This window comes from Streptomyces sp. NPDC086989, assembly GCF_044745505.1.
GTDB lineage: Bacteria > Actinomycetota > Actinomycetes > Streptomycetales > Streptomycetaceae > Streptomyces.
On the sequence record NZ_JBIVAL010000003.1, the window covers coordinates 112,109 to 168,287 of the forward strand.

General features: G+C 72.4%; 50 protein-coding genes and 1 tRNA gene (2 of these 51 cut by a window edge). 18 read left to right on the forward strand and 33 right to left on the reverse strand.

The features are described from left to right. The 8 genes from tmk to bldG form a co-directional block, all read right to left on the reverse strand. Positions 1 to 3,050: the 5' portion of a dTMP kinase gene (gene tmk / locus ACIPK4_RS07240; protein ID WP_402309850.1), read on the reverse strand. Its footprint begins 196 nt before the window's first position; only the first 3,050 of its 3,246 coding nucleotides appear in the window; its start codon is at positions 3,048 to 3,050; its stop codon lies off the left edge, out of view. Positions 3,051 to 3,193: 143 nt separating this feature from the next. Next, positions 3,194 to 6,028 carry a type I DNA topoisomerase gene (gene topA / locus ACIPK4_RS07245; RefSeq protein ID WP_402309852.1) on the reverse strand — a complete coding sequence of 945 codons (2,835 nt, stop codon included), beginning with the start codon at positions 6,026 to 6,028 and terminating at the stop codon, positions 3,194 to 3,196. A gap of 279 nt (positions 6,029 to 6,307) precedes the next feature. Further along, positions 6,308 to 6,505: a hypothetical protein gene (locus tag ACIPK4_RS07250; RefSeq protein WP_054226252.1), complete on the reverse strand. Its 198-nt coding sequence runs from the start codon at positions 6,503 to 6,505 to the stop codon at positions 6,308 to 6,310. A gap of 223 nt (positions 6,506 to 6,728) precedes the next feature. Continuing rightward, the gene (locus ACIPK4_RS07255) at positions 6,729 to 8,249 is read right to left on the reverse strand and encodes a class I SAM-dependent methyltransferase (RefSeq protein ID WP_054226251.1); all 1,521 of its coding nucleotides are present in this window, start codon (positions 8,247 to 8,249) and stop codon (positions 6,729 to 6,731) included. Between the two features lie 157 nt (positions 8,250 to 8,406). Beyond that, positions 8,407 to 8,970 (reverse strand): small secreted protein, encoded by a 564-nt coding sequence (locus ACIPK4_RS07260; protein ID WP_402309854.1) that lies wholly within the window; start codon positions 8,968 to 8,970, stop codon positions 8,407 to 8,409. A 173-nt stretch (positions 8,971 to 9,143) separates the two neighbouring features. Continuing rightward, positions 9,144 to 11,552: a sodium-translocating pyrophosphatase gene (locus tag ACIPK4_RS07265; protein WP_402309856.1), complete on the reverse strand. Its 2,409-nt coding sequence runs from the start codon at positions 11,550 to 11,552 to the stop codon at positions 9,144 to 9,146. A gap of 326 nt (positions 11,553 to 11,878) precedes the next feature. Further along, positions 11,879 to 12,319 (reverse strand): ATP-binding protein, encoded by a 441-nt coding sequence (locus ACIPK4_RS07270; RefSeq protein WP_402309858.1) that lies wholly within the window; start codon positions 12,317 to 12,319, stop codon positions 11,879 to 11,881. A 119-nt stretch (positions 12,320 to 12,438) separates the two neighbouring features. Next, on the reverse strand, positions 12,439 to 12,780 hold the full coding sequence (gene bldG, locus ACIPK4_RS07275; protein WP_030152678.1) for an anti-sigma factor antagonist BldG: 342 nt from the start codon (positions 12,778 to 12,780) through the stop codon (positions 12,439 to 12,441). An 81-nt stretch (positions 12,781 to 12,861) separates the two neighbouring features. Between bldG and ACIPK4_RS07280 the strand changes: the two genes are divergently transcribed. Further along, on the forward strand, positions 12,862 to 15,318 hold the full coding sequence (locus tag ACIPK4_RS07280; RefSeq protein ID WP_402309859.1) for a DEAD/DEAH box helicase: 2,457 nt from the start codon (positions 12,862 to 12,864) through the stop codon (positions 15,316 to 15,318). A gap of 264 nt (positions 15,319 to 15,582) precedes the next feature. Here ACIPK4_RS07280 and ACIPK4_RS07285 read toward each other — a convergent pair whose 3' ends face one another. The 7 genes from ACIPK4_RS07285 to ssd form a co-directional block, all read right to left on the reverse strand. After that, a complete protein-coding gene (locus ACIPK4_RS07285; protein ID WP_402309861.1) occupies positions 15,583 to 15,996 on the reverse strand; it encodes an Rv3654c family TadE-like protein in 414 nt (137 codons plus the stop codon). Next, entirely contained in the window at positions 15,993 to 16,370 is a 378-nt protein-coding gene (locus ACIPK4_RS07290) for a TadE family type IV pilus minor pilin (protein ID WP_402309862.1), read from the reverse strand. The genes ACIPK4_RS07285 and ACIPK4_RS07290 overlap by 4 nt, the downstream gene beginning before the upstream one ends. Then, positions 16,357 to 16,554, reverse strand: coding sequence for a DUF4244 domain-containing protein (locus ACIPK4_RS07295; protein WP_054226150.1), 198 nt, complete (start codon positions 16,552 to 16,554; stop codon positions 16,357 to 16,359). The genes ACIPK4_RS07290 and ACIPK4_RS07295 overlap by 14 nt, the downstream gene beginning before the upstream one ends. Before the next feature lie 129 nt (positions 16,555 to 16,683). After that, a complete protein-coding gene (locus ACIPK4_RS07300; RefSeq protein WP_402309864.1) occupies positions 16,684 to 17,460 on the reverse strand; it encodes a type II secretion system F family protein in 777 nt (258 codons plus the stop codon). After that, the gene (locus ACIPK4_RS07305) at positions 17,460 to 18,344 is read right to left on the reverse strand and encodes a type II secretion system F family protein (RefSeq protein WP_402309866.1); all 885 of its coding nucleotides are present in this window, start codon (positions 18,342 to 18,344) and stop codon (positions 17,460 to 17,462) included. Before ACIPK4_RS07305 ends, ACIPK4_RS07300 begins: the two co-directional genes overlap by 1 nt. Continuing rightward, positions 18,341 to 19,489: a TadA family conjugal transfer-associated ATPase gene (locus ACIPK4_RS07310; RefSeq protein WP_402309868.1), complete on the reverse strand. Its 1,149-nt coding sequence runs from the start codon at positions 19,487 to 19,489 to the stop codon at positions 18,341 to 18,343. Before ACIPK4_RS07310 ends, ACIPK4_RS07305 begins: the two co-directional genes overlap by 4 nt. Continuing rightward, entirely contained in the window at positions 19,486 to 20,673 is a 1,188-nt protein-coding gene (gene ssd / locus ACIPK4_RS07315) for a septum site-determining protein Ssd (RefSeq protein WP_402309869.1), read from the reverse strand. Before ssd ends, ACIPK4_RS07310 begins: the two co-directional genes overlap by 4 nt. 527 nt (positions 20,674 to 21,200) lie before the next feature. Here ssd and ACIPK4_RS07320 point away from each other — a divergent pair. After that, positions 21,201 to 22,040, forward strand: coding sequence for an HAD family hydrolase (locus tag ACIPK4_RS07320; protein ID WP_402310613.1), 840 nt, complete (start codon positions 21,201 to 21,203; stop codon positions 22,038 to 22,040). 420 nt (positions 22,041 to 22,460) lie between these two features. Here the strand turns inward: ACIPK4_RS07320 and ACIPK4_RS07325 are convergent, their stop codons facing one another. Continuing rightward, positions 22,461 to 23,282 (reverse strand): oxidoreductase, encoded by an 822-nt coding sequence (locus ACIPK4_RS07325; RefSeq protein WP_402309870.1) that lies wholly within the window; start codon positions 23,280 to 23,282, stop codon positions 22,461 to 22,463. A 109-nt stretch (positions 23,283 to 23,391) separates the two neighbouring features. On the opposite strand from ACIPK4_RS07325, the gene ACIPK4_RS07330 reads away from it, so the two are divergent. Beyond that, on the forward strand, positions 23,392 to 24,447 hold the full coding sequence (locus tag ACIPK4_RS07330; RefSeq protein ID WP_402309872.1) for an ATP-binding protein: 1,056 nt from the start codon (positions 23,392 to 23,394) through the stop codon (positions 24,445 to 24,447). On the opposite strand, the gene ACIPK4_RS07335 is transcribed toward ACIPK4_RS07330, so the two are convergent. Next, a complete protein-coding gene (locus ACIPK4_RS07335; RefSeq protein ID WP_402309874.1) occupies positions 24,401 to 25,711 on the reverse strand; it encodes a hypothetical protein in 1,311 nt (436 codons plus the stop codon). The two genes, ACIPK4_RS07330 and ACIPK4_RS07335, sit on opposite strands and share 47 nt — an antisense overlap. A gap of 233 nt (positions 25,712 to 25,944) precedes the next feature. Between ACIPK4_RS07335 and ACIPK4_RS07340 the strand changes: the two genes are divergently transcribed. From ACIPK4_RS07340 to ACIPK4_RS07360, 5 genes are all read left to right on the forward strand, one after another. Further along, positions 25,945 to 28,407, forward strand: a complete 2,463-nt coding sequence (locus ACIPK4_RS07340; protein WP_402309876.1) for a SulP family inorganic anion transporter — start codon at positions 25,945 to 25,947, stop codon at positions 28,405 to 28,407. A gap of 201 nt (positions 28,408 to 28,608) precedes the next feature. Further along, positions 28,609 to 30,606 (forward strand): acetate--CoA ligase, encoded by a 1,998-nt coding sequence (acs, locus tag ACIPK4_RS07345; RefSeq protein WP_402309878.1) that lies wholly within the window; start codon positions 28,609 to 28,611, stop codon positions 30,604 to 30,606. A 208-nt stretch (positions 30,607 to 30,814) separates the two neighbouring features. Beyond that, positions 30,815 to 32,248 carry a Na+/H+ antiporter NhaA gene (gene nhaA, locus ACIPK4_RS07350; RefSeq protein WP_402309879.1) on the forward strand — a complete coding sequence of 478 codons (1,434 nt, stop codon included), beginning with the start codon at positions 30,815 to 30,817 and terminating at the stop codon, positions 32,246 to 32,248. A 164-nt stretch (positions 32,249 to 32,412) separates the two neighbouring features. Further along, a complete protein-coding gene (locus tag ACIPK4_RS07355) occupies positions 32,413 to 32,871 on the forward strand; it encodes a phage holin family protein (RefSeq protein WP_402309881.1) in 459 nt (152 codons plus the stop codon). Next, positions 32,868 to 33,827: an alpha/beta fold hydrolase gene (locus tag ACIPK4_RS07360; protein ID WP_082410919.1), complete on the forward strand. Its 960-nt coding sequence runs from the start codon at positions 32,868 to 32,870 to the stop codon at positions 33,825 to 33,827. Before ACIPK4_RS07355 ends, ACIPK4_RS07360 begins: the two co-directional genes overlap by 4 nt. A 396-nt stretch (positions 33,828 to 34,223) precedes the next feature. Here the strand turns inward: ACIPK4_RS07360 and ACIPK4_RS07365 are convergent, their stop codons facing one another. The 3 genes from ACIPK4_RS07365 to nth form a co-directional block, all read right to left on the reverse strand. Then, positions 34,224 to 35,426: a MarP family serine protease gene (locus ACIPK4_RS07365; protein ID WP_054226184.1), complete on the reverse strand. Its 1,203-nt coding sequence runs from the start codon at positions 35,424 to 35,426 to the stop codon at positions 34,224 to 34,226. 13 nt (positions 35,427 to 35,439) lie between these two features. Continuing rightward, entirely contained in the window at positions 35,440 to 36,135 is a 696-nt protein-coding gene (locus ACIPK4_RS07370) for a CoA pyrophosphatase (protein WP_054226185.1), read from the reverse strand. 249 nt (positions 36,136 to 36,384) lie between these two features. Next, positions 36,385 to 37,263, reverse strand: coding sequence for an endonuclease III (nth, locus tag ACIPK4_RS07375; RefSeq protein WP_402309883.1), 879 nt, complete (start codon positions 37,261 to 37,263; stop codon positions 36,385 to 36,387). Positions 37,264 to 37,514: 251 nt separating this feature from the next. Here nth and ACIPK4_RS07380 point away from each other — a divergent pair, with 251 nt between their 5' ends. Further along, positions 37,515 to 38,189, forward strand: a complete 675-nt coding sequence (locus ACIPK4_RS07380; RefSeq protein WP_003981529.1) for a Crp/Fnr family transcriptional regulator — start codon at positions 37,515 to 37,517, stop codon at positions 38,187 to 38,189. Positions 38,190 to 38,276: 87 nt separating this feature from the next. Continuing rightward, positions 38,277 to 39,089, forward strand: coding sequence for a nucleotidyltransferase domain-containing protein (locus ACIPK4_RS07385; RefSeq protein WP_402309885.1), 813 nt, complete (start codon positions 38,277 to 38,279; stop codon positions 39,087 to 39,089). A 155-nt stretch (positions 39,090 to 39,244) separates the two neighbouring features. Here ACIPK4_RS07385 and ACIPK4_RS07390 read toward each other — a convergent pair whose 3' ends face one another. The 5 genes from ACIPK4_RS07390 to ACIPK4_RS07410 form a co-directional block, all read right to left on the reverse strand. After that, positions 39,245 to 39,535: a hypothetical protein gene (locus ACIPK4_RS07390; protein WP_402309887.1), complete on the reverse strand. Its 291-nt coding sequence runs from the start codon at positions 39,533 to 39,535 to the stop codon at positions 39,245 to 39,247. Beyond that, positions 39,532 to 40,377 carry an MBL fold metallo-hydrolase gene (locus tag ACIPK4_RS07395; protein ID WP_376193944.1) on the reverse strand — a complete coding sequence of 282 codons (846 nt, stop codon included), beginning with the start codon at positions 40,375 to 40,377 and terminating at the stop codon, positions 39,532 to 39,534. The genes ACIPK4_RS07390 and ACIPK4_RS07395 overlap by 4 nt, the downstream gene beginning before the upstream one ends. After that, a complete protein-coding gene (locus ACIPK4_RS07400; RefSeq protein WP_054226166.1) occupies positions 40,374 to 41,273 on the reverse strand; it encodes an NUDIX hydrolase in 900 nt (299 codons plus the stop codon). Before ACIPK4_RS07400 ends, ACIPK4_RS07395 begins: the two co-directional genes overlap by 4 nt. A gap of 89 nt (positions 41,274 to 41,362) precedes the next feature. After that, positions 41,363 to 41,833 (reverse strand): RidA family protein, encoded by a 471-nt coding sequence (locus ACIPK4_RS07405; RefSeq protein ID WP_054226167.1) that lies wholly within the window; start codon positions 41,831 to 41,833, stop codon positions 41,363 to 41,365. After that, positions 41,830 to 41,991, reverse strand: a complete 162-nt coding sequence (locus tag ACIPK4_RS07410; protein ID WP_007264966.1) for a DUF4177 domain-containing protein — start codon at positions 41,989 to 41,991, stop codon at positions 41,830 to 41,832. Before ACIPK4_RS07410 ends, ACIPK4_RS07405 begins: the two co-directional genes overlap by 4 nt. A 99-nt stretch (positions 41,992 to 42,090) precedes the next feature. Between ACIPK4_RS07410 and ACIPK4_RS07415 the strand changes: the two genes are divergently transcribed. Together ACIPK4_RS07415 and ACIPK4_RS07420 are read left to right on the forward strand one after the other, a co-directional pair. After that, a complete protein-coding gene (locus ACIPK4_RS07415; RefSeq protein ID WP_376193948.1) occupies positions 42,091 to 43,071 on the forward strand; it encodes an ArsA family ATPase in 981 nt (326 codons plus the stop codon). A gap of 101 nt (positions 43,072 to 43,172) precedes the next feature. Then, positions 43,173 to 44,402, forward strand: coding sequence for an ArsA family ATPase (locus ACIPK4_RS07420; RefSeq protein WP_402310614.1), 1,230 nt, complete (start codon positions 43,173 to 43,175; stop codon positions 44,400 to 44,402). Between the two features lie 62 nt (positions 44,403 to 44,464). Here the strand turns inward: ACIPK4_RS07420 and ACIPK4_RS07425 are convergent, their stop codons facing one another. Continuing rightward, positions 44,465 to 44,815 carry a WhiB family transcriptional regulator gene (locus ACIPK4_RS07425; protein ID WP_030299276.1) on the reverse strand — a complete coding sequence of 117 codons (351 nt, stop codon included), beginning with the start codon at positions 44,813 to 44,815 and terminating at the stop codon, positions 44,465 to 44,467. A 396-nt stretch (positions 44,816 to 45,211) separates the two neighbouring features. Between ACIPK4_RS07425 and ACIPK4_RS07430 the strand changes: the two genes are divergently transcribed. After that, on the forward strand, positions 45,212 to 47,497 hold the full coding sequence (locus ACIPK4_RS07430) for a transglycosylase domain-containing protein (protein WP_054226169.1): 2,286 nt from the start codon (positions 45,212 to 45,214) through the stop codon (positions 47,495 to 47,497). Positions 47,498 to 47,562: 65 nt separating this feature from the next. Here ACIPK4_RS07430 and ACIPK4_RS07435 read toward each other — a convergent pair whose 3' ends face one another. Next, on the reverse strand, positions 47,563 to 48,024 hold the full coding sequence (locus ACIPK4_RS07435; protein WP_054226170.1) for a GatB/YqeY domain-containing protein: 462 nt from the start codon (positions 48,022 to 48,024) through the stop codon (positions 47,563 to 47,565). 67 nt (positions 48,025 to 48,091) lie between these two features. Between ACIPK4_RS07435 and ACIPK4_RS07440 the strand changes: the two genes are divergently transcribed. After that, entirely contained in the window at positions 48,092 to 49,030 is a 939-nt protein-coding gene (locus ACIPK4_RS07440; protein WP_054226171.1) for a metallophosphoesterase, read from the forward strand. A gap of 114 nt (positions 49,031 to 49,144) precedes the next feature. Next, positions 49,145 to 49,218, forward strand: a tRNA-Pro gene (locus tag ACIPK4_RS07445). A 65-nt stretch (positions 49,219 to 49,283) separates the two neighbouring features. On the opposite strand, the gene ACIPK4_RS07450 is transcribed toward ACIPK4_RS07445, so the two are convergent. Then, positions 49,284 to 49,571 (reverse strand): hypothetical protein, encoded by a 288-nt coding sequence (locus ACIPK4_RS07450; protein WP_402309890.1) that lies wholly within the window; start codon positions 49,569 to 49,571, stop codon positions 49,284 to 49,286. A gap of 90 nt (positions 49,572 to 49,661) precedes the next feature. Here ACIPK4_RS07450 and ACIPK4_RS07455 point away from each other — a divergent pair, with 90 nt between their 5' ends. Next, positions 49,662 to 50,492, forward strand: a complete 831-nt coding sequence (locus tag ACIPK4_RS07455; RefSeq protein ID WP_402309892.1) for an alpha/beta fold hydrolase — start codon at positions 49,662 to 49,664, stop codon at positions 50,490 to 50,492. 167 nt (positions 50,493 to 50,659) lie between these two features. Here ACIPK4_RS07455 and ACIPK4_RS07460 read toward each other — a convergent pair whose 3' ends face one another. The 5 genes from ACIPK4_RS07460 to ACIPK4_RS07480 form a co-directional block, all read right to left on the reverse strand. After that, entirely contained in the window at positions 50,660 to 51,064 is a 405-nt protein-coding gene (locus ACIPK4_RS07460; protein WP_385187092.1) for a GNAT family N-acetyltransferase, read from the reverse strand. 67 nt (positions 51,065 to 51,131) lie between these two features. Beyond that, on the reverse strand, positions 51,132 to 51,647 hold the full coding sequence (locus tag ACIPK4_RS07465) for a DUF5956 family protein (RefSeq protein WP_402309894.1): 516 nt from the start codon (positions 51,645 to 51,647) through the stop codon (positions 51,132 to 51,134). Positions 51,648 to 51,679: 32 nt separating this feature from the next. Continuing rightward, the gene (gene codA / locus ACIPK4_RS07470; protein ID WP_402309895.1) at positions 51,680 to 52,984 is read right to left on the reverse strand and encodes a cytosine deaminase; all 1,305 of its coding nucleotides are present in this window, start codon (positions 52,982 to 52,984) and stop codon (positions 51,680 to 51,682) included. A 112-nt stretch (positions 52,985 to 53,096) separates the two neighbouring features. Next, the gene (locus ACIPK4_RS07475) at positions 53,097 to 53,264 is read right to left on the reverse strand and encodes a hypothetical protein (RefSeq protein WP_402309897.1); all 168 of its coding nucleotides are present in this window, start codon (positions 53,262 to 53,264) and stop codon (positions 53,097 to 53,099) included. An 81-nt stretch (positions 53,265 to 53,345) separates the two neighbouring features. After that, positions 53,346 to 53,510, reverse strand: a complete 165-nt coding sequence (locus ACIPK4_RS07480) for a hypothetical protein (RefSeq protein ID WP_159044535.1) — start codon at positions 53,508 to 53,510, stop codon at positions 53,346 to 53,348. 101 nt (positions 53,511 to 53,611) lie between these two features. Here ACIPK4_RS07480 and ACIPK4_RS07485 point away from each other — a divergent pair, with 101 nt between their 5' ends. Then, positions 53,612 to 55,405, forward strand: coding sequence for a prolyl oligopeptidase family serine peptidase (locus ACIPK4_RS07485; RefSeq protein WP_402309899.1), 1,794 nt, complete (start codon positions 53,612 to 53,614; stop codon positions 55,403 to 55,405). Positions 55,406 to 55,448: 43 nt separating this feature from the next. Continuing rightward, on the forward strand, positions 55,449 to 56,179 hold the 5' portion of the coding sequence (locus tag ACIPK4_RS07490) for an SURF1 family protein (RefSeq protein WP_402309901.1). It continues 157 nt past the right edge of the window; 731 of the gene's 888 nt are visible here — the first part of the coding sequence; its start codon is at positions 55,449 to 55,451; the stop codon falls past the right edge of the window.

A 56,179-nucleotide genomic window follows, 5' to 3' on the forward strand; every position in this document is an offset into this window, starting at 1 on the left:
ACGTCGTCGCCGGAGTCCCGGAAGATGCCCGGCGGCACCCGGTCGGCCGGGCTCTCCTCCGGGCGCCGCGCCGTGGGCCGCACGGCGGAGTGGGCCTGGCCGGAGGGGCCCTGGCCGGAGGGGCCCTGGCCTGCCGGAGGGCTCGTACGGGACGGCCGTACGGGCGGCAGGACCGCCGTCTCGTCGGTCGCACCGGCCGGCGGCACCGCCGGCAGCACCGAGGTCTCCGCCGCCGGGTCCGCCTTCGGCACCGGCACCGTCTGCGTCACGTCGTCCGGCTGGACGACCCGCTTGGTCAGCGGGGTCTCCACCGTCACGGCGTCGTCCGGCAGCGGCTCCTTGGTCATCGGCACCTTCGGCGCCGGAGCCGCCGGTTCCGGAGCGGGGGCGGGCGTCGGCGCAGGCGCGGGAGCCGCCGCAGCCTGAGCCGCAGCCTGGGCCGCCGCCGCCTGCGCGGCCGCCGCAGCCGCCGAGGCCTCCGCCAGCCGGCGCGCCTCCTCGGCCCTCAGCAGGGCCTCCTCGGCCCGCCGCTGCTTCTCCAGCCGCCGCTCCTCGGCCTCGGCACGCAGCCGGGCCTCCTCCTCCGCCTGCTTGCGCAGCCGCTCCTGCTCCGCCGCGCGGGCCTTCTCCTCCGCCTCCCGGCGCAGCCGCTCGGCCTCGGCCCGGGCGCGGGCCTCCTCCTCGGCGCGCAGCCGCTCCTCCTCCGCCCGGCGGGCGGCCTCGGCCTCGGCCTTGATCCGGGCGGCTTCGGCCTCGGCCTTCAGCCGGGCCTCCTCCTCGGCCCGCAGCCGCTCTTCCTCGGCCTTGCGCGCCGCCTCCTCCTCGGCCCTGCGCCGGGCCTCCTCCTCGGCCTTGCGCCGGGCCTCGGCCTGGGCGGCCACCTCGGCCGCCGAGAGCGGGAGCATCCGGTCCAGGCGGTGGCGCACGACGGTGGTCACGGACTGCGGGTCCTGGCCGGCGTCGACCACCAGGTAGCGCCCGGGGTCGGCCGCGGCCAGCGTCAGGAAGCCGGCCCGCACCCGCTGGTGGAACTCGGCCGGCTCGGACTCCAGCCGGTCCGGGGCCTCGGTGAACCGCTCGCGCGCCGTCTCGGGCGATACGTCGAGCAGCACGGTCAGGTTCGGGACGAGCCCGTCGGTGGCCCAGCGCGAGATCCGGGCGATCTCGGTCGGCGACAGGTCGCGGCCGGCGCCCTGGTAGGCCACCGAGGAGTCGATGTAGCGGTCGGAGATGACCACCGCGCCGCGTTCCAGGGCGGGCCGTACGACGGTGTCCACGTGCTCCGCGCGGTCGGCGGCGTACAGCAGGGCCTCGGCGCGGTTCGACAGCCCGGCCGAGGAGACGTCGAGCAGGATCGAGCGGAGCCGCTTGCCGACCGGGGTGGCCCCCGGCTCGCGGGTCACGACGACCTCGTGGCCCTTGCCCCGTATCCAGTTGGCGAGCGCCTCGACCTGGGTGGACTTGCCGGCGCCGTCGCCGCCCTCCAGGGCGATGAAGAACCCGGCGTCGGACGCGGCCTGCACCGGCTCTCCACCGCGCAGCGCCTCGCGCAGGTCACGGCGCAGCGGTACGCCGCTGCGGTCGTCGGCCTTGGCGAGGACCACGGCGGCGACGGGCAGCAGCAGGGCGCCCACCAGCATCAGGGTGAAGGCTGCGCCGCCGTGCTCGAAGACGAGGCCCCCGCCGGCCAGCCGGTGCGGGCCGATCGCCGCGGCCAGGACCGGGGCGAGGACGGCGCCGATGCCCACGGCCACCCGTACGACGGCCTGCAGGTGCTCGGTGACCCGGGCCCGGCGGAACTCCTCGGTCTCCTGGTCCAGCAGGGTGTGCCCGGTGTTGGCGGCCACGCCCGCGGCGGTGCCGGCGAGCAGCGACAGGAACAGCACGGTCGCCGTGTCGGGGACGAGCCCGGACAGCAGCAGCGTCAGCCCGGACACCGCGATCGCCAGGGCCAGCAGCCGGCGCCGGGAGAGGGCGGGCAGGACCTTGCCGGCCTGGGTGGCGCGGATGCCGACGGCGGTGCCGCCGAGCAGGGCCAGGACGAGCAGGGCGAAGGTGGCGGGGCCGCCGCCCAGGTCGAAGGCCTGGAGGACGGCCACGGCGGCGGCACTGGCCACGGCTCCGGCGACGGCTGCGCAGGCCAGGACGAGCAGCGGGACGGCCCCCGTGCGGCCCTTGTCCGGACGGTCCCCCGTCCTGGGGGCCCGCAGGCCCTCCAGCGGGGAGCGCGGGCGCGGGGTCTTCGTCGCGGGCAGCACGAGCGGGAGCAGCAGCGAGACCGACGCCGCGAACAGGCCGGAGGCCACGTACGAGCCGAGGGCGGCCTGGTTCTCGGCGAACCAGTCCACGCCGAGGCCGAGGGCCTTGCCGACCAGGGTCGCGGCGAGGAGCACGGCGGCGGCGACGGGCATGGCGGCGAAGGTGGTGCGCAGGGTCAGTCGGCGCAGTGTGTCGAGGTGGTCCGGCAGCGGCCGTACGGTCGCGCCCTCCGGCGGCGGCGAGGGCAGCAGGGCGGGAGCCGCGCTGTCCTTGGCCAGGGACCACAGCCGCTCGGCGACGCCGGAGACGAAGACGGTGGCCAGCAGCGCGGTCAGCGCGTGGTCCGGGATCCAGTCGAGCCAGAGCGGGGCGACGACGAACAGGCCGAGCCGGACCCCGTCGGCGCCGATCATCGTCCAGCGGCGGTCCAGCCTGCCGCCGGCCTCCTTCGGCGCGAGGAGCGTGGCCATCGGCCCGAGCAGCACGGCCCCGAAGAGCAGCGTGGCGAGGATCCGGACCCCGAAGACGGCGGCGACGGCGAGGGCCCAGCCCCGGTAACCGCCGCCGAAGCTCTCTTCGGAGACGGCCGTCTGGAAGGCCAGCAGCACCAGCACCAGCAGGGCGAGGGCGTCGCCGACGCCGCTCACCAGCTGGGCGCTCCACAGCCGGCGCAACCTGGGGGTGCGCAGCAGTGCGCGCACCGCACGCTCGCGGGAATCCGCAGCGAGGGCTTCGTCGTAGGTGGGGTTCGCGGGGGCGGTCACGACCGTTGGCTGCTCGGCTCGCGTCATCCGCCCAGCCTATCCGCTGCGCCTGACCGCCGCGGAGCCCTGTGGACAACGCCGGGTGTGACCCCGCCCGCACCCTGCGGCCTGCGGGAAACGGCGGAGCCCCGTGCGCGGTGCGCACGGGGCCCCGGGTGACGGGTGCCCGTCTACTCGTCCGATGCCGGGGCGGCGGCCGCCGCCTTCGTCGCCGTGGCCTTCTTGGCGACCGTCTTCTTCGCGGCCGTCGCCTTCGCGGTCGTCGTCTTCTTCGCCGCCGTCTTCTTGGCGGCCGTCGTCGCCTTCTTCGCCGGGGCCTTCTTGGCGGGCGCCTTCTTGACGGCCTTCTTCGCCGTCTTCTTGGCCGGGCCCTTCGCCCGCTTCTCCGCGAGCAGCTCGTAGCCCCGCTCCGGCGTGATCGTCTCGACGTCGTCGTCCCGCCGCAGCGTCGCGTTCGTCTCGCCGTCCGTCACGTACGGTCCGAAGCGGCCGTCCTTGACGACGACCGGCTTCTCGCTGACCGGGTCCGTGCCCAGCTCCTTCAGCGGCGGCTTGGCCGCCGCCCGGCCGCGCTGCTTCGGCTGCGCGTAGATCGCGAGGGCCTCGTCCAGCGTGATCGTGAACAGCTGGTCCTCGGTCTCCAGCGACCGCGAGTCCGTGCCCTTCTTCAGGTACGGGCCGTAGCGGCCGTTCTGGGCCGTGATCTCCACACCCTCGGCGTCCACGCCCACGACCCGGGGCAGGGACATCAGCTTGAGCGCGTCGTCCAGGGTCACGGTGTCGAGGGACATCGACTTGAACAGCGAGGCCGTCCGCGGCTTCACCGCGTTCTTGCCGGTCTTCGGCGTGCCCTCGGGCAGGATCTCCGTCACGTACGGCCCGTAGCGACCGTCCTTGGCGACGATCTCGTTCCCGCTGACCGGATCCTTGCCGAGCTCGAACTCGCCGCTCGGCTTCGCGAACAGCTCCTCCGCGTACCCGATCGTCAGCTCGTCGGGCGCCAGGTCGTCGGGCACGTCGGCGCGCTGGTGGCCCTCCGCGTCCTTCTCGCCGCGCTCGACGTACGGCCCGTAGCGGCCGACGCGCAGCACGATGCCCTCGCCGACCGGGAAGGAAGAGATCTCCCGGGCGTCGATCGCGCCGAGGTCCGTGACCAGCTCCTTCAGGCCGCCGAGGTGGTCGCCGTCGGCCGGTACGACCTCCGACGCGTCCTCCGAGCCGAAGTAGAACCGCTTCAGCCACGGCACGGACTGGGCCTCGCCGCGCGCGATGCGGTCGAGGTCGTCCTCCATCTTGGCCGTGAAGTCGTAGTCGACGAGCCGCCCGAAGTGCGTCTCCAGCAGGTTAACCACGGCGAACGACAGGAAGGACGGCACGAGCGCCGTGCCCTTCTTGAAGACGTACCCGCGGTCGAGGATCGTGCCGATGATCGACGCGTACGTCGACGGGCGGCCGATCTCCCGCTCCTCCAGCTCCTTGACCAGCGAGGCCTCGGTGTAGCGGGCCGGCGGCTTGGTCGAGTGGCCGTCCGCCGTGATCTCCTCGGCCGACAGCGCGTCGCCCTCGGCGACCTGCGGCAGCCGCTTCTCGCGGTCGTCGAGCTCGGCGTTCGGGTCGTCCGCGCCCTCGACGTACGCCTTCATGAAGCCGTGGAAGGTGATCGTCTTGCCGGAGGCGGTGAACTCGGCGTCCCGGCCGTCCGAGGCGCGGCCGCCGATCTTGACGGTGACCGAGTTTCCGGTCGCGTCCTTCATCTGGGAGGCGACGGTCCGCTTCCAGATCAGCTCGTACAGGCGGAACTGGTCGCCGGTCAGACCCGTCTCGGCCGGCGTGCGGAAACGATCACCCGAGGGGCGGATCGCCTCGTGGGCCTCCTGCGCGTTCTTGACCTTGCCGGCGTAGACGCGCGGCTTCTCCGGCAGGTAGTCGGCCCCGTAGAGCTGCGTGACCTGCGCCCGCGCCGCCGACACGGCGGTGTCGGAGAGCGTGGTGGAGTCCGTACGCATGTAGGTGATGAAGCCGTTCTCGTACAGCTTCTGCGCCACCTGCATCGTCGCCTTCGCACCGAAGCCGAGCTTGCGCGAGGCCTCCTGCTGGAGCGTCGTCGTGCGGAACGGGGCGTACGGGGAGCGGCGGTACGGCTTGGACTCGACCGAGCGGACGGCGAACGAGGTGTCCGCCAGCGCGGCGGCCAGCGCCCGGGCGTTCGCCTCGTCAAGGTGCAGCACCTCGCTCTTGAGCTGCCCGTTCGAGCCGAAGTCGCGGCCCTGCGCGACGCGCTTGCCGTCCACCGTGTTCAGGCGGGCGACCAGGGTCGAGGGGTCGGAGACGTCCCCGGTGCGACCGGTGGAGAAGGTTCCGGTCAGGTCCCAGTACTCGGCGGAACGGAAGGCGATGCGCTCGCGCTCCCGCTCGACGACGAGACGCGTGGCCACCGACTGGACGCGGCCGGCCGACAGGCGCGGCATGACCTTCTTCCACAGGACCGGCGAGACCTCGTAGCCGTAGAGGCGGTCGAGGATGCGGCGGGTCTCCTGCGCGTCGACCATGCGCTGGTTGAGCTCGCGCGGGTTGGCGACGGCGTCGCGGATCGCGTCCTTGGTGATCTCGTGGAAGACCATCCGGTGGACGGGGACCTTGGGCTTGAGGACTTCCTGCAGGTGCCACGCGATGGCTTCGCCCTCGCGGTCCTCATCGGTGGCGAGGAAGAGTTCGTCGGACTCGGCCAGCAGCTCCTTGAGCTTCCTGACCTGGGCCTTCTTGTCGGCGTTGACGACGTAGATCGGCGCGAAGTCGTGCTCGACGTCCACGCCGAGGCGGCGGACCTCGCCCGTGTACTTGTCGGGGACCTCGGCGGCGCCGTTCGGGAGGTCGCGAATGTGCCCGACGCTCGCCTCGACGACGTATCCCGGGCCGAGGTAGCCCTTGATCGTCTTCGCCTTGGCAGGGGACTCGACGATGACGAGTCGGCGGCCGCCCTTTGCGGTCTCGCTAGTCGGGGACAACTTGGCTCTTCTCTCCGGTCGGCACTCGGTCGCGGTACGGCGACGCTGCGGAGTGTGACGGTACAACCCGCCCCCGTGTCAAACGGGGGAAGCCCGCAACGGCCACTCGAACGGTAACCCGACAAGTGCCATTTCTGCCGCCCGGATACCGCGCCGGACCCGTCGCGATCACCGGGCCGGGTGGCCCGGGGGCCGTCTGGCCCCGCCCCCGCACCCCGCCTGACGTCCCGTTTCCGCAGGGCCCGCGGTGGCCGGTCGCGCCGGTGGGCGGGCCACCGATCAGAGTCGGGCGAAGCACCACACGCCGAGCGCCAGGCAGACTCCGGAGGCGGCCAGGGCGAGCGGAACGGCGACCGCGGGGCGCACACCCTCGGCCACCGGCGCGCGGCGCAGGGCGCGCGCCCCCGTCCAGCCCAGCAGAGCGGTCCCGAACAGCAGGAAAACGATCCCCGCGAAAATCCCCGGACCGCTCTCCATGCCGTTCCCCCCTTGCCCTCCGGCCGCTCCCCGGGCCTCCTACGGGTCCCCCCGGAACCCGTGGGCGGCCCCCGGCCGTCCCCCCGGACGGGAGCCTGACAGCCGGGGGGAAACGGCGAGCGAACCCCGGGTTACATCACGGATCCGGCCATGGTCCCGGCGCCGCGGACGGCTGTGCCGAAGAGGTGCCGGCAGGGTCCCGGGCGGGGCCGGCGGAGCACCCTCAGCCCTCGGCCGGCTCCAGGAACCCCTGCTCGACCAGCACCCGGATCGACTCCGGAGTCCGATCCCGCAGGACCACCGGATCCTCCTGCACCAGGTGCGCGATCGCGTCCAGGATCCGGCCCGCCGTGAGTGAGCCGTCGCACACTCCCGCGAAGCCCGCCCCGACCGTGTCGACCTTGGTCGCGCGCCGCATCCCGCGGTTCTGCCGCAGCACCACGTGCTCCGGGTCCTCCGCGCCGGGCGCGCCGACCTGCTCCTGGACGACCTCCGCCGCCAGCACGAAGCGGGCCTCCAGCAGGGCCGCGTCGTCGTGGTCCCGCAGGTAGTCCTGCCGGGCGAAGTGGGCCACGACGGCGTCGCCGAGCGGCTGCTCCACCGAGTGCGGCCACTCCTCGACCACGACGGACGGCTCCGCCGCGTCACTGCGGCGCAGCGTGATCCAGCCGAAGCCGACGGCCTTGGTCTTGCGGGCCTCGAACTCGTCCAGCCAGTCCTCGTACCGGCGGGCGTACTCGGCGGGGTCGGTCCGGTGGTCGCCCGCGTCGCGCAGCCACAGTTCCGCGTACTGCGTGACGTCCTGCACGTCACGCTGCACGATCCACGCGTCGCAGCCGCGCGGCACCCAGGCGCGGACCCGGTCGCGCCAGTCCTCGCCCTCCACGTGCTGCCAGTTGCCGAGGAACTGCGCGTACCCGCCCGGGTTGAGGTGCGCGCCGGCCTCCTGGACGAGGGTGCGGCACAGGTCGTCGCCGCCCATCCCGCCGTCGCGGTACGTCAGCCGGGCGCCGGGAGAGATCACGAACGGCGGATTCGACACGATCAGGTCGTACGTGGCCGCGCCCACCGGCTCGAACAGCGACCCGAGGAGCAGCTCGGCCTCCTGGGCGCCGGACAGCGCGAGCGTCAGCCGGGTGAACTCCAGGGCCCGGGGGTTGACGTCGGTGGCGGTGACGCGGGTGGCGTGCTGCGCGGCGTGCAGGGCCTGGATGCCGGATCCGGTGCCGAGGTCGAGGGCGCTGGCGACCGGGATGCGGACGGTGATCCCGGCCAGCGTCGTGGAGGCCCCGCCGACGCCGAGGACCACGCCCTCCTCGCGGCTGCCGATCCCGCCGGCCCCGCCGACGGCGCAGCCGAGGTCGGAGACGATGAACCAGTCCTCGCCGTCGGGGCCGCCGTAGGGGCGCACGTCGACGGTGGCGTACACCGAGTCCTCACCGTCGGCGCCCTCCTCCCGCCGCAGCCAGCCGTCGGCCAGCGCCGCCTCGACGGGCAGTGCACGGGCGGCGTGCGCGTACGGCTCCGGCTGCTGGAGCAGGAACAGCCGGACCAGGCTCGCGAGCGGGCCGTCGCCACCGCCGCGCGTGGCGCGCAGGGCGGGGACCGTCTCGCTGCGGGCCAGTGCGGCGTAGGCGGGGGCGCCGAGCAGGTCGAGCAGGCCGTCGGCGGTGAAACCGGCGGCGAGCAGGGCCGTGCGGAGCTCGGCGGCGCGGTCGGGCGTGGGAAGGCTGGTGGTACTCACCGGTCCATTGTGTCGGCTGGCGCCGCCGAAAGCGTGCCCCGCGCGGCCGACGGCCCCACACGCACCGGGGCGGGCCGGGTTCCCCGAACCCCGGCCGCCCCGTTCCGCGTACCGCCCCGGCCGCTCCGGACTCCGGCGGCCACAGCGGTGCGCCGCCTCACTTCGTCGGCGAAGGCGCCGTGACCTGGCAGCCCTTCTGACCGTTCATCGCCTTGTCCAGGCCGCCCGTCTTGAGCGTGTTGAGCGCATCCTTGCCACCCTGGGTGGCCGCTTCGAGTCCGCCGGCCACGTCCTTGAGGCCCTCGGCGAACTTCGTCTGGTCGTTCGGGTCCAGGCCTTCCATCTTCGTCTTCAGGTCGGCGTAGCCCTTGGACGTCGCCGCGAAGCCCTTGACCGCGGCCTCCTGGGTCGTCTGGCCGTCCTTGACCGGCGGAACTCCCGCCCCCTGCAGGGCGGCCCCCATCGCCTGGTACGCGCCGGACATGCTCCCGAACGCCGCCGAGTCGGTCGTCTGCACCTCTTGGGGCTTGCTGCTCTCGGTCGCCACCCGCTTGATGTCCGCGTTCGCGGTCTCAATCTTCTTCAGCTCGGGCTGCCACTTGTCGCAGACCTTCTTGGCCCAGGCGTTGGCCTTCTCGTCCCCGTCGTCACCGCCGCAGCCGGACAGCACGAGCATCAGTACCGCACCGCCGGACACCGCGGCCGCAAACTTCTTGTTCACCGGATTGGTCCCTTCGAAGGCTCTCGGCCCGGAAGATACACGTCCGCCATCCGGGGACGCACAAAGGCGGACAGACGGCGCGTCAGTCCGCGCCGCCTGTCCGCCGTTCAGTCGCACCCCCCAGTCCGCGGACCGGGTGGGCCCGCAGGCCCCTTCCGGGGTCGCCCCTGAGGTCAGGAGACCGCCGCGGGGTCGGGCTGCTGGGTGACCCGCTCGGCGGTCGCCTCGTCGCCCTCGGCCTCGTCCCCGACCGCGATGCCGCGGCGCTTGGACAGGTACACCGCGCCGATGATGACGGCGATGGCGAGGACCGCGACGATCGCGCGGACGGTCGCGCTCGTGTCCGCGCCGTAGCTGAACTGCACGACCGCGGGGGCGATCAGCAGTGCGACCAGGTTCATGACCTTGAGCAGCGGGTTGATGGCGGGACCCGCCGTGTCCTTGAACGGGTCGCCGACCGTGTCGCCGATGACGGTCGCGGCGTGGGCCTCGCTGCCCTTGCCGCCGTGGTGGCCGTCCTCGACGAGCTTCTTCGCGTTGTCCCACGCGCCACCGGAGTTGGCGAGGAAGACCGCCATCAGGGTGCCGGTGCCGATGGCTCCCGCGAGGAACGAGCCGAGGGCGCCGACGCCGAGCGAGAACCCGACCGCGATCGGCGTCAGGACGGCGAGCAGGCCGGGCGTGGCGAGCTCGCGCAGCGCGTCCTTGGTGCAGATGTCCACGACGCGGCCGTACTCGGGCTTCTCGGAGTAGTCCATGATCCCGGGGTGCTCGCGGAACTGGCGGCGCACCTCGTAGACGACGGCGCCCGCGGAGCGGGAGACGGCGTTGATGGCGAGGCCGGAGAACAGGAACACGACCGCCGCACCCAGGATCAGGCCGACCAGGTTGTTGGGCTGGGCGATGTCCAGGCTGAGGTTCATCTCGCCCGCCTTGGCCCCGACCTGCCTGATCGCGCCCGCGATGGCGTCGTTGTACGAGCCGAACAGCGCGGCCGCGGCGAGCACGGCGGTGGCGATCGCGATGCCCTTGGTGATGGCCTTGGTGGTGTTGCCGACGGCGTCCAGGTCGGTCAGGACCTGTGCACCGGCGCCCTCGACGTCGCCGGACATCTCGGCGATGCCCTGGGCGTTGTCGGAGACGGGTCCGAAGGTGTCCATGGCGACGATGACGCCGACGGTGGTGAGCAGGCCGGTGCCGGCCAGGGCCACCGCGAAGAGCGCGAGAATGATGGACGTACCGCCGAGCAGGAACGCCCCGTACACGCCGAGGCCGATGAGCAGCGCCGTGTAGACGGCGGACTCCAGGCCGACGGAGATGCCGGCGAGGACGACGGTGGCCGCGCCGGTCAGGGAGGACTTGCCGATGTCCCGGACGGGACGGCGGTTGGTCTCGGTGAAGTACCCGGTCAGCTGCTGGATCAGGGCCGCGAGCAGGATGCCGATGGCGACGGCGACGAGGGCCAGGATGCGCGGGTCGCCGGAGTGGTTGGTGATCGAGGGGTTCTCGACGCCGACGAGGTCCTTGTAGCTGGCGGGCAGGTAGGCGTAGACGGCGATACCGACCAGGACCAGCGAGATCACGGCGGAGATGAAGAAGCCGCGGTTGATGGCGGTCATCCCGCTGCGGTCGGAACGGCGCGGGGAGACCGCGAAGATGCCGATCATGGCGGTGATGACGCCGATCGCGGGGACGATCAGCGGGAAGGCCAGGCCCAGGTCGCCGAAGGCGGCCTTGCCGAGGATGAGCGCGGCCACGAGGGTGACCGCGTACGACTCGAAGAGGTCGGCCGCCATACCGGCGCAGTCGCCGACGTTGTCGCCCACATTGTCGGCGATGGTCGCGGCATTGCGCGGGTCGTCCTCCGGAATGCCCTGCTCGACCTTGCCGACCAGGTCGGCGCCGACGTCGGCGGCCTTGGTGAAGATGCCGCCGCCGACGCGCATGAACATCGCGATCAGGGCGGCGCCGAGGCCGAAGCCCTCCAGGACCTTGGGGGCGTCGGCGGCGTAGACCAGGACGACGCAGGAGGCGCCGAGCAGGCCGAGGCCGACGGTGAACATGCCGACGACGCCGCCGGTGCGGAAGGCGATCCGCATGGCCTTGTGCGCGACGTCGGTCAGGTCCTTGGCGGGCTCGCCCTCGGCGGGGGTGGCCTCGCGTGCGGCGGCGGCGACGCGGACGTTGGCGCGGACCGCGAGCCGCATGCCGATGTAGCCGGTGGCCGCCGAGAAGAGGGCGCCCACGAGGAAGAAGGCGGAACGCCCCGCCCGCTGGGTCCAGTCGTCGGCGGGAAGCAGGAAGAGCAGGAAGAACACGACGACGGCGAAGATCCCGAGGGTGCGCAACTGCCGGCCGAGGTAGGCGTTGGCGCCTTCCTGGACGGCGGCGGCGATTTTCTTCATGCTGTCGGTTCCCTCGTCGGCGGCGAGTACCTGGCGGACCAGGATCTGCGCGACGACGAGTGCGGCAAGTGCCACGGCCGCGATCACCATGACGATGAGCCGATTGTCATCGGTGAGTACTGCGGCTGCCAGATCGGAGTTTCCGATCGGCGCGTTGGGGGTGAAGAGCCCCGTCATTCGTCCTCCTTGACGTGATGAGCTCAAGATGTGGACGGATTGTAGGGAGCTCTTCCCGATCAAAACAGTGCGCAGGAAACGGAATTGGCCTGCTCTTGCTCCTCAGCAATAGATCGCGTCACTCCATTACCCTCGAAAGAAGTAATGGGACAAAGGCATTGACGACTGATCACTGATCTAGGAAATGCCGAACGGTATGAAAAAAGGCCCTGCTCAGCAGGGCCTTGATGAAGATCGGAAGAATCTCCGGGCTGCGGCGTCCCGCGGGTGGATGCGGCCGCCGGGCCACGCGAGATCCACCGCGGCCACGCGAGATCCGCCGCGGGCTACGCGAGATCCACCGCGCCGGACACGGGCCAGCTCATCCGGATGGTCCCGCCCGCCTCGCCGCTCGTCACCTCGACGTCGTCGACGAGCCCGCTGATCACCGCGAGACCCATCTCGTCCTCGGTCTCGGTGTCCGGGTCCAGGGCGGCGTCGAGCGCGGGCACGGCGCCCTCGGGGCCGCCGGCCGGTCCGGGCACCTCGTCGCCGACCTCGATGGAGAACGACTTCTCCTCCTCGGTCAGAACCACCCGGACGGGCGCGGTCAGGCCGTTGCTGAGATGCAGACCGACGGCGCGCGAGCAGGCCTCGCCCACGGCGAGGCGGACCTCGTCGAGCACGGCTTCGTCCACGCCGGCCCGCCGCGCCACGGCAGCCGCGACGAGGCGGGCCGTCCGGACGTGTTCGGGCTGGGCGCTGAAGCGCAGTTCAACGGTGGCCATGCGCGTCCCCCTCGGACTACGGGCGTGCCTTACAGGGGCCCGGACCGCTTCGGCCCGCGCCCCCGCTCCTGCTCCTCGGCCGCCCCGCGGCGCCTCGCGGCGCCCCGGGGGCGGAGCCGTCAGTCGGTGGCGGCGACGGCGTCTTCCACCGTCGTGTGGATCGGGAACACCTTCGTCAGACCGGTGATGCGGAAGATCTTCAGGATGCGCTCCTGGTTGCACACCAGACGCAGCGAGCCCTCGTGCGCCCGGACGCGCTTGAGACCTCCCACGAGCACACCAAGCCCGGTGGAGTCGAGGAAGTCCACTCGCTCCATGTCGACAACCAGGTGGTAGCTGCCGTCGTTCACCAACTCGACCAACTGCTCGCGCAGCTTGGGCGCGGTATACACATCAATCTCGCCACCGACCTCCACGACCGTGCGGTCGCCGACAGTGCGAGTCGACAGGGACAGGTCCACGGATCCTCCAGCACCTTGCTATCGAGCGGCGCCCCCCAGGGGCCTCCCCACCCGTAGGCAGGGGAGGGATTGGCTGCCGCGATGGCATTCAATCACTTACCGGCAGGCGCGCACGACGCCTTCGGACCATTGTCCCGCACGCCGGTGACACACTCGGTTCCAATGGCCAATACTCACCGTCCCGGTCGGCCCACGGCACCCGAGGACCCACGACCCACTCCCGGCACGGTCCTGGACCGGCTCTCACGGGGGCCTTCTCGACCTGCGCGCATCACCCATACGGAGCACTTGCCCCCTCGGGCGGGCCGTCATGCAGTCTGGCCCGACCGCATCCGAACGGATGTCGTGGCGGCGATTCGGGCCGCCGGTATCGAACATCCGTGGGAGCACCAGGCCGCGGCCGCCGAGCACGCCCTGGACGGCGAGTCGGTGGTCGTCGCCACCGGCACCGCCTCGGGCAAGTCGCTGGCCTACCTCGCGCCCGTCCTGTCCGCCCTCGCGGACGGCGCCGAGGCCCCGAACGGGCGCGGTGCCACCGCCCTGTACCTGGCCCCCACCAAGGCCCTCGCGGCCGATCAGCGGCGCGCCGTGCGGGCGCTCGCCGCCCCGCTGGGCAACGCGGTCAGGCCGGCGGTCTACGACGGCGACACGCCGGTGGAAGAACGCGAATGGGTGCGCCAGTACGCGAACTACGTGCTCACCAACCCCGACATGCTGCACCGGGGGATCCTGCCCGCCCATCCCCGCTGGTCCTCCTTCCTGCGCGCGCTGCGCTACGTGGTCATCGACGAGTGCCACACCTACCGGGGCATATTCGGCTCCCACGTGGCCCAGGTACTGCGCCGGCTGCGGCGGCTGTGCGCCCGCTACGGCTCCGATCCGGTGTTCCTGCTGGCCTCCGCCACCGCGAGCGACCCCGCGGCCGCAGCGTCCCGGCTGACGGGCGTCCCGGTCACCGAGGTGGCCGACGACGCCTCCCCGCGCGGCGAGGTGGTCTTCGCCCTGTGGGAGCCGCCGCTGCTGACCGAGCTGCGGGGTGAGAAGGGCGCCCCGGTGCGCCGCACCGCCACGGCCGAGACCGCCGACCTGCTGACCGACCTGGTCGTCCAGGGGGTCCGTACGGTCGCCTTCGTCCGCTCCCGGCGCGGGGCGGAGCTGATCGCGGTGATCGCCCAGGAGCGGCTGGCCGAGGTGGACCGGTCACTGCCCGGGCGTGTCGCGGCCTACCGGGGCGGCTACCTGCCGGAGGAGCGCCGGGCCCTGGAGCGGGCCCTGCACTCCGGCGAGCTGCTCGGGCTGGCCGCCACCACCGCCCTGGAGCTGGGCGTGGACGTCTCGGGCCTGGACGCCGTCCTGATCACCGGGTACCCGGGCACCAGGGCCTCCCTGTGGCAGCAGGCGGGCCGGGCCGGGCGCGCCGGGCAGGGCGCGCTGGCCGTGCTGATCGCCCGGGACGACCCGCTCGACACGTACCTGGTCCACCATCCGGAGGCCCTGTTCCGCCAACCGGTGGAAGCGACGGTCCTGGACCCGGACAACCCGTACGTCCTGGCCCCGCACCTGTGCGCGGCCGCCGCCGAGATCCCGCTGACGGAGGCGGACCTGCCCCTGTTCGGCCCAGCGGCAGCCGAGCTGGTCACGCAGCTGGAGGGCGCGAAACTGCTCCGGCGCCGGGCGACCGCCTGGCACTGGACCCGCCGGGAGCGGGCCTCGGACCTGACCGACATCCGCGGCGGGGGCGGGCGGCCGGTCCAGATCGTCGAGGCAGCCACCGGTCGCCTGCTGGGCACCGTCGACGAGTCCGCCGCCCACACCGCCGTCCACGACGGGGCCGTCCACCTCCACCAGGGCCGCACCTATCTGGTGAAGCAGCTGGACCTGGAGGACTCGGTGGCGCTGGTCGAGGAGTCCAGCCCGCCGTTCTCGACCACCGCCCGCGACACCACCTCCATCTCCGTCCTGGAGACCGAGACCGAGATCCCGTGGGGCCCGGCCCGGCTCTGCTTCGGCTCGGTCGAGGTGACCAACCAGGTCGTCTCGTACCTGCGCCGCAAACTGATCACCGGCGAGGTGCTCGGCGAGGCCAAGCTGGACCTGCCGCCCCGCACCCTGCGCACCCGGGCCGTGTGGTGGACCGTGACCGAGGACCAGCTCGACGAGGCCCGGATCAACCCGGAGATCCTCGGCGGCGCCCTGCACGCCGCCGAGCACGCCTCCATCGGCCTGCTCCCGCTGTTCGCCACCTGCGACCGCTGGGACATCGGCGGGGTGTCCGTCCCGCTGCATCCCGACACCCTCCTGCCGACCGTGTTCGTCTACGACGGCCACCCGGGCGGCGCCGGGTTCGCGGAGCGCGCCTTCCACACGGCCCACGCCTGGCTGACGGCTACCCGTGACGCGATCGCCTCCTGCGAATGCGAGGCCGGCTGCCCGTCCTGCATCCAGTCCCCCAAGTGCGGCAACGGCAACGACCCGCTCCACAAGCGCGGCGCGATCCGCCTCCTGACCCGCCTCCTCGCGCAGGCCCCGCCCCCCTGACGGCCGACCGCCGACCACGGCCGGCAGCCCGGCCCGGTCCGCGCCGCCAGGAGGCCAGGGGGGGCCGGCGCCGAACCCACGCTCAGCTCACGGGCCCCGACACACCCGTCCGGGTAACGCGGCAGCCAGCGACGGGGCCGTCCGGGTCACGCGCCCGGAGCCCGGCGGCCGGGTCACGCGACGGCCAGCGGCAAGGCCGCCCGGCTCCCGCGGCGGGCAGCGGCAAGGCCGTCCGGGTTACGCACCCGGCGCCGGGCAGCCGGGTCACGCGGCAGCCAGCGACAGGGCCGCCCGGGTCACGCGACGGGCAGCGACGGGGCCGTCCGGGGCGGGAGGTGGGCCGTCCGGGGCAGGGGGCGGGCCCGCGCGGGCTCTGATCGTCGGGGCGAACGGGCCCGTCGCGGGGCGGGCCGCCACCTCGGCCACCTCGCCCCCGACCGTGCAGGCGGTCACCTCTGCGCCGTGGGCCGCCGCGACCCGGCGGGCCGCGGCGCAGGCCGCCTCCGGGCCATGGGTCCAGGTCGCGGCCGCCGCGAGGGCCGCCAGATCGGCAGCCGCCGCCGCGCGGTGACGGCCCACGACGGCCTGGCCGAGCAGCAGCACCCCGCCGAACACTGCCCCCAGCACGGTCGCCACCAGGGCCGCCCACACCGTCGCCGAACCCCGGTCCCGGCTCATGGCGGCGGCCCCACGCTGTCCTCGGCCAGGGCCACCGCCTGCGCCCCGAGCCGCACCGGCAGCCCGCCCGGTCCCGGCGCCGGCGCCGCCACCCGGACCCGCCACAGGTCTCCGTCGCGTTCCAGCGCCACCTCCGCTCCCGGCGGGGCGGCCGCCCGAGCCGCCGCCTCCGCCACGCCCGGCGGCTCCGACCGGGCCGCCGCCCGCGCGCCGGCCCGGGCGGCGTCCACGCACCGGATCTGCGCGGCCGCCGCCATCAACGCCCACACCAGCAGGGCCGCGAAGAGCACCAGCGCGGGGATCACCAGCGCGGCCTCCGCCGTCACATAACCCCGGTCGCCCGGGCCCCGGCGCTTCTCCTCAGAACGGCACATCGAGCGCCTTCCCGATGGTCGACTGAAGTGCCGCGGAGACGACGTCACTCGTCACCACTTTGTACAGGACAGCCGCGAATGCACACGCCGCGATCGTGCCCATGGCGTATTCGGAAGTGGACATGCCCGCGTCCTTCGCGCGACCGTTCAGCGCCGACCGCACACGAAACCAGATGATCCTCATGACTGCCTCCCGTTGATATGTGTTTCTTGACGTGGTCTCAGCGGCCATTGCAGAGGCCGACTTGAGATGTTCGATGTCCCCGAGGTCCTTGAGGTCCCCTTGTTTGAGGCCAGAGTTTCCGCTGTGACTTCAGGTGGAGGAGAGGAGGCCGGAAGCCATTCCGATCACCACCGGAGCGACTCCGACTGCGAGAAAAGCGGGAAGGAAACACAGCCCCACCGGAGCGGTGACGAGCACCGCCGCCCGCTGGGCCCTGGCACCGGCCTGCCGGACCCGGTCCTCGCGCAGGGCCGTCGCCAGCCGGGAGACCGGCTCCGCGGCCGGAGCACCCGTGCGGGCGGCCCGCTCCAGGCATTCGGCGAGCGCCCGGGCTCCCGGTATCTCCGCCAGCCTCCCCCACGCCGCCCCGGGTTCGCCGCCGAGCCGCAGTTCGGCCCCGGCCAGCGCCAGCCGCTCGCCCACCGGGCCGCCCAGCGACTCCCCGACCACCTCCGCGGCCTCCACCGGAGCCGCACCGGCCGCCAGGCACGCGGCCAACAGATCGGCTGCCAAGGGCAACTGACGCTCCGCCTCCTTGGGATCAACGCTGGCCGGCGGCCGCGTCCGCCGCAGCCACCGCCACACCCCGATCGCCGCCGCGCAGCCGGCCAGTGCGCCCGCCACTCCGCCGACCAGCACCCAGGCCGCCAGCAGCGCCCCGGCCGGGCCGGCCCACGCCGTCACCGCCGCCCGTATCCGGGAGGCGACCACCGGCCCGCGCCGCTCCGGCCCCGCCGACAGCACCGCGGCGATCCGGCGCCGGGCCGCCCTCGCCCGGACCTGCCCCGCCACCGCCGACGCCGTGCACAGCACCGCCGCCGCGAGGCACAGCGCCATCCCCAGCCTGTGGATGAGGAAACCGCCCATCACCGCTCCCCCGCCCGTACGATCCGCCGGCACCAGAGCAGCCCCAGGGCCTCGAGCACCCCGCCCGCCAGCAGACAGCCCCACCCCACGGGGGTGTGCAGCAGCACGTGCAGCGGGTCCGCCCCGAGCCCCGTGCCGATCAGCAGGCCGACCAGCGGCAGCAGGGCCAGTACCGCCGTCGTCGATCTGGCCCCCGCCAACTGGGCCCGCAGCGACTCCTGCCGTGCCCGTTCGGCTCGCAAGGCCCCCTCAAGCCGGTCCAGCCCGGCGGCCAGCCCCGCGCCCCCGTCCACCGAGATCGACCAGCAGGCGGCCATCCCGGCCAGGCCTTCCGCGCCCGGCTCCCGCGCCGCCTGCCGCAACGCCGAGGGCACGTCCCCGCCGAACGCCGCGGCGGCCAGCACCGCCGCCTCCGCCGGGCCCGGCCCGCCGGGGCCCGCGGTCGTCCGCCGCATCGCCGCCGTCAGCGCCTGCCCGGGCTGGGCACCCGCCCGTAGTTCGCCCACCGCCGCTCCGCACAGCGCGATCACTCCGGCGGCCCGGGCGGCGCGCGCCCGCTCCCGCCGGCGGACCCGCAGCCACCGCCGCACCAACGGCACCGCCGCCGCGCCCGCCACCAGCGGGATGAGCGACTCGCCCAGCACGGCGACCACGAGCCCGGCCGCGAGGCAGGACCACTCCCGCCACCGCGCGGCCCGCACCCGGACCGCGATCACCAGCCGCTCGCGGCGCAGCGGGCCATGGGGCAGCAGGGGTCCGCCCCCGGCCAGCACCACGCGGGCCCGCCGCGACACCCGGTCTCCCCCGGCCAGTGCCCAGGCGGCCGTCCCCGCGCACAGCACCCCGGCGAACAGCGGCACCGGCACCGCGGCCACCGCGTTCACCGCGCACCCCGCAGCAGCGGACGCAGCCGCTCCCAGCCCGATTCCCGCACGAAGCCCCGGGCGGACCAGCGCAGCGCCGGCACGGTGACCACCAGTCCGGCGGCGTCCCGGTCCAGTACGTGCACCTCGGCCACGCGGCGCCGCCCCGCCCGGTCCCGGACCAGATGGACGACGAGGGTCAGCGCGGCCGCCAACTGGCTGTGCAGGGCGGCCCGGTCGAGCCCGGCGGACGTCCCGAGCGCCTCCATCCGGGCCGGTACGTGCGCGGCGGCATTGGCGTGCACGGTGCCGCAGCCGCCTTCGTGGCCCGTGTTCAAAGCCGCCAGGAGGTCGGCCACTTCGGCTCCCCGGACCTCGCCGACGACCAGCCGGTCGGGGCGCATCCGCAGTGCCTGCCGGACCAGATCCGCCAGGGTGACCAGACCGGCCCCCTCCTGATTGGCGGGCCGGGTCTCCAGCCGCACCACGTGCGGATGGTCGGGGCGCAGCTCGGCCGAGTCCTCGGCCAGGACGATCCGCTCGCCGGGGCCGACCAGCCCCAACAGGGCGCTGAGCAGCGTGGTCTTGCCGGTGCCCGTCCCGCCGGAGACGAGGAAGGACAGCCGGGCCTCGATCATGTCCCGGAGCAGCCGCTGGCCGCCGGGCGGCAGGGTGCCCGCCTCGACGAGCTCGTCCAGTGTGAACGCCCTCGGCCGCACCACCCGCAGCGACAAGCAGGCCGAGCCGACCGCCACCGGCGGCAGGACGGCGTGCAGCCGGGTGCCGTCCGGCATCCGGGCGTCCACCCAGGGCCTGGCGTCGTCCAGTCGGCGGCCCGCGACGGCGGCCAGCCGCTGGGCGAGCCTGCGGACGGCGTCGGCGTCCCGGAAGGTCACCCCGGTCAGCTCCAGTCCGCCGCCGCGGTCCACCCACACCCGGTCCGGGGCGGCCACCAGGACATCGGTGACCCCCGGGTCGGCGAGCAGCGCCTCCAGCGGGCCCGCGCCGACCAGTTCGGACCGCAACTCAGCTGCCACGCCCAGCACTTCCGCATCGCCGAGCAACCGGCCCTGTGCCCGCAGGGCGGCCGCCACCCGGGCCGGGGTCGGTTCCGCCCCGCTCTCGGCGAGCCGTCGGCGCACCGCGTCCAGGAGCACGGCGCTCATGCCGTCACCCCCTGGGCGGGACCGAGCGCCCGCCGCCAGAAGCCGTCGCAGAACCGGGCCAGCGCGCCCCGCCCCTGCCCGCCCGGCGGCTCCCCCTCGGCGACCCGTCCCGGGAGCCCCACCTCGACCGGCACCTCCCCGGCCAGCGGCACCCCCAGCAGCCCGGCCACCGCTTCGGCGTCGAGTCCGCCCGCACAGCGGCCCCGTACGACCACGCGGACGTCCCGGGCCACCATCCGCACCCCGGCCGCGACCCGCCCGGCGGCGGCCACCGCCCGCAACTCGCCCGGCACGACCATCAGCACCAGGTCGAGCTGCGCCAGCGCCTCGGCCACTGCTTCGTCCACCCGCCGGGGCAGGTCGACCACCACCACCCCGCCCCGGCGGCGCGCGGCGGCCAGCACCGAACGCATCGCCGCGGGCGGCACCACCACCCGGTCGCCGCGGTCCCAGCTGAGCACCCGCAGGGCGTGCAGCTCCGGCAGGGACTCCTCCAGCGCGCCAGCGCCCACCCGGCCCCGCGAGCCGGCGAAGTCCGGCCAGCGCAGTCCTTCGGCGCCCTCTCCGCCGAGCAGCACGTCCATGCCGCCGCCGAGCGGGTCACCGTCGACGAGGATGGTCCGCTCCCCGGCCCGGGCGGCCCTCAGGGCGAGTGCGCACGCCAGGGTGGAGGCGCCGGCTCCGCCGCTGCCGCCGATCACCCCGACGGCGAGGGCGGGTTCCCCGGCGCCCTCCACCACGTCGGCGATGCGGTCGACGAGCCGGCTCTCGGCGTCGGGGAGCCGCAGCACCTCCTCCGCGCCGATCTCCACCGCCCTCTGCCAGACGAGGGGATCGTCCGTGTCCCTGCCGACGAGCAGCACGCCGGCCCGGCGCGGGGCCCCGCGCACCCGGCGGGCGGCGTCGTCCCCCACGAGCACGAGCGGCGCGGACTCCCAGCCGGCGCCCCCACCCGCCTCCGGGGCCTCACCGGAGCCACCCTCGCCCCGCCCGCCGCTTGTGCCCCCTTCGCCTCCGCTTTGCTCGGGCACCGCATGGTGCACGTGCGGCTCGGCGCCTGCGGCCGCACACAGCCGCAGCAGGTCGTCGAGCAGCAGCGGGTCCTCCGTGATGATCAGCGGTCGGCCTGCGGCGGGCCCGGGCCCGCCCTGAGCACCCCATGGCCTGATTCCGCCTGCTTCCACTCGCTGCGGCACTTCACACGACTTCGATCCAGCCACGATCTCCGCCCCCTTCTCACGGCAAATCCCGCCACCGCGGACTTCGCGGCTGGAATCACCGTGCAGGGTTCCGGAAAAAGAAGTGGATCTTGCCTGAAAACTGTGGACAACGGGCGCCCTGTGAATAACTCCGTCACCCTCACAGGTGAGTTCCGGAGCGCGGCGGAACGACTACGCAGAGTTACGCGTCTTCAGGGGTGAGGGCCTTCGCCACGCAGGGTCCGCCGAGGAAGGAGGGCTGCGGAATGGTCACTTGGGGCCGAAGGCAGGGACGCGAACCGCGTCCGGACATGCGACGACCCCCGCCGGGGGGGAGAGCGGGGGTCGTCCCCACGGTCCGACTCGGGGGGGGAGGAGCCAGACCGGGTTAGCACGGTCGCGAACGATCCGTGACTTCCATGGTGTACCCGAGAGCCTTCTCAGGCAAACCCACGCGCCACACCTTACGCCGAATGGTGGGCGCATATGCTCGGGGCGTGGAAATCCAGCCCTTGCCGCACTCGTCGCCCCGCACCGCCGCCTTCTTCGACCTGGACAAGACGGTCATTGCGAAGTCGAGCACTCTGACGTTCAGCAAGTCCTTCTACCACGGCGGCCTGATCAACCGCCGAGCCGTGCTGCGCACCGCCTACACCCAGTTCATCTACCTGGTCGGCGGCGCCGACCACGATCAGATGGAGCGGATGCGCGAGTACCTGTCCTCCCTCTGCAAGGGGTGGAACGTCCAGCAGGTGCGGGAGATCGTCGCGGAGACCCTGCACGACCTCATCGACCCTCTGATCTACGACGAGGCCGCCTCCCTCATCGAGGCCCACCACACGGCGGGCCGCGACGTGGTGATCGTGTCGACCTCCGGAGCCGAAGTCGTGGAGCCGATCGGCGAGATGCTCGGCGCGGACCGGGTCGTCGCCACGCGCATGGTCATCGGCGAGGACGGCTGCTTCACGGGCGAGATCGAGTACTACGCGTACGGGCCCACCAAGGCCGAGGCCGTGCGGGAGCTCGCGGAGTCCGAGGGGTACGACCTCGCGCGCTGCTACGCGTACAGCGACTCGGTGACGGACATCCCGATGCTGGAGGCGGTCGGGCACCCGCACGCGGTCAACCCCGACCGGGCGCTGCGCAAGGAAGCCGTCGCGCGGGAGTGGCCGGTGCTGGTGTTCAACCGGCCGGTGCGGCTGAAGCAGCGGCTGCCCGGGCTGTCGATGCCGGCTCGCCCCGCACTGGTCGCCGCCGCGGCCGTGGGGGCGGCGGCGGCCACCGCCGGCCTGGTCTGGTACGCGAGCCGGCGCCGGGCGAGCGCCCTGGCCGCGATCGCGACGTCCGCCTGACCGCAGCCCGCCCCGAGCTGCCCGAATGCTCTGATCTGCCCGAATGCACGGTGTCGCATTCGCCCTGGGGTGTCCTGGAAAGTAAAAAAAATGGGCAGGGGTTCCGCTTGTCTCCCAAGCGGAGTACAAAGGAGTCAACGGCCCGCGAGACCAAAGAACATCCGAGAGGATCATCTTTAAAACGCAGTAAGGCCCACGGACCGAAGCATGAACGCCGAGCACCCACGCGACGTCGACCCGTCGATTACGGGCCAGCCGCACCAGGTGACGGGCAAAGTTCCCGACCTGATGGGCAACCATCGAGGACGCTTGGTAACTGGGCGTGAATGCCAGCGGCGACACCAGAGCAAGACGGTGTCGCCGCAACCCTGTGCCGGGGCCGTTTCAGCCCGTCCGGGCCGTCTCAGCCCGCCCGGCCCCTCAGGCCGCGCCGCGCTGCAGGGCCTCGCAGACCGCCGTCGACTCGCGCACCCCGAGCTCGATCGCCCGGCCGCAGTGCGCGATCCAGGCCGCCATTCCCTCTGCCGTGCCCGACGCGTAGCCCTCGAACGCCGCCAGGTACGCCTCGCGCCCCTGCTCCGCGTGACCGACCTCCGCCGGGCAGATCGCCTTCGGGTCCAGACCGCTGTTGATCAGCACGATCCGCTCCGCCGCCCGCGCGACCAGCCCGTTGTACGAGCCGAACGGACGCAGCGCCAGCAGCTCGCCGTGCACCACCGCCGACGTGACCAGCGCCGGGGCCGAGCCGCCCGCGATGATCAGCCGGGACAGCCCGTCCAGCCGGCCGGCCACCTCGTCCGCGCTCGGCAGCGGCGCCGTGACGAAGGGTTCGTCCACCGGTTCGCCCGCCAGGCGCGGGCGGCCCACCACGTCACCGTCGGCCGTCGAGCCCGACGCCACCAGGTGCAGGCGCGCCAGCACCCGCATGGGCGACTGCCGCCAGATGCTCAGCAGCTGCCCGGCCTCCGCCGTCAGCCTCAGCGCCGCGCCCACCGTGCGCGCCTCCGCCTCCGCCCCGAAGTCCGTCCGGCGGCGCACCTCCTCCAGCGCCCAGTCCGCCCCGGACAGCGCCGCACTCCCGCGGGCTCCGCGCAACGCGGCCTCCGAGGTGATCTCCCCACTGCGCCGGCGCATCACGCGGTGCCCGTAGACGCGGTCCACGGCCTTGCGTACGGAATCGACGGCTTCGGCGACACCCGGGAGCGAACCCAGGGCGGCCAGCGGGTCAGCAGCGCTACTCATAAGTAGGGAGCCTACGCACTGCACACCCATGGCACCGACCCCTCCTTGGAGTGGTCTTCTTCACTTACAAGCACCACGCGCAGCGACCGAGTGGCTACTCTTGGTGAACATGAAGATCGCTTTCGTGGGAAAGGGCGGCAGTGGCAAGACGACCCTGTCCTCCCTCTTCATCCGCCACCTCGCCGCCAATGAGGCCCCCGTCGTCGCGGTGGACGCCGACATCAACCAGCACCTGGGCGCAGCACTCGGACTCGCCGAGGACGAGGCGGCCGCGCTGCCCGCCCTGGGCGCGCACCTGCCGCTGATCAAGGAGTACCTGCGGGGTTCCAATCCGCGCATCGCCTCCGCCGACACCATGATCAAGACGACCCCGCCAGGCGCCGGATCGCGCCTGCTGCGGGTCACCGAGGACAACCCGGTGTACGAGGCCTGCGCGCGCACGGTGCTGCTCGACGGGGGGCCGGTGCGGCTGATGGCCACCGGGCCGTTCACCGAATCGGACCTCGGGGTCGCCTGCTACCACTCCAAGGTCGGGGCGGTGGAACTCTGCCTCAACCACCTGGTCGACGGCCCGGACGAGTACGTGGTGGTCGACATGACCGCCGGGTCGGACTCCTTCGCCTCGGGCATGTTCACCCGTTTCGACGTGACCTTCCTGGTCGCGGAGCCGACCCGCAAGGGCGTCTCCGTCTACCGCCAGTACAAGGAGTACGCCCGGGACTTCGGGGTCGTCCTCAAGGTCATCGGCAACAAGGTGCAGGGCGCGGACGACATCGAGTTCCTGCAGGACGAGGTCGGCGAGGACCTGCTCGTGACCGTCGGGCACTCGGACTGGGTGCGGGCGATGGAGAAGGGCCGCCCCGCTGCGTTCGAGCTGCTGGAGGCGAGCAGCCGGCTCGCCCTCCAGGCACTCCAGGACGCGGCGGACGACTCGTACGCCCACCGCGACTGGGACCGCTACACCCGGCAGATGGTCCACTTCCACCTGCGGAACGCGGAGAGCTGGGGCAACGCCAAGACCGGGGCCGACCTGGCCGCCCAGGTCGACCCCGGTTTCGTCCTGCGGGAGAGCGCCGCCGACGGGCCGGCGGACCCGGAGCCGTCGGCCGCCGAGCTGGTCAGTCCTCGCCCGAACCCTCTTCGGCCTGCTCCGCAGCCTGCTTGACCGCGGGGGCGGCCGGCTTGGCCGGCGGCCCCGCCGTCAGGAACTTCGTCCAGCCCTCCTTGGGTGCCTCGCCGACATCGAGGCCGCGCATCCACTCCAGGACCTTCGGGTCCTGGGCGTCCAGCCAGTCGACCAGCTCGCGGAACGGCACGCAGCGGACCTCCTTCTTGGTGCACATCGACTTGATGGAGTCCTCGACGGCCCTCATGTAGGTACCGCCGTTCCACGACTCGAAGTGGTTGCCGATGATCAGCGGCGCGCGGTTGCCCTCGTAGACCCGGTCGAAGGCCTGCTGGAGGCCCTCGCGCATCTGCTCGCCCCAGTACTCGTGCTGCGAGGGGTCGCCCTGCGTGGTCGTCCCGGACTGGTTGACCAGGTAGTTGTAGTCCATGCTCAGCGTCTCGAAGGCCCGGCCGGGCATGGGCACCAGCTGGAGCGGGACGTCCCACAGGCCGTCCGTCTTCTTCGGCCAGATCTGCTTGCTGATGCCGCTGGAGTCGTAGCGGAAGCCCATGTCCTTGGCCGCCAGCATGAAGTTCTTCTGGCCTTCGAGGCAGGGGGTGCGGGCGCCGATGAGCTCCTTGTCGTAGTCGAAGGGGAGCGGCTCCATGCCCTTGAGGCCCGGCGTGTTCGTCTTCCAGTTCTTGACGAAGGCCTTGGCCTGGTTGATCTCGCTCTTCCACTCCGGCACGGACCAGGTGCCGACACCGCGGTCGGGGCCGCAGAAGTGCCCGTTGAAGTGGGTGCCGATCTCGTTGCCCTCGAGCCAGGCCCCGCGGACCTGGGTCGCCGTGTCCTTGATGCCCTGGACATCACCGAAGCCGATGTCGGAGAGGCCGGAGTCGTGCTGCGGAGCCGTATAGAGGGAACGTTTCTCCTCCGGGAGCATGTACACACCGCTGAGGAAGTACGTCATCCGGGCGTTGTACTCCTTGCCGACCTCACGGAAGTGCGAGAAGAGCTTCTGGCTGTCCTCGCCGGCGCCGTCCCACGAGAACACCACGAACTGCGGCGGCTTCTCGCCGGGCTTCAGCTTCTGCGGCTTCTGCACGTTCGGCTGCCGGCCCGTGTACGCCGTCGAGCCGTCGCCGATCAGCCGCACGACGCTGCCGGGGGCCGCCTCCGGCGCCGCCGCACCCTTCTTGCCGTTCGGGCCCCCGGGGGAGGGGGGCTTGGCGGGTTCCGAGGTGCTGCACCCGCCGACGCCCAGCACCAGCGCCGTGGCGACCAGGCCGCCGGCGATCTTCTTCGTGGCGGCGATCATCCGTCCACCTCTCCTCGCAGTTCCATCGCGGGTCTTACGCGCCGCAACGTCCCATGCGGTCCGCCGTGAAGATGATGTGACAAGCCGTACAAAATGCTTAATCACCCCTGGGGTCTAATTCCTAGGCCATTTGCTCCCATTCCGCATCGTTTTCCTTTACTCTCCATTACCTTTCATTTACTGAGTGTTGAGACTCCCGCCGCTTCATCCCTCCGCAGAGGAGACGGGAACCTATGACAGCCACATCCCCCACGCCCCTCGTCGAAGACCTCGACCAGCCCGGCGGCAAGCCCGGCACCACGGCCGGGCGCGCCACCGGCAGCCGCGCCGGCGGCGCCCCCGGCAAGGGACACCGCGCCGACCTGCACGCCGATCTCTCCGCCTCCCTGACCGTCTTCCTGATCGCCCTGCCGCTCTCCCTCGGCATCGCCCTGGCCACCGGCGCCCCGCTCCAGGCGGGCCTGGTCGCCGCGGCCGTCGGGGGGATCGTCGCCGGGCGCCTGGGCGGCACCCCCCTCCAGGTGAGCGGACCGGCGACCGGACTCACCGTCGTCACCGCCGAGTTGATCCAGCGCTACGGATGGCGCACGACGTGCGCCATCACCGTGCTCGCCGGCTGCTGTCAGCTGGCGCTGGCCGCGCTGCGCACGGCCCGGTCCGCGCTCATGGTCAGCCCGGCCGTCGTGCACGGCATGCTCGCGGGCGTCGGCGTCACGATCGCGCTGGCCCAGCTGCACATCGTCCTCGGCGGCACTCCGCAGAGCTCCGCGATCGCCAACGTCAAGGGACTCCCCGCACAGTTGGCCGATCTGCATCCGGCCGCGATCGTGGTCAGCGCCCTGACCCTGGCCGTCCTGCTCGGCTGGCCGAGGCTGCCCGGGCGGGTGGGGCTCGCCCTGCGCAAGGTCCCGGCCGCGCTGGCCGCCGTCGCCACGGCAACGGCGTTCGCCGCACTGGCCGGGCTCACCCTGCCCCGGGTGGACCTGCCTTCCTGGCGCAGCCACGTGCTGCCCGAGCTCCCCGAGGGTCCCGTCCTCGGCCTCGTCGCGGCCGTCCTGACGGTCACACTCGTCGGCAGCGTGGAATCCCTGCTGTCCGCCGTGGCCACCGACAAGCTGATCGCCTCGCACCGGCGATCGGGCAACCGCCCGCCGCGCGCCGACCTCAACCGCGAACTGCGCGGACAGGGTGCGGCGAACATCCTCTCCGGGGCACTGGGCGGACTGCCCGTCGCGGGCGGGGCCGTCCGCAGCGTGGCCAACGTCAAGTCCGGGGCCGTCAGCCGCCGGTCGGTCATGCTGCACGGGCTGTGGATCCTGCTCGCGGCCGGACTCCTCGTCCCGGTCCTCGACCTGATCCCGCTCGCGGCGCTGGCCGCGCTGGTGATGGCGCTGGGCGTACGGATGGTGAGCGCCACGCACCTGCGGACCGTCACACGGCACCGCGAGATCGTGGTCTACGTGACGACCATCGCGGCGGTGGTGCTCGGCGGGGTCCTGCTGGGGGTCGCCATCGGCATCGCGGTGGCCGTCGCGATCGCCCTGCACCGGCTGGCCCGGACCCGGATCACGGTGGAGGTGTCCGACGGGGTCCACCGGGTGTGGGCGCGCGGACAGTTGACCTTCCTCGCGGTGCCGCGCCTGAGCCGGGTCCTCAACCAGATCCCGCCCGGCAGCCGGGTGGTGGTGGAGCTGGACGGCTCGTTCATGGACCACGCGGCGTACGAGACGCTGCAGGACTGGCAGGACGCCCACCTGGTCCACGGGGGCTCACTGGAGATCACCGGCCGCTCCACCACCCGGACGGGCGCGGCGGACCGCGCCGACCGCTCGCAGCGCGGGGCGCACCACTGCTGCCGCCCCTGGACCCCGTGGATGAACCACTGCGACCACCGGCCCGCTGCCGAGCCCACGATCCCCGGCGCGGCCCCCGCCCCCGACGCCATGGAGAGCGTGGAGCCGCCGGCCCCGCGCCGCCGCCGGGGCGCCGGGCAGCTGGCCAGCGGCATCAGCGCCTTCCAGCGGGACACCGCGCCGCACGTGCGCGACGAGCTGGCCCGGCTGGCCCGGGAGGGGCAGCGGCCCTCGCAGCTCTTCCTGACCTGCGCGGACTCCCGCCTGGTGACCAGCATGATCACGGCCAGTGGCCCCGGTGACCTGTTCACGGTCCGCAACGTCGGCAACCTCGTCCCCCTGCCGGGCGCCGAGGCCACGGACGACTCCGTCGCGGCGGCCATCGAGTACGCGGTGGACGTGCTGAAGGTGGACAGCATCACGGTGTGCGGACACTCGGGCTGCGGGGCGATGCAGGCGCTGCTGAACTCCGCGCCAGGGGCCCCGATGACCCCGCTGCGCCGGTGGCTGCGGCACGGACTGCCCAGCCTGGAGCGGATGCGCAGCCGCCACCACGCCTGGGCGCGGATCGCGGGCCGGCTCCCGGCGGACGCCGTGGAGCAGCTGTGCCTGACCAATGTGGTGCAGCAGCTGGAGCACCTGCGGGCGCACGAGTCGGTGGCCCGGCGGCTCGCGGAGGGCACGCTGGAGCTGCACGGGATGTACTTCCACGTGGGTGAGGCCCAGGCGTACCTGCTGTCGGAGGGCGAGGACTTCTTCGACTGCCGGGTCTTCGACAGCGTCGGACACGGCGGTGGACACGACGGCCGGGCCCTCGGGCAGGGTGTCGGACAACCTGTCTGAACGATGACCGAATCGCCGTCACCCGCGGTTCCTGATCATGGACGCGAGTGAACCGATACCCTCCGATGTCCGTGCCACGGAGTGGCCCCTCCCCGCAGCCTGCAGCGGGGAGGGGCCATTCTGCGCGTAGGCCCAGCCGTGCTATAGGTCTAAACCAATTTTCGGCTACCCCTTGTCACCGGGGCCGCCGACTGATGAGCTATGCCCGGGGACACAACGGACACCCTGGGAAAGGGAGATGTCGTGAGCAATGAAAGCCTGGCCAATCTGCTCAAGGAGGAGCGGCGGTTCGCACCGCCTGCCGATCTGGCCGCCGCCGCCAATGTGACACAGGCTGCGTACACCGAGGCCGAGGCGGACCGGCTGGGCTTCTGGGCCACGCAGGCCCGCCGCCTGACCTGGGACGTCGAGCCGACCGAGACGCTCGACTGGACCAACCCGCCCTTCGCCAGGTGGTTCGCGGACGGCAAGCTGAACGTCGCCTACAACTGCGTGGACCGCCACGTCGAGGCCGGCAACGGCGACCGCGTCGCCATCCACTTCGAGGGCGAGCCCGGCGACAGCCGTGCGATCACCTACGCCGAGCTCAAGGACGAGGTCTCCAGGGCCGCCAACGCCCTGACCGAGCTGGGCGTCCAGGCAGGCGACCGGGTCGCGGTCTACCTGCCGATGATCCCCGAGGCCGTCGTCGCGATGCTCGCGTGCGCCCGCGTCGGCGCCGCCCACTCGGTGGTCTTCGGCGGCTTCTCCGCCGATGCCGTGGCCTCCCGCATCCAGGACGCCGACGCCAAACTGGTCATCACCGCCGACGGCGGCTACCGGCGCGGCAAGCCCAGCGCCCTCAAGCCCGCCATCGACGAGGCCGTCGCCAAGTGCCCGCAGGTCGAGCACGTACTCGTCGTACAGCGCACCGGCCAGGACACCGCCTTCACCGAGGGCCGCGACGTCTGGTGGCACGAGGTCGTCGGCCGCCAGTCCGCCGAGCACACCCCGCAGGCCTTCGACGCCGAGCACCCGCTGTTCATCCTGTACACGTCGGGGACCACGGGGAAGCCCAAGGGCATCCTGCACACCTCCGGCGGCTACCTCACCCAGGCCGCGTACACCCACCACGCCGTCTTCGACCTCAAGCCGGAGACCGACGTCTACTGGTGCACCGCCGACATCGGCTGGGTGACCGGGCACTCGTACATCGTCTACGGACCGCTCGCCAACGGCGCCACCCAGGTCATGTACGAGGGCACGCCGGACACCCCGCACCAGGGCCGCTTCTGGGAGGTCGTGCAGAAGTACGGCGTCACCATCCTGTACACCGCGCCCACGGCGATCCGCACGTTCATGAAGTGGGGCGACGACATCCCCGCGAAGTTCGACCTGTCGAGCCTGCGCGTGCTGGGCTCGGTCGGCGAGCCGATCAACCCCGAGGCCTGGATCTGGTACCGCAAGCACATCGGCGGCGACCGCTGCCCGATCGTGGACACCTGGTGGCAGACCGAGACCGGCGCGATGATGATCTCCCCGCTGCCCGGCGTCACCGAGGCCAAGCCGGGCTCGGCGCAGCGCGCACTGCCCGGGATCGGCGCCACGGTCGTGGACGACGAGGGCCACGAGGTCCCCGACGGCGGGGGCGGCTACCTGGTCCTGACCGAGCCGTGGCCGTCCATGCTGCGCACCATCTGGGGCGACGACCAGCGGTTCGTCGACACGTACTGGTCCCGCTTCGAGGGCAGGTACTTCGCGGGCGACGGCGCCAAGAAGGACGAGGACGGCGACATCTGGCTGCTGGGCCGGGTGGACGACGTGATGCTGGTCTCCGGCCACAACATCTCGACCACCGAGGTGGAGTCGGCGCTGGTCTCGCACCCGTCGGTCGCCGAGGCGGCGGTGGTCGGCGCCAAGGACGAGACCACCGGCCAGGCCATCGTGGCCTTCGTGATCCTGCGCGGCAGCGCCTCCGAGACCGACACCCTCGTCGGCGAGCTGCGCAACCACGTCGGCGCCACGCTGGGCCCGATCGCCAAGCCGAAGCGGATCGTCCCGGTCCAGGAGCTGCCGAAGACCCGCTCGGGCAAGATCATGCGCCGCCTGCTGCGCGACGTCGCCGAGGACCGCGCGGTCGGGGACGTCACGACGCTGGCCGACTCCTCGGTCATGGACCTGATCCAGACCAAGCTGCCCAGCGCTTCCAGCGAGGACTGAGCGGCACCCTGAGCGGCACCGCGGGAAGGGGCGTCCGGCGCATCGCGCCGCATGCCCCTTTCGCGCATAAAGTGAAGATCGCCGGATTCGCCCTCGCGTACTCCTGTAAAATATTGAAAGCGTAAACAGCAAGTCCCCAGGGTGCGCCGGGAAGTCTGGTCGGCAACGAGTTCCGCCATGCCGTCCAACCACCCGGAGGTGTCCCCTCGTGGCCGCGCCCAGCCCCACCGACCGCCACGGCCGCAAGTTCCTCGGCAGGCTCTCCCTGCCCGAGCGGCGCTTCGTGGCCGACGCCCTGCGCGCCGAGACCGTCGGCGGTGTGCTCCTCCTGGTGGCCGCCGTCGCCGCCCTGTTGTGGGCGAACATCCCCGGTCTCTCCGACAGCTACGCCACCGTCAGCGACTTCCACATCGGCCCCGCCGCCCTCGGCCTGGACCTCTCGATCCAGCACTGGGCGGCCGACGGCCTCCTCGCGATCTTCTTCTTCGTCGCCGGCATCGAACTCAAGCGCGAGCTCGTCGCGGGCGATCTGCGCGACCCCAAGGCGGCCGCCCTCCCGGTGATCGCCGCCGTCTGCGGCATGGCCGTGCCCGCGCTGGTCTACGTACTCGTCAACACGGCCGGCGGCGGCTCGATGAACGGCTGGGCGGTCCCGACCGCCACCGACATCGCCTTCGCCCTCGCCGTCCTCGCGGTCATCGGCACCTCGCTGCCCTCCGCCCTGCGTGCCTTCCTGCTGACCCTCGCCGTCGTCGACGACCTCTTCGCCATCATGATCATCGCGGTGTTCTTCACCAGCGAGATCGACTTTCCGGCGCTCGGCGGCGCGCTCGCCGGCCTCGTCCTCTTCTGGATCCTGCTTCGCAAGGGCGTCCAGGGCTGGTACATCTACGTCCCGCTCGCCCTGGTCATCTGGGGCCTGATGTACAACAGCGGCGTCCACGCCACCATCGCCGGTGTCGCCATGGGCCTGATGCTCCGCTGCACCCGCAGGGAGGGCGAGAGCAGCTCCCCCGGCGAGCACATCGAACACCTCGTCCGGCCCGTCTCGGCCGGCCTCGCCGTCCCTCTCTTCGCCCTGTTCTCCGCGGGGGTCGCCCTCTCCGGCCAGGCCATCGCCCAGGTCTTCACCCGCCCCGAGACGCTCGGCGTCCTCCTCGGCCTGGTCATCGGCAAGGCGGTGGGCATCTTCGGCGGCACCTGGCTGGCCGCCCGGTTCACGAGGGCGGAGCTCAACGAGGACCTGGCCTGGCCGGACGTGCTCGCCGTGGCCTCCCTCGCCGGCATCGGCTTCACCGTCTCGCTCCTCATCGGCGAGCTCGCCTTCGCCGGCGACCCGGTCCTCACCGACGAGGTCAAGGCCGCGGTCCTGATCGGCTCGCTCATCGCCGCGGTGGTCGCGAGCGTCATGCTCAAACTCCGCAACCGCAAGTACCGCGCCCTCACCGAGGACGAGGACCGCGACGAGGACCTCGACGGCATCCCGGACGTCTACGAGCAGGACAAGCCGGAGTACCACCTGCGGATGGCGAAGATCTACGAGGAGAAGGCCGCGGAGCACCGCCGCAGGGCCGAGACCGCCGCGGCCGCCGCGCACAAAGCAGCAGCCGGGTCCAACGCCGAGGGCGACCGTCCGGCATGATCTGAACTGACGCCCTGACGGCGCGGGACAGCCGCCGCCACGGCGCCGGACGGACGAAGCGCGGCGACAGCACGACCACCGCACGCACGACGACCGCACGACCACGCACGACCACCGCACGCACGACGACCGCACGACGGCAGATGACAGAGGGAGAGAGAGCGATGAGCGCAGGGGACCAAGGGGCGCAGGGAGCCGAGCGCACACTCGGCCAGCTGGTCGCCTCGGCCACCGCCGAGATGTCCGCCCTGGTGCACGACGAGATCGCCCTCGCCAAGGCGGAGATCCGCCAGGACGTCAAGCGCGCGGGCGCCGGCGGCGCCGCCATCTCCGTCGCAGGGGTGTTCGCACTGTTCTCCCTGCCCGTGCTGAGCTTCGCCGCGGCGTACGGGATCCACAACCTCGGGCTCGGGCTCGCCTGGTCGTTCCTCATCGTCGGCGTCGCGTTCCTGCTGCTCGCGGGCCTGCTGTCGCTGATGGCCATGTCGAAGTTCAAGAAGGTCAAGCCGCCGGAGAAGACCATCGCCTCGGTCAAGCAGACCGCCGCGGTCGTCGGGACCGTCAAGCCGCATCCGCGGCCGGTCAGTGACCAGGCCGTGGGTGTGGCACGCTCGTCCTCATGACAGCCCCCTCTGCGGACTCCAGCACTCCGCCCACCGCCGCGACGGCGGTCAGGATCGACGTGCCCGGCGGGCGAGCGGTGACCCACCGGGACGTCGCGGCCAACGGGGCCCGGTTCCACGTCGCCGAACTCGGCGACGGACCGCTGGTGCTGCTGCTGCACGGCTTCCCGCAGTTCTGGTGGACGTGGCGGCACCAGCTGGTCGCGCTCGCCGACGCCGGGTACCGGGCCGTCGCGATGGACCTGCGCGGAGTGGGCGGCAGCGACCGCACCCCGCGCGGCTACGACCCCGCCAACCTGGCCCTCGACATCACGGGGGTCGTACGGTCCCTCGGCGAGCCGGACGCCGCCCTCGTGGGGCACGACCTGGGCGGCTACCTCGCCTGGACCGCGGCCGTGATGCGGCCCAAGCTGGTGCGCCGGCTCGTGGTGTCCTCGATGCCGCACCCGCGGCGCTGGCGCTCGGCGATGCTGTCCGACTTCGGTCAGACCCGGGCGAGTTCGCACATCTGGGGCTTCCAGCGGCCGTTCGTCCCCGAGCGGCAGCTCGTCGCGGACGACGGGGCGCTCGTCGGGGAGTTGATCCGCGACTGGTCCGGGCCCGTGCCCCCCGAGGCGGAAGATCTCGCCGTGTACCGGCGGGCGATGTGCATCCCGTCCACCGCGCACTGCTCGATCGAGCCGTACCGCTGGATGATGCGCTCGATGGCCCGGCCGGACGGGCTCCAGTTCAACCGCCGGATGAAGCGGCCGGTGCGGGTTCCGACGCTGCACCTGCACGGCTCACTCGACCCGGTGATGCGCACCCGCAGCGCGGCCGGCTCCGGGCAGTACGTCGAAGCCCCGTACCGGTGGCGGCTGTTCGACGGCCTCGGGCACTTCCCGCACGAGGAGGACCCCGCGGCCTTCTCGACCGAGCTGGTGAACTGGCTCAAGGACCCCGAGCCGGACCGCTGACCGTCTGACCGTTTGACCGCCTGACCGTCTGACTGCCTGCCAGCACGAGTGCCCGTACGACCACCGCTGCGACTGCCGGTACGACTGTCTTACGAGCATTCAATTGCCCGGCGCATAGGCCAATTGGCCGCCCCGGACGGGGTTACCGACCTTGGGGCCCGGGCAGAGCTCGTTGTATGGGCTGGACGCACGACTACGGTGACACCGCACGCGAACACCGCCCGGCAGCGACGCCGGGCACGCACGGGAGGACGGGCCGGGACGGCCACGACCCCCGACTCGGGATTCCGCGCATCCTGCGCAGGCGGGCCCGCTGGGTCTCCGCCCGCCTGCGCCATCCACGGACGTAACCGGCTCCGCGCCCGGTCCCGTACGGATCAGAGGACCTCGTACGGGTCAGAGGGCGCAGCCCTGGCTGTCGACCCGCCGGTCGGAGACCTTCCCGATCCGGACGTCGTCGCGGACCTCGTCCGCCGTCAGCGCGTACCCGGTGTTCGGGTCGTCGAGCGACTTCGCGAACACGACCCCGTACACCTTGCCGTCGGGCGTCAGCAGCGGGCCGCCGGAGTTGCCCTGGCGGACGGTCGCGTACAGCGAGTAGACGTCGCGCCGGACGGTGCCGCGGTGGTAGATGTCCGGGCCGTTGGCGTTGATCCGGCCGCGGACGCGTGCCGCGCGGACGTCGTACGCGCCGTTCTCGGGGAAACCGGCGACGATCGCGTCGCTGCTGCTCGCCGCGTCCTTGTCGGTGAACTCCAGCGCGGGCGCCTTCAGCTTGGGCACGTCCACGACGGCGATGTCGCGCTCCCAGTCGTAGAGCACGACCTTGCCGTCGTAGAGCTTGCCCTCGCCGCCGATCTGGACGGTGGGCTCGCCGACCCCGCCGACGACGTGGGCGTTGGTCATCACCTTGCCGGGCGCGAAGACGAAGCCGGTGCCCTCCAGCACCTTGCTGCAACTCGGCGCGGTACCGACGACCTTCACGATCGAGCGCTTGGCCGCCTCGGCCACGGGACTGCGGGCGAGCGCCGGGTCGGGTGCCTTCACCTCGGTGATCGGCTCGTTCGAGAACGGGCTGAAGACCTGCGGGAAGCCGCTGCGCGCGAGGGTGGAACTGAAGTCCGAGAACCAGGTGTTGGCCTGGGCGGGCAGCACCCGCGAGACGCCGAGCAGCACCTTGGAGTTGCGGACTTCCTTGCCCAGCGTGGGAAGTGACGTCCCGGCGAGCGCCGAGCCGATCAGCCACGCCACCAGCAGCATCGCGACGACGTTGACCAGGGCCCCGCCGGTCGCGTCGAGCGCGCGGGCCGGCGACCACGTGATGTGGCGCCGCAGCCGGTTGCCCAGATGCGTGGTGAGGGCCTGTCCGATCGAGGCACAGACGATGATCACGACCACGGCGATCACGACGACCGTGGTGGACACCTGGGTGCCGTTGTCGGTCACCCGGTCCCAGATCAGCGGGAGCAGGGACACGGCGATGAGACCACCGCCCAGGAAGCCGATCACCGACAGGACGCCGACGACGAACCCCTGGCGGTAGCCGACGATCGCGAACCACACGGCAGCGACCAGCAACAGGATGTCCAGCACGTTCACGAGGGTCACCGTCTCATGCGCGCCAGTCGAGCGGGACCTGCCTGGAGCGGTCCCATGGTTGCTCCCACCCGGCGAAATGCAGCAGCCGGTCGATCACTCCGGCGGTAAAACCCCAGACCAGAGCCGATTCGACGGTGAAAGCGGGGCCCAGGTGACCACTCGGGTGGACGGCCGTGACGCGATGATCGGGGTTCGTGAGATCGGCCACGGGAACCGTGAAGACGCGGGCGGTCTCGGCCGGGTCCACGACACCGACCGGGCTGGGGTCGCGCCACCAGCCGAGCACCGGCGTCACGACGAACTCGCTGACCGGGATGTACAGACGCGGCAGCACACCGAACAACTGGACGCCGGCCGGGTCGAGGCCCGTCTCCTCCTCGGCCTCGCGCAGGGCGGCGCGCAGCGGGCCGACGGTGTGCGGATCGCCATCCTCCGGATCGAGGGCGCCGCCGGGGAACGAGGGCTGGCCGGGGTGCGAGCGCAGGCTCCCGGCGCGCTCCATGAGCAGCAGCTCGGGGCCGCGGGGGCCCTCGCCGAACAGGATCAGCACGGCGGACTGGCGGCCGCGGCCGTCCTCGGGCGGCAGGAACCGGCTGAGCTGCGTCGGCCGGACCGTCCGCACCGCCTCGACGACGGGATCGAGCCACCCGGGCAGGCCCTGGCTGCTCACGCGCGGACCGCTCCGGTCCTCGTACGGGGCGCCCCGCATCCCCTGGCCCTGCCCGGGCGGCGCGGCCGCCTGGGCCACGCCGCTCTCGTCCCGCGCTCCGCGCGTCATAGGCACCCCTGCTCCCTGCCGTCGCCGGCTCCGGCACCGCCGCCATCCCGATAGGGGGACAACGCGGCCCCGGGCCGGATTGGTTCCTCCGCGGACCGCCGGGCGGCGGCCTGCGCCCGTGTTCCGTGCTCGCGATCCCCGACCGGCGCTCGCGATCTCCAGCTCAGCCCGTGCCCGCGCTCACTGCGGGCCCCCGTCCGGGAGGCCCTCCGGTCCGCCGCCCAGCGGCGGGGCCGGGAGCCCCGGATAGTCCGGCGGCGGGCTCAGCCGCTGTCCGGGCTGACCGCCCTTCTCGTACTTCAGCAGCTTCCTGGCCTTCTCCGGGTCCGTCTCGCCCTCCCCGTACGCCGGGCACAGCGGGGCGATCGGGCAGGCGCCGCAGGCGGGCTTGCGTGCGTGGCAGATCCGGCGGCCGTGGAAGACGACCCGGTGCGAGAGCATCGTCCACTCGCTCTTCGGGAAGATCGCGCAGATCTCCGCCTCGACCTTCTCGGGGTCCTCCTGCTCGGTCCACTTCCAGCGGCGCACCAGACGGCCGAAGTGGGTGTCCACGGTGATCCCCGGGACGCCGAACGCATTGCCGAGCACCACGTTGGCCGTTTTCCGGCCGACTCCGGGCAGCGTCACCAGGTCCTCGATCCGGCCCGGGACCTCACCGCCGAAGTTGTCCCGCAGGGCCTGGGAGAGGCCCATCAGGGAACGCGCCTTCGCCCGGAAGAACCCGGTCGGCCGGATGATCTCCTCCAGCTCCTCCGGCACGGCCGCCGCCATGTCCTCGGGGGTCGGGTAGGCGGCGAACAGGGCCGGGGTCGTCTGGTTCACGCGCAGGTCGGTCGTCTGGGCGGAGAGGACCGTGGCGACCAGCAGCTCGAAGGGGTTCCGGAAGTCGAGCTCGGGGTGGGCGTACGGGTAGATCTCGGCCAGCTCACGGTTGATGCGTCGGGCCCGCCGCACCATGGCCAGCCGCGATTCCGTTTTCTTGGCCGAAGCTTTGCCCGCCGGGCTCGGCGGCGTCTTTCCGGGCTTCCCGGACGCCTTCTGGGGGGCTTGTTCGCCCACAGCTGAATCGAGTCCGCCCGTCACTCCTGCGGACCCCTTGGCCTGTGCTCTCACCGGCTTATTGGACACCCGGCCAGCCTAAGGCCGGGCGCTGACACCCGCCTGGACCTCAGGTAACACCACTCCGATTGGCCTCCCACCGCACAGCATGCCCGTCTGTCCGGCATCCTTGTGATTGATCGCACTGTTTGAGCCGTCCGGCAAAATGGGGAGCACGGTCCCCTGAGCTGGTCGACATAGGAGAGAGACTCGTGGACGACGTTCTGCGGCGCGCCCCGCTCTTCGCGGCGCTCGATGACGAGCAGGCCGCGGAGCTCCGCGCCTCCATGGGCGAGGTGACCCTCGCACGCGGTGACGCCCTGTTCCACGAGGGCGACCCCGGCGACCGGCTGTATGTCGTGACCGAGGGCAAGGTGAAGCTGCACCGCACCTCCCCCGACGGCCGCGAGAACATGCTGGCCGTCCTCGGCCCCGGCGAGCTGATCGGCGAGCTGTCGCTGTTCGATCCCGGCCCGCGCACCGCCACCGCCACCGCCCTGACCGAGGTCAAGCTGCTGGGCCTCGGCCACGGCGACCTCCAGCCCTGGCTCAACGCCCGGCCCGAGGTCGCGACCGCGCTGCTGCGCGCGGTGGCCCGGCGCCTGCGCAAGACCAACGACCAGATGTCCGACCTGGTCTTCTCCGACGTCCCGGGCCGCGTCGCCCGCGCCCTCCTGGACCTGTCGCGCCGCTTCGGCGTGCAGTCCGAGGAAGGCATCCACGTCGTGCACGACCTGACGCAGGAGGAGCTGGCCCAGCTGGTCGGCGCCTCCCGCGAGACGGTCAACAAGGCCCTCGCGGACTTCGCGGGCCGCGGCTGGCTGCGCCTGGAGGCGCGCGCGGTCATCCTGCTGGACGTGGAGCGGCTGGCGAAGCGCTCGCGCTGACGCCTGTTCACGCCGTGGAGGGGCCTGCCGGGCAGGCGGGGCCCCTCCTCCCTCGTCTTCCGGCCCGGAGGCGGGCACAGTGGGGCCATGGAGCGCAGCGGGCTGGACGCGGACGGGTACGTCGAGCGCGAGGGGTCGCTCGGCCGGGTGCAGGACGCCTTCGCGCCGGTCGTCGCCGCCGCCCGCGAGCGGCTCGGCGAGGCGTACGGACAGCGGCTGCACAGCGCCTACCTGTACGGGTCCGTGCCGCGCGGGACGGCGCGGCCGGGGCGGTCCGACCTCGACCTGCTGCTCGCCCTGCACCACGAGCCCGCCGCGGAGGACCGGGACACCGCCGAGGTGCTGGCGCGCGGGCTCGACGAGGACTTCGCCGAGACGGACGGCGTCGGCGTCCTGCTCTACGGCAAGGACACCCTGCTGAGCGAGCAGGAACGTTACGACCTGGGCTGGTTCCTCGCCTGCCTGTGCACCCCGCTGCTCGGTGCGGACCTGGCCGAGCACCTCCCCCGCTACCGCCCGGACAGCCTCCTCGCCCGTGAGACCAACGGCGATCTGGCCGCCCTGCTCCCCCGCTGGCGGGCCAGGGCGCGGGCGGCCTCGACCCCCGCCGAGCGCCGACGGCTCAGCCGGCACTTCTCGCGGCACCTGGTGCGCACCGGGTTCACCCTCGTGATGCCCCGGTGGGGCGGGTGGACCAGCGATCTGGCCGAGTCCGCGGAGATCTTCGGGACGTACTACCCGCAGCGCGCCGCGCAGATGAGGGCCGCGGCGGCGGTGGCGCTGGATCCGACCGCGGACCCGGCCGTGCTGCACGCGTATCTGGACGACCTCGGGCCCTGGCTCGCGGACGAGTACACGGCCCGGCACGGGACGAAGACACCCCGCCGGGGGGCCGGCTGACCGGGCCGGCGCGCAACGGCCAGACGTCGGCCAGGACGTCGGCCAGACGTCGGCCGGAGTGTCGGCCAGGACCTCGGCCGGAGCGTCGGCCAGGGCCGTCAGCCGGAGCCTCGGTCAGGACGTCGGCCGGACCGCGAGCCGGGGCCGGGCCGCGCTCAGACGTCCGTCAGGGCCTCGACCGCCTGCTTCGCCTCCAGCAGGCCCGCCCCGGTGACCCGCCGGTAGACGCGGATGGCCTCGACCGTGCGGCCGTCGCGCACCAGCGTCCGTACCTCGTCCAGCCCGGCCGGCTCCGGCTCCTCGATGCCGAAGTGGTCCAGGACCAGGCCCAGCCGCCGCTCCAGCCGCTCCGAACGCAGCTCCAGGGCCTTCATCCGCAGGGTCACCGTCGAGGTGATCCACGCCGCCGTGGCGAGCAGCGCGAGCAGCAGGAACAGCGTGGTCACTCAGGGCCCCCAGGGATCAGTCCGTGATCTTGAAGGTACTCCAGCTGCGCCCGTACGGACCACTCCGCGGCGGGCCACAGCGAGCGGTCCACGTCCGCGTACACGCGGGCGACCACGGCCTCGGGGGTGACACAGCCGTCCTCGACGGCGGTCTCGACCTGTGCGAGCCGGTGGGCCCGGTGGGCCAGGTAGAACTCCACGGCGCCCTGTGCGTCGTCCAGGACCGGCCCGTGGCCCGGGAGCACCGTGTGCACGCCGTCGTCGACCGTCAGCGAGCGCAGCCGGCGCAGGGAGTCCAGGTAGTCGCCGAGGCGGCCGTCGGGGTGCGCCACGACCGTGGTGCCGCGGCCGAGGATCGTGTCGCCGGTCAGGACGGCGCGGTCGGCGGGCAGGTGGAAGCAGAGCGAGTCGGCGGTGTGGCCGGGCGTCGGGACCACGCGCAGCTCCAGACCGCCGGTCCGGATCACGTCGCCGGCGCCGAGCCCCTCGTCGCCGAGGCGCAGGGCGGGGTCCAGGGCCCGGACCTTCGTACCGGTGAGCTCGGCGAAGCGGCCGGCGCCCTCGGCGTGGTCGGGGTGGCCGTGGGTGAGGAGGGTCAGCGCGATCCGCTTGCCCGCCCGTTCGGCCGTCTCCACGACGGCGCGCAGGTGGGCCTCGTCCAGCGGTCCGGGGTCGATGACGACGGCCAGCTCGGAGTCGGGCTCCGAGACGAGCCAGGTGTTCGTGCCGTCCAGGGTCATCGCGGACGCGTTGGGGGCCAGGATGTTGACCGCGCGGTCGGTGGCGGGCCCCGAGGTGACGATTCCGCGGGGCTGTCCGGGCAGAGCGGCGGCGCTTGTCACGGGGTGCCTCCGAGGCGGACGTGCTTGGTGAACTCGTCGTGCCCCGGCCAGCTGAGCACCAGCTCGCCGTTCTCCAGCGAGGCTGTGGCCAGTACGGGGGTCAGGTCCTGGGCGGTGGCGGCGGCGAGGGCGCCGGCGGCGCTGCCGTACGGCTCCAGCGAGCGCAGCGTGGAAATCGTGGGCGGCATCATCAGCAGCTCGCCCTTGTCGTAGCCGGCGGCGGCGTCCGCGGGGCGGATCCAGACGGTCCGGTCGGCCTCGGTGGAGGCGTTGCGGGTGCGCTGGCCCTCGGGGAGGGCGGCGACGAAGAACCAGGTGTCGTAACGGCGGGGCTCGAATTCCGGGGTGATCCAGCGGGCCCAGGCGCCGAGCAGGTCGGAGCGGAGCAGCAGGCCGCGGCGGTCGAGGAACTCGGCGAAGGACAGGTGGCGGGCGACGAGGGCCTCCCGGTCGGCTTCCCAGTCGTCACCGGTGGTGTCGCCGACGACGGTGTCGGGGGTTTCGCCGGCGAGCAGGACGCCCGCCTCCTCGAAGGTCTCGCGGACGGCTCCGCAGACGATGGCCTGGGCGGTCCGGGGATCGGTGGCGAGGCGGTCGGCCCAGGCGTCGCGGCCCGGGCCGGCCCAGCCGACGAGGTGGTCCTCGTCGCGCGGGTCGACGCCGCCGCCGGGGTAGGCGTACGCACCGCCGGCGAAGGCCATGGAGGCCTTGCGGCGCAGCATGTGCACGGCGGGACCGGCAGGGGTGTCGCGCAGGAGCATGACCGTCGCGGCGCGGCGGGGTTCCACCGGGACGAGGGAACCCTCCATGAGCGCGCGGATGCGGTCGGGCCATTCCGGCGGGTACCACTGGCCTCCGGCGGGGGGCTGCTGCTGACCGTGCTGACCATTCGGCATGACGGGATGCTACGGGGATCCGGCCCGATGTTCGAGAGTGCCCCGGCGATGGGCCGGGGCACTCCTGGCGCTGCCTCGGCGGCAGTGCCTCAGGAAGCGGCGATCTCGACCTGGATCTCGACCTCGACGGGGGCGTCCAGCGGGAGCACCGCCACGCCGACGGCGCTGCGGGCGTGCACGCCCTTCTCGCCGAGCACCGCGCCCAGCAGCTCGCTCGCGCCGTTCAGCACGCCCGGCTGGCCCGTGAAGTCGGGGGCCGAGGCGACGAAGCCGACGACCTTCACGACACGCGCGATCTTGTCCAGGTCACCGATCACGGACTTCACCGCGGCCAGCGCGTTCAGCGCGCAGGTCGCGGCCAGCTCCTTGGCCTGCTCCGCGGAGACCTCGGCGCCGACCTTGCCGGTGACCGGGAGGCTGCCCTTGACCATCGGGAGCTGCCCCGCGGTGAACACGTACGCGCCCGAGCGCACGGCCGGCTGGTACGTGGCCAGCGGCGGGACGACCTCCGGCAGGGTCAGGCCGAGCTCGGCCAGCTTCGCCTCGACAGCGCCGCTCATGCCTTCTCCCGCTTGAGGTAGGCCACGAGCTGCTCGGGGTTGTTCGGGCCGGGCACGACCTGGACGAGCTCCCAGCCGTCCTCGCCCCAGGTGTCCAGGATCTGCTTGGTGGCGTGGACCAGCAGCGGGACCGTCGCGTATTCGAACTTCTTGGTCATGGGGGCGAGCGTAACGCCTGTCGCCGCGGGGGTCCGCCCGGCCGGACGCGGGGGAGGCTCATGCGCGGCCCGAAGGGCGAGTGGTTAGGCTCAGAGGCTGTGAGCAGGCTCCAGGTGGTCAGCGGCAAGGGCGGAACCGGAAAGACCACGGTCGCCGCGGCACTCGCGCTCGCCCTCGCGCGCGAGGGCAGACGGACGCTTCTGGTCGAGGTCGAGGGCAGGCAGGGGATCGCGCAGCTCTTCGGCGCGGAGGCGCTCCCGTACGAGGAGCGGAAGATCGCCGTCGCCTCGGGCGGCGGGGAGGTCTTCGCCCTGGCCATCGACGCCGAACGCGCCCTGCTGGACTACCTCCAGATGTTCTACAAGCTGGGTTCCGCCGGCCGCGCCCTCAAGAAGCTCGGCGCCATCGACTTCGCGACGACCATCGCGCCCGGGCTGCGGGACGTCCTGTTGACGGGCAAGGCGTGCGAGGCGGTCCGGCGCAAGGACAAGGCCGGCCGGTACGTCTACGACCACGTGATCATGGATGCGCCGCCCACGGGACGGATCACCCGCTTCCTGAACGTCAACGACGAGGTGGCGGGACTGGCCCGGTTCGGGCCGATCCACAACCAGGCGCAGGCCGTCATGAAGGTGCTCAAGTCCCCGGAGACGGCCGTCCACCTGGTCACGCTGCTGGAGGAGATGCCCGTCCAGGAAACCGCGGACGGCATCGCCGAGCTCCGCGAGGCGGGGCTGCCGGTGGGGCGGGTCGTCGTCAACATGGTGCGGCCGCACCACCTGGACGAGGACGCCCTGCGCGCCGCCGCCGGCGAGCGCCGGGCCGACGTGGCCAGGGCGCTGTCCCGGGCGGGCCTGGGCGGCGCGCGCCGCGGCGGGCTCGCGGAGCGGCTGGTGGACCCGCTGCTCACGCAGGCCGCCGAGCACGCGGGCCGGGTGGAGCTGGAGCGCGCGCAGCGCACCGTACTGGAGCAGTTGGACATGGCGACGTACGAACTCCCCCTGCTCGGTGCGGGGATGGACCTGGCCGGGCTGTACGAGCTGGCCTCGGAGCTCCGGAAGCAGGCGGGCGAGGAATGAGCGGGTCCACCGCGACGACGACCGCGACGACGACCGGGACCTCCACCGGATCGACCACCGGGACCACCACCGCGAAGGCGGGGACGAAGGCGGGCATCGGAATGGACACTGCGCCACGGCTGGCCGTCGACCGGCTGCTGGACGACCCCACGACGCGGATCATCGTCTGCTGCGGCGCGGGCGGGGTCGGCAAGACCACCACCGCCGCGGCCCTGGGCGTACGGGCGGCGGAGCGCGGGCGGAAGGTTGTCGTGCTGACGATCGACCCGGCGCGGCGGCTCGCCCAGTCGATGGGCATCGACTCGCTGGACAACACCCCGCGCAAGGTGACGGGCGTCGACGGCGGCGAACTGCACGCCATGATGCTCGACATGAAGCGGACCTTCGACGAGATCGTCGAGGGTCACGCGGACCCCGAGCGGGCGCAGGCCATCCTCGCGAACCCCTTCTACCAGTCGCTGTCGGCCGGCTTCGCGGGCACGCAGGAGTACATGGCGATGGAGAAGCTGGGCCAGTTGCGGGCGCGGGACGACTGGGACCTGATCGTCGTGGACACCCCGCCGAGCCGGTCCGCACTGGACTTCCTCGACGCGCCGAAGCGGCTGGGGTCCTTCCTGGACGGGAAGTTCATCCGGGTGCTGATGGCTCCGGCGAAGGTGGGCGGCCGGGCGGGGATGAAGTTCCTCAACGTCGGCATGTCCCTGATGACCGGCACGCTGAGCAAGCTGATGGGCGCCTCGCTGCTGAAGGACGTCCAGACCTTCGTGGCCGCGATGGACACGATGTTCGGCGGGTTCCGCACCCGCGCGGACGCGACGTTCCGGCTTCTCCAGGCTCCGGGCACGGCGTTCCTGGTGGTCGCGGCGCCCGAGCCGGACGCGGTGCGGGAGGCGGCCTACTTCGTCGAGCGGCTGGCCGCGGAGAACATGCCGCTGGCCGGGCTCGTACTGAACCGGGTGCACGGAAGTGGTGCCGACCAGCTGTCCGCAGAGCGGGCGTTGGCCGCCGCAGAGAATATTGAAGAAGGCGGCATTGTCGATCAGGAGTCCGGGAAAGCTGGACTTCGTGACTCGGCCGACTCCCCCTCAGACCCCGCTGCCGATACCGATACCGATGCCGACGTGGACGAGATCACCGCAGGACTGCTGCGCCTGCACGCCGAACGGATGCAGGTGATCGCGCGCGAACAGCGCACCCGCGACCGCTTCACCTCGCTGCACCCCGAGGTGGCGGTGGCCGAGGTGGCCGCCCTGCCCGGCGATGTGCACGACCTCGCCGGGCTACGGGCCATCGGAGAGCGACTCGCGGCCGGGGTTCCGGCCGGAGCGTAGGCGTTCGTACGACGGGCGCCTCCGGGTGCGGAGGCACGCGTACGCGGGATCGCGCGGGGGTTCTACCCGGCTGCCGCGTACGTCTCGTACGGAACGTCGATCTCCGCATCGACATCCACGGTGAGGATGCCCGTGCTGCGCTCGTACTCCGTGCGGGCGGTTTCGAGCAGCCGTCGCCACGAGGTGACGGTGGGTCGCCGGCGCAGCAAGGCGCGACGCTCCCGCTCGGTCATTCCGCCCCATACTCCGAACTCGACACGATTGTCGAGCGCGTCGGCCAGGCACTCGGTCCGCACCGGACACCCGGTGCACACCGCCTTGGCCCTGTTCTGTGCCGCTCCTTGAACGAACAGTTCATCCGGATCGGTAGTGCGGCAGGCTGCCTGCGCACTCCAGTCGGTAACCCAGCCCATCCCGGCGCCGTCCTCTCCCGAATCGAGGCTCCCCCACGGCGGTAGCGGCATATTCACCGCTGCCAGTTGAGGACGTTACGGAAGGCGGGCACGGCGCAACACCCCCGACGGGCCCAATCTTGAATGGTCCGAACGGACTATGGGTAAGCGGCAGATCACCCGACGGAGTGATCCGGCGACATGCCCGACCATTCCGGCAATTCGGATGGAATCGGCGGACCCGGACGAACGACCGTCAGAGTGAGGGGCGGGATTCGGACATAAGTCCACCCCATTCGGGAAGGGTGAAAATCAAGCCGAGGGGTTGATGTCGCACCGCACTGCTGTGACAGTTGGGGCCAGCTTAGGCCAAGGCATTCGCACGTGTCCGGCGAATGAGAACGTAGGCTGCCCTCCATGGGAAAGAAGCGCTCGGGCGCCGGGCTCACGGGGCCGCAGCAGGCCGCCAAGTTCCTCGGGGTGTCCGTTCTCTCCGGAGTTGTGCTGGCCGGCATCGCGATCCCGGGCGCAGGCGCCCTCGGGCTGGCCGCGAAGGGCACGGTCGAGGGATTCGACGAGATCCCGGCCAATCTGAAGACACCGCCGCTGAGTCAGCGCACCACGATTCTGGACGCCGAGGGTGGCTTGATCGCCACGGTCTATTCACGGGACCGGCAGGTGGTACCGCTGACGGCCATCTCCCCGTACATGCAGAAGGCGATCGTCGCGATCGAGGACTCGCGTTTCTACGAGCACGGCGCGGTCGACCTGAAGGGCATCCTGCGCGCGGCCAACCGCAACGCGCAGGAGGGCGGAGCCGCGCAGGGCGCCTCCACGCTGACGCAGCAGTACGTGAAGAACGTCTTCGTCGAGGAGGCCGGCGACGACGAGAGCAAGGTGCGCGAGGCCCAGGAGAAGAGTCTGGGCCGCAAGGTCCGCGAGCTGAAGTACTCGATCCAGGTCGAGGAGGAACTCGGGAAGAAGAAGATCCTCGAGAACTACCTCAACATCACGTACTTCGGCCAGCAGGCGTACGGAATCGAATCCGCCGCCCAGCGCTACTTCAGCAAGCCGGCCAAGGACCTGACCCTGGACGAGTCGGCGCTGCTGGCGGGCGTCGTGCAGTCGCCGAGCCGGTTCGACCCGGTGAACGACGCCCAGGAGGCGATGAAGCGCCGCAACGTCGTCCTCCAGCGGATGGCCGACATGAAGGACATCTCGCAGGCCGAGGCGGACGAGGCCAAGAAGAAGCCGGTGACGCTGAAGGTGACGCGGCCCAAGAACGGCTGCATCACCGCCGTCAAGGGCGCGGGCTTCTTCTGCGACTACGTGCGCAACACCTTCCTGACCGACCCGGTGTTCGGCAAGACCCGCGAGGAGCGGGCCAAGCTCTGGAACCAGGGCGGCCTGACCGTGCGCACGACGCTGGACCCGCAGTCGCAGGAGTCCGTCAACGAGTCGATCAAGGACCACGTCAACCAGGACGACAAGGTCGCCACGGCCGTCACCCTGGTGCAGCCGGGCACCGGCCGCGTGCTCGCCATGGGCCAGTCCAAGCCGTACGGCTTCGGAAAGAACGAGACCCAGATCAATTTCTCCGTGGACAAGCGGATGGGCGGATCGAGCTTCGGCTTCCCGACCGGCTCGACCTTCAAGCCGTTCGTCGCGGCCGCGGCCCTGGAGAAGGGCGTGCCCGCGGGCAAGACGTACCCGTCCCCGCACGACATGGAGTACCCGAGCCCGGTGGAGACCTGCGGCGACAAGCCGTGGGTCAACACCTCGCACGACCGGGTCGAGAACGAGTCCGAGTCCGAGCGCGGCCCGTACGGCATGCAGGACGCGATGGCCAAGTCGGTCAACACGTACTTCGTGGAGATGATCTCCGAGAACGGGCTCTGCCCCGTGACCGAGATGACCACCAAGCTCGGCGTGGTCCCGGCCGACGGGACGAAGCTCCCCGAGGTCCCGGCCATCGCGCTCGGCACCGAGGGCATGTCGCCGCTGACCATGGCGAACGCGTACGCGACCTTCGCCAACCGCGGCGTGCACTGCACCCCCGTCGCCCTGGAGTCCATCACCGACTCGCACGGCAAGGCACTGGCCGTGCCGAAGTCCCAGTGCGACCGCGTGATGTCGGAGAAGACCGCCGACACCATCAACACGCTGCTGCTCGGCGTGGTCGACTCCGGTACGGGTACGGCCGCGGGTCTGACCGACCGGCAGAACGCGGGCAAGACCGGAACCACCGACAGCCGCTACAACGCCTGGTTCGTCGGGTACACGCCGAACATGTCCGGCGCGACGTGGGTCGGCTCGGGCGGCTCCAAGCAGGTGTCGATGGAGAACATCACCATCGGCGGCCAGTACTACGACAAGGTCTACGGCGGCGGGCTGCCCGGCCCGATCTGGAAGCAGGCGGTCACGGGCGCACTGTCGGGCCGGGAGGCGCCGAACTTCACCACGGTGAGCATCGTGGACGGCGGCCTGCCGACCGGCGGCGGCCGGCCCAGCACGAACCCGAACCCGACCCCCAACAAGCCGGGCAAGCCCAACAAGCCCGGCAAGCCCGGCGGCGACAACAAGCCCGGCGGCCGCGCCGGCGGCCAGACGGCGGCGGGCGCCACCGGCGGCAGCACCCCGCCGAACCCGTTCCCGGACATCCCCCTGGACCCGGGCGTGATCGGCGGCCCGGAGGGCCAGTAGCAAAAGGAGAGGGCCCTGCCCGCGCACCGCGCGGGCAGGGCCCTCTCCTCATGTCCGGTGTCCGGTCAGGAAAGCCGCTTCTTGACGGCGGCGGCCACCCGGCCGCCCTCCGCCAGACCGGCCACCTTCGGGCCCACGATCTTCATGACGGCGCCCATGGCCCGCGGCCCCTCGGCACCCGCGGCCCTGGCCTCCTCGACCGCCTCGGCCACGATCGCGCCGAGCTCGTCGTCACTGAGCTGCTTGGGCAGGTAGGTGTCGAGGAACTCGCCCTCCGCCGTCTCACGCGCGGCCTGCTCGGGACGACCACCCTGCGCGAAGGCCTCCGCGGCCTCACGGCGCTTCTTCGCCTCCTTGGCGATCACCTTCAGCACCTCGTCGTCGGAGAGCACGCGCGCCTCCTTGCCCGCGACCTCCTCCTTGGTGATGGCGGCGAGGGTCAGGCGCAGCGTGGACGAGTGCAGCTCGTCGCGCGCCCTGATGGCGGTGGTGAGGTCTTCCTGGAGCTTGGCTTTGAGCGTGGTCATGCCCCGAGTCTGCCAGGTCGAAGGGCGGCGGCGCCCGCCGGTTTTCCGCGTCTGCGACGATGGGGCCATGCGTGCGCGTTACGGAGTACCCCTGAAGGTCACCGCATCGATCGCGGCCGTGGGGGCCGCTGGTGTGGCCTATGCCGCCGGTTTCGAGGCGCGGTCGTTCCGCCTGCGCCGGATCACCGTGCCGGTCCTCCCCGCCGGGATGCGCCCGCTGCGCGTGCTCCAGGTCTCCGACATCCACATGGTCGGCGGACAGCACAAGAAGCGCGCCTGGCTCCAGTCCCTCGCCGGCCTGCGCCCCGACTTCGTCGTGAACACCGGCGACAACCTCTCCGACACCGAGGGCGTTCCGGAGGTGCTGGACGCCCTGGGACCCCTGATGTCCTTCCCCGGCGTGTACGTCTTCGGGTCGAACGACTACTACGGGCCGCGGCTGCGCAACCCCGGGCGCTACCTGATCGAGAAGGTCCAGGGACGGCACGGCCTGAACGGCAACAAGCCGGTCGTCGGCGCCGTGCACAACCCGTGGGAGGAGATGCGGGACGCCTTCGACGCGGCCGGCTGGGTCAACCTCACCAACACCCGCGGCCGCCTGAAACTGCCCGGCCTCGAACTGGCCTTCACCGGCCTCGACGACCCGCACATCAAGCGCGACCGCTACGCGCGGGTGGCGGGCGGGCCGGAGGCCGACGCCGACTTCTCGATGGCCGTCGTGCACGCCCCGTACCTGCGCGTCCTGGAGGCCTTCACGGCCGACCGGTACCCGCTGATCCTCGCCGGGCACACCCACGGCGGGCAGCTGTGCATCCCCTTCTACGGGGCGCTCGTCACCAACTGCGACCTGGACACCAAGCGGGTCAAGGGACTCTCCACGCACGAGGCGGACGGCCACCGGGCCTACCTCCACGTCTCGGCAGGCTGCGGCACGAACCGCTACACCCCGGTCCGCTTCGCCTGCCCCCCGGAGGCCACCCTCCTGACCCTGACCCCGAAGGCCTGACCCCACCGCGCCGGGGGCCCGCCGGCCCCTCGCGAAAACCGGATTTCGTCTCCGGCCACGGGTCCGCTAAAGTAATCGATGTCGCCAGGACAGCAACTGCTGCAAGGCGGCGATCGGGGTGTAGCGCAGCTTGGCAGCGCGCTTCGTTCGGGACGAAGAGGTCGTGGGTTCAAATCCCGCCACCCCGACAGAGTAAGACCAGGTCAGCAGCCTACTCACGCGAGTAGGCTGCTGACCTGTTTCCGTTGCGTGACTAGCTGAGTGCCCACGGCTTTGGATCTTCCTTGAAGATGCCGCGCATGATCGTCGCCCCTGTCTGGATCACCGGCCGGATCTGCTTCCGGTAGACCGCCTCCGTGACCGCCGTGCCGAAATGCCCGACCAGCCGGGAGATCTCTTCGAGCGGGACCCCTTGGTCAGCCAGCAGGGACGTGAAGCCGTGCCGCAGCTCGCGCGGCGTCTCCTGTTTCGCTCGTTGTGGCGGGCGTCGACAAGCTGCGGATGTGGCCCGCAGGGACAGGGCGTAATGTGGGCCGTACATCCGGACCGCGCCCGCTGGGCGTGAAGTCCCGCGTGCCCCCCACCCGTTGCTCCGTGGCTGGGGTGCGCCTGGACGAGCGGAGAATCTGCAATGGGTACAGTCACGACCCACGACGGCACCACGATCTTCTACAAGGACTGGGGTCCTCGGGATGGGGAGCCGATCGTCTTCCACCACGGGTGGCCGCTGAGCGCCGACGACTGGGACAATCAGATGCTGTTCTTCCTGGCGCAGGGCTACCGAGTCATCGCCCATGACCGCCGTGGGCACGGACGCTCCACCCAGACCGCGACCGGCCACGACATGGACACCTACGCCGCGGACGTGACCGCCCTGACCGACGCACTCGACCTGCGGGGCGCCGTGCACATCGGCCACTCCACCGGCGGTGGCGAGGTCGCCCGCTACGTCGCCCGCGCTCAGCCCGGCCGTGTCTCAAAGGCGGTCCTGGTGGGCGCGGTGCCACCGCTGATGCTGAAGACGGAGGCCAACCCGGGCGGCTTGCCGATAGAGGTCTTCGACGGCTTCCGTGAGGGCGTTGCCGCCAACCGGGCTCAGTCGTTCATCGACATTCCCTCGGGGCCGTTCTACGGCTTCAACCGTCCCGGAGCGCAGGTGTCGCAGGGTTTGATCGACAACTGGTGGCGCCAGGGCATGATGGGCGCGGCGAACGCGCACTACGAGTGCGTTGCGGCGTTCTCCGAGACCGACTTCACCGAGGACTTGCAGCAGATCGAGGTGCCCGTCCTCGTCGCGCACGGAACCGACGACCAGGTCGTCCCGTACGACGACTCGGCCCCCCTGACGGTCAAGCTTCTGAAGAACGGGACCCTCAAGTCCTACGAGGGCTATCCGCACGGGATGCTGTCGACGCACCCGGAGGTCCTCAACCCGGACATCCTCGCGTTCATCCGTTCCTGACCCCGCCGGGGCCGGCCTCAGCGTCCGGCCCGTTCCCCGGCGCCCGTAGTTCGCATCGGGGAGCGCACCGGGTCAGGCGGAGGTCCCGGGCTGGGGGACCGCCCGTCCGCGGTGGCTTCCGGAAGGGGCCCCGGCGATCACCCAGTCACCCAGTCGTCGGCCGCGGGTCAGGCGAGGGAGTCCAGGGTCCATGCGGACTCGTGGCGGTCGAAGCCGATGTGCGGGTAGTACTCCACCGCCGCGGGGGCCGCGAGCAGGATGAGCTTGGCCTGCGGGGCGGCTTCCCGGGTGGCCCGGATCAGGTCCCGGCCCACGCCCCGGCGCTGGAACCCGGCGTCCACGGCGATGTCGCTCAGGTACGTCGCGTACGCGCCGTCGGTGACCGAGCGGGCGATGCCGATCAGCCGGCCGTCGAGGCGGGCGGTGATCACGAGGTTGGCGCCGGCGAGCATCCGGGTGAACCGCTCGACGTCGTCGACGGGACGGCGCTCGCCGAGGGTGGACGCCCGGTAGAGGGCGGTGACTTCGGCGACGTCGAGGCTCGCGCCGACTACGGGCTCACACTTCCACATGGCTTCCTGGCTCCTTGCTCGGTTCTTCCGGTCGGGCGTTCACATGATCGCCGGTTCGGGGAGGCCGTCAGCCGCCGGGCCCGGTGGCCATCGACGCGAGCTCGGCGCGGGTCAGCGCGAGGAAGGCGGCCGTGGGCCGGGCCTCGACGCCGCGTTCCCGCGCCACCGCGCGGAGGTGTTCGAGGACCGCCCCCACCGTGGGGTGGGAGCCGAGGGGGCGCAGCAGCCACAGGCGGTCCGGGGGCCGGTGCGGGAGGCCCAGGGCCGCGAGGACCTCGTCGGCCTCCCAGTCGAGGTCGTGCAGGTCGGGGTCGGCGAGCGGGGCGGCCTCGACGTCGGTGATGTGCCCGTGTCCGTCCAGCCGGGTCCGGACCGCCCAGTGGGTGGACCGGTCCGGGATCCAGGTCCGGGCCTCCGGGGGCCACACGTACGGGAGGAACACCCACAGCGTGTCCTCGGGCGCGGGCTCCCAGCCGAGCACCTCCAGTTCCCGGACCTCGGGCAGCCGGTCCGGCTCCTGCTCGCTGCGGCCCGTCCGGCGCAGTGCGAGCGGGTGCGGTGTTCCGTCCTCGTCCCACGACATGCGCGCAGGCTACCGCCGGGGCCGGCGCCGTCCTACGACCGGCCCGCCCGGCGGAAGTCCACGTCAGCGGGCGGTTCCCCCGGCCAGTTCAGCCGCGTCGGCGCCGGCGGCGTCTGCGCGAGTACGGTGCCCCGCGCGACCACGTACCGCGGCCGGACCTGGCGGCGCAGGGCCTCCGCGGGGGTCTCGGCCGGCAGCAGCACGAACGAGGCGGGGGCGCCCTCCGCGATGCCGTATTCGGAGGCCGTCAGGCCCAGCACGCGCGCCGCACGCTCCGTCACCATCTCGAAGGCCACCGGGAGTTCGTCCGCTCCGGTGAGCTGGGCCGCGTACAGCCCGACGAGGGCGGTCTGGAGCGGGTTCCCGGTGCCGAGGGCGTTCCACGGGTCCATCACGTCGTCGTGGCCGAAGGCCACGTTGACGCCCGCCGCCAGCATCTCCTTGACCTGCGTGAGGCCGCGCCGCTTGGGGTAGCCGTCGAAGCGGCCCTGGAGGCCCAGGTTGGCGAAGGGGTTGGAGACCAGGTTGATCCCGGAACGGGACAGCAGCCGCTGGAGTTTGAAGCTGTACGCACCGGCGTAGGAGCCCATCGCCGTCGTGTGGGAGGCCGTCGCCCGCTCCCGCAGCCCCGTGCGCAGCGCGAGCGCCGCGAGCACCTCCACGAACCGGGACTGCTCGTCGTCGATCTCGTCGCAGTGGGCGTCCACGCGCAGTCCGTGCTCCTCGGCCACGGCGAAGGCGATGCCCAGCGACGCGACGCCGTCCTCACGGGTGTCCTCGAAGTGGGGGATCGCCCCGACGACGTCGGCGCCGCGCCGCGCCGCCTCGCGCAGCAGCGCCTCTCCGTCCGGGAAGGAGACGATGCCCTCCTGGGGAAAGGCGACGATCTGCAGGGTCAGGACGTCCCGGACCCGGTCGCGGACCTCCAGCAGCGCGTCCAGCGCGGTGAGCGACGGGTCGGTGACGTCGCAGTGGGTGCGTACGTGCAGCACGCCCTGGGCCGCCTGCCAGCGCAGCACCTGCGTGGCCCGCGCGACGACGTCCTCGCGGGTCAGGGTCTGCTTGCGCTCGCTCCAGCAGGCGATGCCCTCCCACAGGGTCCCCGAGGCGTTCGGGCGGGGCTCCCCGGCGGTCAGGGCGGTGTCCAGGTGGATGTGCGGCTCGACGAAGGGGGCAGTCAGCAGCCCGCCGTGCGCCTCGATCAGGACGCCGGTGGCCGGGGGCTCCTTCTGGTCGTCGTACGGGATCACGCGCGCGATGCGGCCGTCCTCGGCGACCTCGACGTCGGACAGGCCGTCGGTGTGGAGCAGCCGGGCGCCCCGGACGATCATCCGCATGCGGCCAGCCTACGACCGTGGCCCGTGGTTCCCGGGGGAAACCACAGGCCACGACCGGTGAATCCTGCAATCCGCGGGCAGCGGCAGCCGGCACGGCCGGCCCGTCGCGGTCTCAGCCGCGCTTGGCCTGGGCCTTCTGCTGCATGCCCCGCGTCTTCGCGGAGACGGACTGCACGTCTGTGACCGCCGCCTTGGCGCGTGCCTCGGCCGCCGTGTTCTTCGCCCGCTCCCGCTCCCGCTCCGCGGCCTGTGCCGTACCGGCACGAGCCTTCTTGGCCATGATCACTCCTCCTCGGGACACGCCGGAGGGCCTACGCCCTCCACTGTCCCTCCGTTCGGAGGAGGCGGCATCCGCGGCGGGTCAGCCGCGCCCGCCCTTGCGGCGCTGCTCGCGCATCCGGTCCTCCTTCATGGCCATCGTCTGCGCCTCCCGCACGTCCTCGACCAGCTGCGTCGGATGGTTCGGCATCCGGGAATCCGACGTCCGACGGTCCTCGTGAGTCTGTTCCTTGCGCTTGTTCGCCATGATCACTCCTCACTGGAAAACGGCTGGGTGGGACCCCGCCCACGCTGCCGCCTCCCGGCCGCCGTGACCATCCGGCAGCGCCAATCGGGTTACATGGGGGTATGACTGACGACACGGCCATGCCCGACTGGGAGAAGCGCTTCCGGGCGCCACGCGTCGGGCTGCCCGACTGGGCGGAGGACGCCCCGGACCGCGCGCTCTTCGTCTCGAACGCGACGGGGACGTACGAGCTCTATGCCTGGGACCGGGCCGCCGGCACGCAGCGGCAGGCCACGGACCGGCCCAACGGGACCACCGACGGAACCCTCTCCCCCGACGGCGAGTGGATCTGGTGGTTCTCCGACACCGACGGCGACGAGTTCGGGACCTGGGTGCGCCAGCCCTTCGCGGGCGGTCCCGACGAGCCGGCCACCCCCGGGCTGGAGCCCTCGTACCCCGCCGGGCTCGCCATCGGCCGCGACGGGACGGCGGTGGTCGGCCGGTCCACCGACGAGGACGGCTCGACGATCCACGTGCTGCGGCCGGGCGCCGCCGGGCCCGAGGTGATCTACCGGCACCGGGAGTCCGCCGGCGTCGGCGACCTCTCCCGCGACGGGACCCTGATCGCGATCGAGCACACCGAGCACGGTGACGCCATGCACTCGGCGCTGCGCGTGGTCACCCTCGACGGCACCACGGTCGCCGAGCTCGACGACTCCCGGGGCGGCACGGTCGAGCTGGGCCTGGAGGTCCTCGGCTTCGCCCCGGTCGCCGGTGACACCCGGCTGCTGGTCGGCCACCAGCGGCGCGGCCGCTGGGAGCCGATGGTGTGGGACGTGGCCACCGGAGCCGAACAGGACCTGGCGGTCGAGCTGCCGGGCGACGTCAGCGCCGAGTGGTACCCGGACGGTTCCGCCCTGCTGATCGCGCACAGCTTCGAGGCGCGCAGCGAGCTCTGGCGCTACGACCTGGCCGCACGGGACCTCGTCAAGGTGGACACCCCGCCCGGCACGGTCTCGGGTGCGACGGCCCGGCCCGACGGCACGGTGGAGTACCAGTGGTCCTCCGCGGCCGAGCCCTCGTCCGTACGGTCCACCGCGGGCGGGATCGTCCTGGATCCGCCCGGGTTCCGGCCGCCCGGCTCGGTGCCGGTGGAAGACGTGTGGGTGGACGGCCCCGGCGGGCGGATCCACGCGCTGGCGCAGCGGCCGCAGGGCCACGGCGACGGGCCCTTCCCGACGGTCTTCGAGGTGCACGGCGGGCCGACCTGGCACGACAGCGACGCCTTCGCGGCGGCCCCGGCGGCCTGGCTGGACCACGGCTTCGCGGTCGTCCGGGTCAACTACCGGGGCTCGACGGGGTACGGCCGGGAGTGGACCGACGCCCTCAAGCACCGCGTCGGCCTGATCGAGCTGGAGGACATCACGGCCGTCCGGGAGTGGGCGGTGGCCTCGGGGCTGGCCGACCCGGCGCGGCTGGTTCTCTCCGGCGGCTCCTGGGGCGGCTACCTGACCCTGCTGGGGCTGGGCATGCAACCCGATGCCTGGGCCGTGGGCCTGGCCGCCGTACCGGTCGCCGACTACGTGACGGCGTACCACGACGAGATGGAGGCGCTGAAGGCCCTGGACCGCACCCTGTTCGGCGGGACGCCGGAGGAGGTCCCGGACCGCTTCGAGGCGTCGTCGCCGCTCACCTACGTCGACGCGGTGACGGCTCCCGTCCACATCGCGGCGGGCGTCAACGACCCGCGCTGCCCGATCCGGCAGATCGACAACTACGTCGACCGGCTGGCGGCGCGCGGCGCGGTGCACGAGGTGTACCGGTACGACGCCGGGCACGGCTCGCTCGTCGTGGAGGAGCGGATCAAGCAGGTCCGGATGGAGCTGGACTTCGCGCTGAAGCACCTGCCGCGGTAGCCCCGGCCCCGAGGATCCGGTGCGCCCCCCGTACGGTGGTGGGGTGCACCGGTTTCTCCTGACCCCGCGCTGGTGGGGGATCAACGTCTTCGTCGCGCTCGCCGTGCCCGTCTGCCTGTTCATGGGGACGTGGCAGCTCGGCCGGTTCGAGGACCGCGTCGACACGCACCGGGAGGCGACCGCCGAGCGGCCCGCCGCCGAGGCCGCCGCGCCGCTGGAGTCGCTGCTTCCGGTGGACAAGAAGACCTCCGGACGCCTCGCCTCCGCTTCCGGCGAGTACGCCGAGCAGCTGCTGGTTCCCGGCCGGCTGCTCGAGGGCAGGAGCGGCTTCTACGTCCTGACGCTGCTGCGGACCGACTCCGGCAAGGCCGTCCCGGTGGTCCGGGGCTGGCTCCCGGGCGCCGCGGACGCCGCGCGGGCCCCGGCCGCGCCGACCGGGCGGGTCGAGGTGACGGGTGCGCTGCAGGCCTCCGAGGACTCCACCACCAAGGGCGTCCACGCCGAGGGCGGCCTGCCGGCCGGGCAGCTCGGGGTGATCGGGGCGGCCTCGCTGATCAACCTCGTGCCGTACGAGCTGTACGACGCGTGGCTGACGGTGCAGACCCCGGCGGACGGGCTGACCCCTGTGCCCGCGCAGGCGCCGAGCAACACCGGGCTCGACCTGAAGGCCTTCCAGAACCTCGGCTACACCGGCGAGTGGTTCGTCTTCGCCGCGTTCGTTCTCTTCATGTGGTTCCGGCTCTACCGCCGCGAGGTGGAGACCCTGCGCGACGC

Bases quoted from the DNA above. Each gene is read 5' to 3' on its own strand.
- ACIPK4_RS07250 (WP_054226252.1), bottom strand. From the start codon at position 6,505: ATGGAGAGCGGTCCGGGGATTTTCGCGGGGATCGTTTTCCTGCTGTTC.
- ACIPK4_RS07265 (WP_402309856.1), bottom strand. From the start codon at position 11,552: ATGACGGGGCTCTTCACCCCCAACGCGCCGATCGGAAACTCCGATCTG.
- ACIPK4_RS07270 (WP_402309858.1), bottom strand. From the start codon at position 12,319: ATGGCCACCGTTGAACTGCGCTTCAGCGCCCAGCCCGAACACGTCCGG.
- ACIPK4_RS07280 (WP_402309859.1), top strand. From the start codon at position 12,862: ATGGCATTCAATCACTTACCGGCAGGCGCGCACGACGCCTTCGGACCA.
- ACIPK4_RS07285 (WP_402309861.1), bottom strand. From the start codon at position 15,996: ATGAGCCGGGACCGGGGTTCGGCGACGGTGTGGGCGGCCCTGGTGGCG.
- ACIPK4_RS07290 (WP_402309862.1), bottom strand. From the start codon at position 16,370: ATGTGCCGTTCTGAGGAGAAGCGCCGGGGCCCGGGCGACCGGGGTTAT.
- ACIPK4_RS07295 (WP_054226150.1), bottom strand. From the start codon at position 16,554: ATGAGGATCATCTGGTTTCGTGTGCGGTCGGCGCTGAACGGTCGCGCG.
- ACIPK4_RS07300 (WP_402309864.1), bottom strand. From the start codon at position 17,460: ATGGGCGGTTTCCTCATCCACAGGCTGGGGATGGCGCTGTGCCTCGCG.
- ACIPK4_RS07310 (WP_402309868.1), bottom strand. From the start codon at position 19,489: ATGAGCGCCGTGCTCCTGGACGCGGTGCGCCGACGGCTCGCCGAGAGC.
- ACIPK4_RS07325 (WP_402309870.1), bottom strand. From the start codon at position 23,282: ATGAGTAGCGCTGCTGACCCGCTGGCCGCCCTGGGTTCGCTCCCGGGT.
- ACIPK4_RS07330 (WP_402309872.1), top strand. From the start codon at position 23,392: ATGAAGATCGCTTTCGTGGGAAAGGGCGGCAGTGGCAAGACGACCCTG.
- ACIPK4_RS07335 (WP_402309874.1), bottom strand. From the start codon at position 25,711: ATGATCGCCGCCACGAAGAAGATCGCCGGCGGCCTGGTCGCCACGGCG.
- ACIPK4_RS07340 (WP_402309876.1), top strand. From the start codon at position 25,945: ATGACAGCCACATCCCCCACGCCCCTCGTCGAAGACCTCGACCAGCCC.
- acs (WP_402309878.1), top strand. From the start codon at position 28,609: ATGCCCGGGGACACAACGGACACCCTGGGAAAGGGAGATGTCGTGAGC.
- ACIPK4_RS07355 (WP_402309881.1), top strand. From the start codon at position 32,413: ATGAGCGCAGGGGACCAAGGGGCGCAGGGAGCCGAGCGCACACTCGGC.
- ACIPK4_RS07360 (WP_082410919.1), top strand. From the start codon at position 32,868: ATGACAGCCCCCTCTGCGGACTCCAGCACTCCGCCCACCGCCGCGACG.
- ACIPK4_RS07370 (WP_054226185.1), bottom strand. From the start codon at position 36,135: ATGCGGGGCGCCCCGTACGAGGACCGGAGCGGTCCGCGCGTGAGCAGC.
- ACIPK4_RS07385 (WP_402309885.1), top strand. From the start codon at position 38,277: ATGGAGCGCAGCGGGCTGGACGCGGACGGGTACGTCGAGCGCGAGGGG.
- ACIPK4_RS07400 (WP_054226166.1), bottom strand. From the start codon at position 41,273: ATGCCGAATGGTCAGCACGGTCAGCAGCAGCCCCCCGCCGGAGGCCAG.
- ACIPK4_RS07405 (WP_054226167.1), bottom strand. From the start codon at position 41,833: ATGAGCGGCGCTGTCGAGGCGAAGCTGGCCGAGCTCGGCCTGACCCTG.
- ACIPK4_RS07410 (WP_007264966.1), bottom strand. From the start codon at position 41,991: ATGACCAAGAAGTTCGAATACGCGACGGTCCCGCTGCTGGTCCACGCC.
- ACIPK4_RS07420 (WP_402310614.1), top strand. From the start codon at position 43,173: ATGGACACTGCGCCACGGCTGGCCGTCGACCGGCTGCTGGACGACCCC.
- ACIPK4_RS07425 (WP_030299276.1), bottom strand. From the start codon at position 44,815: ATGGGCTGGGTTACCGACTGGAGTGCGCAGGCAGCCTGCCGCACTACC.
- ACIPK4_RS07430 (WP_054226169.1), top strand. From the start codon at position 45,212: ATGGGAAAGAAGCGCTCGGGCGCCGGGCTCACGGGGCCGCAGCAGGCC.
- ACIPK4_RS07435 (WP_054226170.1), bottom strand. From the start codon at position 48,024: ATGACCACGCTCAAAGCCAAGCTCCAGGAAGACCTCACCACCGCCATC.
- ACIPK4_RS07440 (WP_054226171.1), top strand. From the start codon at position 48,092: ATGCGTGCGCGTTACGGAGTACCCCTGAAGGTCACCGCATCGATCGCG.
- ACIPK4_RS07450 (WP_402309890.1), bottom strand. From the start codon at position 49,571: ATGTACGGCCCACATTACGCCCTGTCCCTGCGGGCCACATCCGCAGCT.
- ACIPK4_RS07455 (WP_402309892.1), top strand. From the start codon at position 49,662: ATGGGTACAGTCACGACCCACGACGGCACCACGATCTTCTACAAGGAC.
- ACIPK4_RS07460 (WP_385187092.1), bottom strand. From the start codon at position 51,064: ATGTGGAAGTGTGAGCCCGTAGTCGGCGCGAGCCTCGACGTCGCCGAA.
- ACIPK4_RS07465 (WP_402309894.1), bottom strand. From the start codon at position 51,647: ATGTCGTGGGACGAGGACGGAACACCGCACCCGCTCGCACTGCGCCGG.
- codA (WP_402309895.1), bottom strand. From the start codon at position 52,984: ATGCGGATGATCGTCCGGGGCGCCCGGCTGCTCCACACCGACGGCCTG.
- ACIPK4_RS07475 (WP_402309897.1), bottom strand. From the start codon at position 53,264: ATGGCCAAGAAGGCTCGTGCCGGTACGGCACAGGCCGCGGAGCGGGAG.
- ACIPK4_RS07480 (WP_159044535.1), bottom strand. From the start codon at position 53,510: ATGGCGAACAAGCGCAAGGAACAGACTCACGAGGACCGTCGGACGTCG.
- ACIPK4_RS07485 (WP_402309899.1), top strand. From the start codon at position 53,612: ATGACTGACGACACGGCCATGCCCGACTGGGAGAAGCGCTTCCGGGCG.